The sequence below is a fragment of the Actinomadura gamaensis genome (genome assembly GCF_042652125.1).
GTDB lineage: Bacteria > Actinomycetota > Actinomycetes > Streptosporangiales > Streptosporangiaceae > Spirillospora > Spirillospora gamaensis.
Window position 1 is genome coordinate 1 of record NZ_JBHSIT010000012.1, and the last position, 56108, is coordinate 56108.

51 protein-coding genes (1 of these 51 running past the window's edge) are annotated in these 56108 nt (G+C 71.2%); 15 read left to right on the forward strand and 36 right to left on the reverse strand.

The genetic code is table 11. From position 1 onward, the window contains the following. Window positions 1-841: 841 nt before the first annotated feature. From ACFPCY_RS33740 to ACFPCY_RS33750, 3 genes are read right to left on the reverse strand one after another with little or no spacing between them, the layout of a single operon-like run. Window positions 842-1243: a hypothetical protein gene (locus ACFPCY_RS33740; protein WP_378262092.1), complete on the reverse strand. Its 402-nt coding sequence runs from the start codon at window positions 1241-1243 to the stop codon at window positions 842-844. Between the two features lie 2 nt (window positions 1244-1245). Continuing rightward, a complete protein-coding gene (locus tag ACFPCY_RS33745; RefSeq protein WP_378262094.1) occupies window positions 1246-1605 on the reverse strand; it encodes a hypothetical protein in 360 nt (119 codons plus the stop codon). Window positions 1606-1610: 5 nt separating this feature from the next. After that, window positions 1611-1910, reverse strand: coding sequence for a hypothetical protein (locus ACFPCY_RS33750; protein WP_378262096.1), 300 nt, complete (start codon window positions 1908-1910; stop codon window positions 1611-1613). 609 nt (window positions 1911-2519) lie between these two features. On the opposite strand from ACFPCY_RS33750, the gene ACFPCY_RS43140 reads away from it, so the two are divergent. Beyond that, window positions 2520-2768, forward strand: a complete 249-nt coding sequence (locus tag ACFPCY_RS43140; RefSeq protein ID WP_465251245.1) for a hypothetical protein — start codon at window positions 2520-2522, stop codon at window positions 2766-2768. A gap of 208 nt (window positions 2769-2976) precedes the next feature. Here ACFPCY_RS43140 and ACFPCY_RS33760 read toward each other — a convergent pair whose 3' ends face one another. The 7 genes from ACFPCY_RS33760 to ACFPCY_RS33790 form a co-directional block, all read right to left on the reverse strand. After that, on the reverse strand, window positions 2977-3453 hold the full coding sequence (locus tag ACFPCY_RS33760) for an HAD domain-containing protein (protein WP_378262098.1): 477 nt from the start codon (window positions 3451-3453) through the stop codon (window positions 2977-2979). A 29-nt stretch (window positions 3454-3482) separates the two neighbouring features. After that, complete coding sequence (locus ACFPCY_RS33765; RefSeq protein WP_378262690.1) at window positions 3483-3581, reverse strand: DUF397 domain-containing protein; 99 nt, start codon at window positions 3579-3581, stop codon at window positions 3483-3485. A gap of 66 nt (window positions 3582-3647) precedes the next feature. Next, on the reverse strand, window positions 3648-4469 hold the full coding sequence (locus tag ACFPCY_RS33770) for an alpha/beta fold hydrolase (RefSeq protein ID WP_378262100.1): 822 nt from the start codon (window positions 4467-4469) through the stop codon (window positions 3648-3650). Between the two features lie 209 nt (window positions 4470-4678). Further along, the gene (locus tag ACFPCY_RS33775; protein WP_378262102.1) at window positions 4679-5452 is read right to left on the reverse strand and encodes an ABC transporter permease; all 774 of its coding nucleotides are present in this window, start codon (window positions 5450-5452) and stop codon (window positions 4679-4681) included. After that, window positions 5449-6411, reverse strand: a complete 963-nt coding sequence (locus ACFPCY_RS33780; protein ID WP_378262104.1) for an ATP-binding cassette domain-containing protein — start codon at window positions 6409-6411, stop codon at window positions 5449-5451. Before ACFPCY_RS33780 ends, ACFPCY_RS33775 begins: the two co-directional genes overlap by 4 nt. Before the next feature lie 26 nt (window positions 6412-6437). After that, the gene (locus ACFPCY_RS33785) at window positions 6438-7100 is read right to left on the reverse strand and encodes a DUF4097 family beta strand repeat-containing protein (protein WP_378262106.1); all 663 of its coding nucleotides are present in this window, start codon (window positions 7098-7100) and stop codon (window positions 6438-6440) included. A 320-nt stretch (window positions 7101-7420) separates the two neighbouring features. After that, complete coding sequence (locus ACFPCY_RS33790) at window positions 7421-7993, reverse strand: dihydrofolate reductase family protein (protein WP_378262108.1); 573 nt, start codon at window positions 7991-7993, stop codon at window positions 7421-7423. A gap of 71 nt (window positions 7994-8064) precedes the next feature. Between ACFPCY_RS33790 and ACFPCY_RS33795 the strand changes: the two genes are divergently transcribed. The 5 genes from ACFPCY_RS33795 to ACFPCY_RS33815 all read left to right on the forward strand — a co-directional run bounded on the left by ACFPCY_RS33795 (window position 8065) and on the right by ACFPCY_RS33815 (window position 11680). Then, complete coding sequence (locus ACFPCY_RS33795; RefSeq protein WP_378262110.1) at window positions 8065-8664, forward strand: TetR/AcrR family transcriptional regulator; 600 nt, start codon at window positions 8065-8067, stop codon at window positions 8662-8664. Window positions 8665-8820: 156 nt separating this feature from the next. Next, window positions 8821-9123, forward strand: a complete 303-nt coding sequence (locus ACFPCY_RS33800) for an RNA polymerase sigma factor (protein WP_378262112.1) — start codon at window positions 8821-8823, stop codon at window positions 9121-9123. Between the two features lie 46 nt (window positions 9124-9169). Beyond that, the gene (locus ACFPCY_RS33805) at window positions 9170-9586 is read left to right on the forward strand and encodes a hypothetical protein (protein WP_378262114.1); all 417 of its coding nucleotides are present in this window, start codon (window positions 9170-9172) and stop codon (window positions 9584-9586) included. A 137-nt stretch (window positions 9587-9723) separates the two neighbouring features. Continuing rightward, complete coding sequence (locus tag ACFPCY_RS33810) at window positions 9724-10332, forward strand: dihydrofolate reductase family protein (RefSeq protein WP_378262116.1); 609 nt, start codon at window positions 9724-9726, stop codon at window positions 10330-10332. 694 nt (window positions 10333-11026) lie between these two features. Further along, entirely contained in the window at window positions 11027-11680 is a 654-nt protein-coding gene (locus tag ACFPCY_RS33815) for a response regulator transcription factor (RefSeq protein WP_378262118.1), read from the forward strand. A 208-nt stretch (window positions 11681-11888) separates the two neighbouring features. On the opposite strand, the gene ACFPCY_RS33820 is transcribed toward ACFPCY_RS33815, so the two are convergent. The 6 genes from ACFPCY_RS33820 to ACFPCY_RS33845 form a co-directional block, all read right to left on the reverse strand. Next, on the reverse strand, window positions 11889-13910 hold the full coding sequence (locus ACFPCY_RS33820; protein WP_378262120.1) for a prolyl oligopeptidase family serine peptidase: 2022 nt from the start codon (window positions 13908-13910) through the stop codon (window positions 11889-11891). Further along, a complete protein-coding gene (locus tag ACFPCY_RS33825) occupies window positions 13907-15721 on the reverse strand; it encodes an ATP-binding cassette domain-containing protein (protein ID WP_378262122.1) in 1815 nt (604 codons plus the stop codon). The genes ACFPCY_RS33820 and ACFPCY_RS33825 overlap by 4 nt, the downstream gene beginning before the upstream one ends. Then, window positions 15718-17451, reverse strand: a complete 1734-nt coding sequence (locus ACFPCY_RS33830; protein WP_378262124.1) for an ABC transporter ATP-binding protein — start codon at window positions 17449-17451, stop codon at window positions 15718-15720. The genes ACFPCY_RS33825 and ACFPCY_RS33830 overlap by 4 nt, the downstream gene beginning before the upstream one ends. A 269-nt stretch (window positions 17452-17720) precedes the next feature. Continuing rightward, on the reverse strand, window positions 17721-17852 hold the full coding sequence (locus tag ACFPCY_RS33835) for a SapB/AmfS family lanthipeptide (RefSeq protein ID WP_378262126.1): 132 nt from the start codon (window positions 17850-17852) through the stop codon (window positions 17721-17723). An 8-nt stretch (window positions 17853-17860) separates the two neighbouring features. Beyond that, window positions 17861-20686 (reverse strand): class III lanthionine synthetase LanKC, encoded by a 2826-nt coding sequence (lanKC, locus tag ACFPCY_RS33840; RefSeq protein ID WP_378262128.1) that lies wholly within the window; start codon window positions 20684-20686, stop codon window positions 17861-17863. 209 nt (window positions 20687-20895) lie between these two features. Continuing rightward, window positions 20896-23337 carry an alpha-N-acetylglucosaminidase gene (locus ACFPCY_RS33845; protein WP_378262130.1) on the reverse strand — a complete coding sequence of 814 codons (2442 nt, stop codon included), beginning with the start codon at window positions 23335-23337 and terminating at the stop codon, window positions 20896-20898. A 312-nt stretch (window positions 23338-23649) separates the two neighbouring features. On the opposite strand from ACFPCY_RS33845, the gene ACFPCY_RS33850 reads away from it, so the two are divergent. After that, window positions 23650-24948 carry a L,D-transpeptidase gene (locus ACFPCY_RS33850; RefSeq protein ID WP_378262132.1) on the forward strand — a complete coding sequence of 433 codons (1299 nt, stop codon included), beginning with the start codon at window positions 23650-23652 and terminating at the stop codon, window positions 24946-24948. A gap of 293 nt (window positions 24949-25241) precedes the next feature. Then, a complete protein-coding gene (locus ACFPCY_RS33855; protein ID WP_378262134.1) occupies window positions 25242-25895 on the forward strand; it encodes a rhomboid-like protein in 654 nt (217 codons plus the stop codon). A 47-nt stretch (window positions 25896-25942) separates the two neighbouring features. On the opposite strand, the gene ACFPCY_RS33860 is transcribed toward ACFPCY_RS33855, so the two are convergent. The 6 genes from ACFPCY_RS33860 to ACFPCY_RS33885 all read right to left on the reverse strand — a co-directional run bounded on the left by ACFPCY_RS33860 (window position 25943) and on the right by ACFPCY_RS33885 (window position 33955). Further along, window positions 25943-27358, reverse strand: a complete 1416-nt coding sequence (locus ACFPCY_RS33860) for a hypothetical protein (protein ID WP_378262136.1) — start codon at window positions 27356-27358, stop codon at window positions 25943-25945. Between the two features lie 1672 nt (window positions 27359-29030). Beyond that, window positions 29031-30134 (reverse strand): molybdopterin-dependent oxidoreductase, encoded by a 1104-nt coding sequence (locus ACFPCY_RS33865; RefSeq protein ID WP_378262138.1) that lies wholly within the window; start codon window positions 30132-30134, stop codon window positions 29031-29033. A gap of 455 nt (window positions 30135-30589) precedes the next feature. Continuing rightward, the gene (locus ACFPCY_RS33870) at window positions 30590-31246 is read right to left on the reverse strand and encodes a methyltransferase domain-containing protein (protein ID WP_378262140.1); all 657 of its coding nucleotides are present in this window, start codon (window positions 31244-31246) and stop codon (window positions 30590-30592) included. Further along, complete coding sequence (locus ACFPCY_RS33875; RefSeq protein ID WP_378262142.1) at window positions 31243-31968, reverse strand: TIGR04282 family arsenosugar biosynthesis glycosyltransferase; 726 nt, start codon at window positions 31966-31968, stop codon at window positions 31243-31245. Before ACFPCY_RS33875 ends, ACFPCY_RS33870 begins: the two co-directional genes overlap by 4 nt. Then, entirely contained in the window at window positions 31965-32693 is a 729-nt protein-coding gene (locus ACFPCY_RS33880) for a glycosyltransferase family 2 protein (RefSeq protein WP_378262144.1), read from the reverse strand. The genes ACFPCY_RS33875 and ACFPCY_RS33880 overlap by 4 nt, the downstream gene beginning before the upstream one ends. Beyond that, complete coding sequence (locus tag ACFPCY_RS33885; RefSeq protein WP_378262146.1) at window positions 32690-33955, reverse strand: NAD-dependent epimerase/dehydratase family protein; 1266 nt, start codon at window positions 33953-33955, stop codon at window positions 32690-32692. Before ACFPCY_RS33885 ends, ACFPCY_RS33880 begins: the two co-directional genes overlap by 4 nt. Before the next feature lie 370 nt (window positions 33956-34325). Between ACFPCY_RS33885 and ACFPCY_RS33890 the strand changes: the two genes are divergently transcribed. After that, window positions 34326-36311, forward strand: coding sequence for an ABC1 kinase family protein (locus ACFPCY_RS33890; RefSeq protein ID WP_378262148.1), 1986 nt, complete (start codon window positions 34326-34328; stop codon window positions 36309-36311). 12 nt (window positions 36312-36323) lie between these two features. Here ACFPCY_RS33890 and ACFPCY_RS33895 read toward each other — a convergent pair whose 3' ends face one another. From ACFPCY_RS33895 to ACFPCY_RS33910, 4 genes are all read right to left on the reverse strand, one after another. Continuing rightward, window positions 36324-37406 carry a lysylphosphatidylglycerol synthase transmembrane domain-containing protein gene (locus ACFPCY_RS33895; protein WP_378262150.1) on the reverse strand — a complete coding sequence of 361 codons (1083 nt, stop codon included), beginning with the start codon at window positions 37404-37406 and terminating at the stop codon, window positions 36324-36326. Between the two features lie 50 nt (window positions 37407-37456). After that, window positions 37457-38260, reverse strand: coding sequence for a phosphatase PAP2 family protein (locus ACFPCY_RS33900; protein ID WP_378262152.1), 804 nt, complete (start codon window positions 38258-38260; stop codon window positions 37457-37459). A gap of 60 nt (window positions 38261-38320) precedes the next feature. Further along, window positions 38321-39490 carry an FAD-dependent monooxygenase gene (locus ACFPCY_RS33905; RefSeq protein WP_378262154.1) on the reverse strand — a complete coding sequence of 390 codons (1170 nt, stop codon included), beginning with the start codon at window positions 39488-39490 and terminating at the stop codon, window positions 38321-38323. A 180-nt stretch (window positions 39491-39670) separates the two neighbouring features. Beyond that, the gene (locus ACFPCY_RS33910; protein ID WP_378262156.1) at window positions 39671-40639 is read right to left on the reverse strand and encodes a hypothetical protein; all 969 of its coding nucleotides are present in this window, start codon (window positions 40637-40639) and stop codon (window positions 39671-39673) included. Window positions 40640-41122: 483 nt separating this feature from the next. Between ACFPCY_RS33910 and ACFPCY_RS33915 the strand changes: the two genes are divergently transcribed. Then, the gene (locus ACFPCY_RS33915; protein ID WP_378262158.1) at window positions 41123-41530 is read left to right on the forward strand and encodes an ATP-binding protein; all 408 of its coding nucleotides are present in this window, start codon (window positions 41123-41125) and stop codon (window positions 41528-41530) included. A 52-nt stretch (window positions 41531-41582) separates the two neighbouring features. On the opposite strand, the gene ACFPCY_RS33920 is transcribed toward ACFPCY_RS33915, so the two are convergent. Beyond that, complete coding sequence (locus ACFPCY_RS33920; RefSeq protein WP_378262160.1) at window positions 41583-43316, reverse strand: pyruvate dehydrogenase; 1734 nt, start codon at window positions 43314-43316, stop codon at window positions 41583-41585. An 89-nt stretch (window positions 43317-43405) separates the two neighbouring features. Here ACFPCY_RS33920 and ACFPCY_RS33925 point away from each other — a divergent pair, with 89 nt between their 5' ends. Then, window positions 43406-43759 (forward strand): DUF488 domain-containing protein, encoded by a 354-nt coding sequence (locus ACFPCY_RS33925; protein WP_378262162.1) that lies wholly within the window; start codon window positions 43406-43408, stop codon window positions 43757-43759. A 102-nt stretch (window positions 43760-43861) separates the two neighbouring features. Here ACFPCY_RS33925 and ACFPCY_RS33930 read toward each other — a convergent pair whose 3' ends face one another. The 5 genes from ACFPCY_RS33930 to ACFPCY_RS33950 form a co-directional block, all read right to left on the reverse strand. Further along, on the reverse strand, window positions 43862-45058 hold the full coding sequence (locus ACFPCY_RS33930; protein ID WP_378262164.1) for a DUF4032 domain-containing protein: 1197 nt from the start codon (window positions 45056-45058) through the stop codon (window positions 43862-43864). Further along, on the reverse strand, window positions 45058-46326 hold the full coding sequence (locus ACFPCY_RS33935) for an ABC transporter ATP-binding protein (RefSeq protein WP_378262166.1): 1269 nt from the start codon (window positions 46324-46326) through the stop codon (window positions 45058-45060). The genes ACFPCY_RS33930 and ACFPCY_RS33935 overlap by 1 nt, the downstream gene beginning before the upstream one ends. Window positions 46327-46331: 5 nt before the next feature. Then, window positions 46332-47162 carry a carbohydrate ABC transporter permease gene (locus ACFPCY_RS33940; protein WP_378262168.1) on the reverse strand — a complete coding sequence of 277 codons (831 nt, stop codon included), beginning with the start codon at window positions 47160-47162 and terminating at the stop codon, window positions 46332-46334. 2 nt (window positions 47163-47164) lie between these two features. Next, the gene (locus ACFPCY_RS33945; RefSeq protein ID WP_378262170.1) at window positions 47165-48097 is read right to left on the reverse strand and encodes a carbohydrate ABC transporter permease; all 933 of its coding nucleotides are present in this window, start codon (window positions 48095-48097) and stop codon (window positions 47165-47167) included. 114 nt (window positions 48098-48211) lie between these two features. Next, entirely contained in the window at window positions 48212-49486 is a 1275-nt protein-coding gene (locus tag ACFPCY_RS33950; protein ID WP_378262172.1) for an extracellular solute-binding protein, read from the reverse strand. A gap of 443 nt (window positions 49487-49929) precedes the next feature. Between ACFPCY_RS33950 and ACFPCY_RS33955 the strand changes: the two genes are divergently transcribed. Beyond that, on the forward strand, window positions 49930-51243 hold the full coding sequence (locus ACFPCY_RS33955; protein WP_378262174.1) for an ammonium transporter: 1314 nt from the start codon (window positions 49930-49932) through the stop codon (window positions 51241-51243). Between the two features lie 79 nt (window positions 51244-51322). Here the strand turns inward: ACFPCY_RS33955 and ACFPCY_RS33960 are convergent, their stop codons facing one another. Continuing rightward, window positions 51323-52381 (reverse strand): hypothetical protein, encoded by a 1059-nt coding sequence (locus ACFPCY_RS33960; RefSeq protein ID WP_378262176.1) that lies wholly within the window; start codon window positions 52379-52381, stop codon window positions 51323-51325. 182 nt (window positions 52382-52563) lie between these two features. Between ACFPCY_RS33960 and ACFPCY_RS33965 the strand changes: the two genes are divergently transcribed. Beyond that, window positions 52564-53211, forward strand: a complete 648-nt coding sequence (locus ACFPCY_RS33965; RefSeq protein WP_378262178.1) for a hypothetical protein — start codon at window positions 52564-52566, stop codon at window positions 53209-53211. A 194-nt stretch (window positions 53212-53405) separates the two neighbouring features. After that, window positions 53406-53981, forward strand: coding sequence for an SCO4225 family membrane protein (locus ACFPCY_RS33970; RefSeq protein ID WP_378262180.1), 576 nt, complete (start codon window positions 53406-53408; stop codon window positions 53979-53981). Between the two features lie 82 nt (window positions 53982-54063). Here ACFPCY_RS33970 and ACFPCY_RS33975 read toward each other — a convergent pair whose 3' ends face one another. Then, window positions 54064-54276, reverse strand: coding sequence for a hypothetical protein (locus ACFPCY_RS33975; RefSeq protein WP_378262182.1), 213 nt, complete (start codon window positions 54274-54276; stop codon window positions 54064-54066). 125 nt (window positions 54277-54401) lie between these two features. Then, a complete protein-coding gene (locus ACFPCY_RS33980) occupies window positions 54402-54998 on the reverse strand; it encodes a TetR/AcrR family transcriptional regulator C-terminal domain-containing protein (RefSeq protein WP_378262184.1) in 597 nt (198 codons plus the stop codon). 81 nt (window positions 54999-55079) lie between these two features. Between ACFPCY_RS33980 and ACFPCY_RS33985 the strand changes: the two genes are divergently transcribed. After that, on the forward strand, window positions 55080-55568 hold the full coding sequence (locus ACFPCY_RS33985) for an ester cyclase (protein ID WP_378262187.1): 489 nt from the start codon (window positions 55080-55082) through the stop codon (window positions 55566-55568). A gap of 35 nt (window positions 55569-55603) precedes the next feature. Here ACFPCY_RS33985 and ACFPCY_RS33990 read toward each other — a convergent pair whose 3' ends face one another. Further along, a protein-coding gene (locus tag ACFPCY_RS33990; protein WP_378262189.1) for an RNA polymerase sigma factor crosses the window boundary here: on the reverse strand, window positions 55604-56108 show its 3' portion. Its footprint extends 1349 nt past the window's final position; 505 of the gene's 1854 nt are visible here — the last part of the coding sequence; its start codon lies off the right edge, out of view; the stop codon is at window positions 55604-55606.

Genomic DNA, 56108 nt, shown 5'->3' on the forward strand with positions numbered 1-56108 from the left:
CACCCGCCTCCACGGTGAGATCGGCCATGTCCCACCCGACGAATACGAGACCAGCTACTTCCAGGAACACACAGAACTGCAGGTCACAGCCACAACCTAGAGCCTCCATCGAAACCGGGGCGCTTCACTGTCACGTCCACCACTGAAGCACAGCCGGGACAGCAGGTGCCAAGCACAAGCGAGCGCCAAAGGTCGAGATTCTTGCTCGCGTGCCTACGCACGAAGCGAACACAGAGCGCACCACGGCCAAGGTGGTCATGCGAGGGGAGCTTCCGCGCCACAGGCCCGTCAGGTATCTCGGTGAGGCGAGCAATCCGGGCAAGGTGCCTCGACGTAGGTCCCCTCCGCGACCACTACTCCCGCGCCCAAGCACGTCCGACACAGCCCCGATTGGCGGACGGCTGGATGATCCCCAGCGGGCGGCAAGGGGCCATGGACGGCAGGGTCGTACTCTTCGCCCTCATCGGGGATCTTCCAACCCCGAGCGTTGTACCGCGGGCCGTTCTCCGCCGGTTCGTCTTCACCGCCGACGACTTTGCGGCCATGGCAGAAGCGGCACATCAGCCTCAACGGCCCGATGCGCTGCTCACCGGTCCCGCCGCATTCAGGACAGGTGATCTCGTCACTCATGAGCGTTGGCCGGTCCCCCGGCAGTCCTCACACTTGATCCACCGCTTGGGCTTGGCCTTGCCCGGCTGACCATTGCCAAAGTCCCACCATCCACCCTCACCGTTGCAGGTCGAACACTTCGTGTTCGGCATGGTGGCCTCCTGTCCTCACCGTAACTCTGGAACCTCCGGCCGGGGGGGAAGATGCGTGGTCACCCGCCGGCCGGAGGGAGTCATTCGTCGCCGTGGTCGCTGCCAGCATTCGCAGGTCCCGTGTCGTCCTGGTCGCTCTGGTCGTCACCGAGCCCTGCGAGCGTGTCCCACGTCACGACGTCCGCAAGGTTGAGGATGTCGAGCAGCCTCGGTTCTTCCAGGATCGCGACCGCCAGCCCGGCCACGTACTTGGCGGACCGTTCGTTGTATCCGGCGCGCGCCATCGCCGCCCGGTAGGCCCGATGGACCAGCGACACCCGCTCTCGTGCGATGTCGGACTCCTGCCGCGCCTTGAGCGCCACCAAGGCGAGCGTTTCGGTGACGGTGCCACACCCCATGTGCTCGCCGATCACCGCGTCCGTCACGATCTCCGCGAGCTCGGACGGGGTGGCGTCGGGGTCGTTCGGTCCGTGGGTCGGCACGTTCACATCACGGCCCGGTGCAGCTCGCGGCGGATCACATCGAGGGTGTTCGCCATGTCGTCCACTGGCGCGATCGTCCGGCCATCCTGGTCGCCGAGGTGCCACACGTACCACCAACCGCCGTCCCCGCCGTCCTGGTCGCGCAGGTAGTCACACCGCACCCGCACGGACGGACTCCCCACCGTGGCGAGCACGAGGTACGGGCCGTCGCGCAGCCCTGCCCAGTGCACGCGCAACATGCGCCGGGACGCCTCGTCCTGCAACGCGCGCAGCGCCGCATACCGGGGCGCGTTCGGCGAATCGGTAGGCGCGAGCCTGCCACGTATCGCGTCGGACGTGTGACGGCCCTTCCGTCGTCGCATATTGATCAACGCTTCCCCTCCGACTCGGCATCGGGCTCGGAGAATCCGGGCGGCACCAGCACGTACCTCACCCGCTCCGCGGCCCCGGGAACGTCGTCAGCCCTGCCGAGGAGAACCTCCTGCGAGACCCACCGGAACCACAGTTCGCCGTCCTGCTCACCGCACCCGATCGTTTCCTGAGCGACTGGCGGACCGAGGAACCTGACATGCAGCAACGGCGGATCATCCATCGCAAGCCGTGCGCTCAGCCCCGCCGCCGTCAAGGCACCGGCAAGCGTCTCCAGTCGCTCTCTCGGATTGGCCATACCACCCTCCGTCACAGCTCGCTCACGCAGAACGTACGGCCGAGCCCCTGGCGATCAAGCAGAAATAGTGACAGAGCAGGGCGCTGACCAGCCAAAGGCCAGAGTCGACAACTCGGCGCAGGGACAGATGAGAACTCGTTTACGTCTTAGAGGGCGCCCGCTCGCCCCGGCGCGCTGGGTGTGTGCCTGTCCCGCCCGGTTCCGCCGTGCCAAGTCACTCGTCCGCCCACATGCAATCCTGGCGACATGGCCGAACCTCACGAGTGACGTTCTCCCGGCCGAAACTGGGCTCACGGGACTGGCTACGCGCCTACCGCCTGTTCATCGATGGCGTCCCACATGGAAAGATCAAGCGAGGCCAGGAGATCAGCGTTGACATCGCCCCAGGAGCGCATGAGGTAGAGGCGCGCATCGACTGGACAGGCAGCCCCATACTCTCCTTCAATGCGCCTCCGGGGACGCACATCCGCATGCGCGTGGAGCCAGGAGGCAACCCCTTTCTGACGTTATGGCACGCCAGAACACGCACGGGCTACCTCAGAATCACTCAGGTACCGCCCGAGAGTTGAGCGAACTCGAACCGGTGAATGGTCGCTCTAGTGTGAGGGCATGGACGCAGCCGAGGCCAGCGGGCACCTCTGGCGATGGGAGGTCCGCCGTCGCTTTACCGTCGAGCAGAATCGCAAAGCCCTTGCGCACCTCATCGACTACGACGCCGACCCCGTTGAAGTCGAGCTGTACGAGCTGGCGTCCGAACCGCAGACCCTGCTCATAGACCGCGCGCAGCGCAGCGCCGCCGGGCAGTACGAGCGGCATCTACGACGATTGAATGAGCGAGGTCAGCACCGCCAAGGGTGACAGCAACCCTGACGGCTACCGAAGAGCACCACGAGCACACCCCCGGCAGCCGTCCGGCCACGGGGAAGGCGGCCTCACCACCCGTCTTCCCACACCTGTAAGCGGAAGGGTGGCGGTTCGCCCTTGTCCCTGGCCACGTTCCGGCCGAAGCGAAAAGCTCGGGCACCTTCGCATGCTCGTGCTTTTCGATGTTTCGGCTTTAATGCGCCTACGCCCGGACGCCGTCCAGCCACTGTTTCAAGACGTCGAAATCGGCCACGCTCAGCCCTCGCTTCGCGTCGACGCGGAACAGAAGAGCTTTCGCCGGATGATGATGCGCCACCCACGTCCGGTCGATGTCGGTCAGTTCGTCATCGACCCAGACGAAGGCGCGCCCGGCCGCCCATGCAACAATGTGGCGGGTCTTCCAGTGCAGGCCTGTCCGCTCGTCCTGCTCGTCCGCCTCGGACGGCTCGGGCCATTTCACGAATGCCAACCGCGGAAGGCCGAGACGAGGAGAAATGAGCTCGTTCGCGTCGTCCATCCACGTCGTCGCCCACACCAGCTCGCACGGCAACGCCGACAACCGAGCGCCGTGCCTGGGATCGACCCGGGCCAGCAGCGGATGGGCTGACGTCGATGGACCGTCGTAAGTGGGATACGGCACAGCCGCGCCGAACGGAATGAGGGGTCCGTCCACATCCAAGAAAAGCAGGGGACGTGACATGACGTCGGTCAGTCGTTCTCCTCGTCCACTAGGCACCTAAAGAACACACCCCAGCTAGCAGGCGTCACGAATAGCACGCATGCGTCCGGAGTTTTCGAGTCGCGAATAGCCTAGAGCGTAGAGGGGCAGCCGTGTTGTGTCATCGGTCTGCCCCGGGCCGCATCTGCTGGACGTTAGGACGCTGGGGTCGGGTTTGCGGGTGTTGCCGCGGACGGTTGGGTGAGGAAATCACTGATCAGGTTGGCGGCTTCGTCGGGGCGCTCGGCGTGGGGCACGTGGCCGGAGTCGATTTCGGCATAGGTGCTGCCAGGGATGCCCGCGTGCAGGGCGCGCGCGTTCTCTACCGGGATCAGGTTGTCGCGGGTGCAGCCGATCACCAGGGTGGGGGCGGTGATCTGAGGAAGCAGGTGGTCGATGGAAACGCGTTCGTTCAGCTGGTACTGCCGGACGCGGCCCGCGTTCGGGACGAATCCGCCGGCCAGTTCGTCCACTGCTTCGCGTCCGATCCTCTGGAGGAAGTCACGGCTGAACGCGGTGAGCATCGCATACCGCGCGAAGGCTTTCGGACGGTCCGCCAGTTCCAGCGACAATTTCAGCGAATGGCGCAGTTGCTCGTCGTCATCGGTTCGGCTCCATCCCGACACCGGGATCAAGCGCCGTACCAGGTCGGGCCGCGTGGCCGCCAGCGTGGTGACGACGACCGCGCCCAGCGAGTGTCCGACCACGTCCACCGCCCCGAGGCCGGCGTCCTCGATGACGGCGGCCACCTGCTGCGCGAGCATCTCTTCGCTGAGCGGCGCTCCGTCGTCCTCGACCGGGTCGCTGCCTGAAAGGTCGGGCAGGATGACGGTGTAGCGATCGGTGAAACGCTCGACGAATCCCTCCCAGTTCACCGATCCGGGCCCGGTCCCGTGGACGAAGATGATTCCCGGCCCCGAGCCGAGAGTCCGATAACGAACCGTGGCGTCGCCGACCTTCATCGTGGTGCCGCTCATCAGCGCATTCGAAGTCATGCCGCAACTCTGCCCAGGCCTTCGCCGTCCGTGAATTGGACCACCCTCCCTAGGATTCGCGATCCCAGAATGGCAAGCGCGGTCTGGAGGGCGATGTAGGGGCCGCGTGGGGCGACAACTAGTGAGGGGGCGCCTAAACGCGTTCAGGGCCGCCGACCGGGTGGTCTGGCGGCCCTGTAGGGGGCTGAGGGTCACGACTTGTCGAAGGTTCGCTTGGCCCAGAAGTAGGAGAGGATGCCGATTCCGAGCCACCAGGCGGCGGCGATGGCGGGATTGTTGCCGGTCGGGGTGCCGAGCATGAGGCCGCGGACGGTCTGCATGATCGGGGTGAAGGGCTGGTACTCGGCGAACCAGCGCAGGACGGTCGGCATGGAGTCGGTCGGGACGAAGCCGCTGCCGAGAAAGGGCAGGAAGACCAGGGGCATCGGGGCGTTGCTCGCGGCCTCGGGGGTCGAGGACTTCAGGCCCAGGGCGACGGTCAGCCAGGTGATCGCGACGACGAACAGGGTGAGCATCCCGATCGCGCCCAGCCAGTCCAGGAAGGTGCCGTGCGGGCGGAAGCCGATCGCGAGGGCGAAGCCGATCACGACCGCCATGCCGAGGAGCTGCTGGATGACGCTGGCGACGACGTGGCCGGTCAGGACGGAAGCCCGGGAGATCCGCATGGTGCGGAAGCGGGCGATGATGCCCTCGGTCATGTCGGTGGCGACCATGACGGCGGTTCCGGTGGCGGCGGTGGCGGCGGCCATGAGCAGGATGCCGGGGACGACATAGTTGATGTAGGTTCCGCGTCCGCCGCCGAGACCCGCGCCGAGCGTGCCGCCGAAGACGTAGACGAACAGCAGCAGGATGATGACGGGCGTGACGACCAGCTGGACGGTCATCGCGGGGTAGCGGATCAGGCGCTTGAGCTGGCGACGGACCATCGTGGACGAGTCGCGCGCGGCGAGGGTCAGGGTGCTCATCGGGCGGTCTCCTTCTGCTGGTCACCGGTCAGGGTGAGGAACACGTCGTCGAGGTCGGGGGTGTGGACGCTGAGGTGGGCCGGTTCGATGCCCGCCGCGTCGAGGGCGGCGAGCAGCTCGCGCAGGGAGGCGACGCCGCCGTCCGAGGGCACCTGGAGGGTGAGGCGGTCGTCGTCGGACGGGTCGATGAAGCCCCGGCCGAGCGCGGTGAGCGCGTTCTTCAGCGCGAGGTCGTCGGTGAAGCGGAGCGAGACGTGGCCTCCGGGGATGAGCTGCTTCAGCTCGTCGGCGGTGCCCTCGGCGATCAGCCGTCCGTGGTCGAGCAGGACGATGTGGTCGGCGAGCTGGTCGGCCTCCTCCAGGTACTGCGTGGTGAGGAAGATCGTCACGCCGCTGGCGACGAGTTCGCGGACGACCTGCCACATGGCGCGGCGGCTGCGCGGGTCGAGGCCGGTGGTCGGCTCGTCCAGGAAGATCAGCCGGGGGTCGCCGACCAGGGTCATCGCGAGGTCCAGCCGGCGCTGCATGCCGCCGGAGTAGGTGCTGGCGGGCTTGCGCGCCGCCTCGACCAGGTCGAAGCGCTCCAGGAGCTCGGCGGCCTTGCGCTTGCCCTCCTTGCGCGGCAGGTGCTTCAGGTCGGCCATGAGGAGCAGGTTCTCCTCGCCGGTGAGCAGCTTGTCCACGGCCGAGTACTGGCCGGTGACGCCGATCGCGCCGCGCACGTCGTCCGGCCGGCGGGCCAGGTCGAACCCGGCGACCTGGACGGTCCCGCCGTCGGCGGGGATCAGGGTGGACAGGATCTGGACGGTGGTGGTCTTGCCCGCGCCGTTCGGCCCGAGCAGCGAGAAGATGGTTCTTTCAGGGACGTTCAGGTCGATTCCGTCGAGCACGACCTTCTCGCCCTTCTTGTCGCGGTAGGACTTGCGCAGTCCGCTCGCCGCGATGGCCAGGTTCGTCATGGGGGGCTCCTTCGGGGTGGCGGGGGTCAGAGGCTGCGGGCGGTGATGTCGCCGGACGAGGTGGTGGCGCGGATCTCGAGGTCGGCGGTGCCGCCGTTCTTCAGGCTGTTGCTGACGCGGCCATGGCTCGTGCCGGCGTCCAGGGAGGCCGAGACGCCGCGGGCGGCGCCGACCCTGACGTCCCCGGCCCGCGTGCGCAGGACGACCGTCCCGGCCGCGGCCTCGGCGATGTCGATGTCGCCCTTCTGGACGTCGATCTCGGCGGACCCGTTCAGGCGTCCGACCTGGACGTCGCCGGCGGCGGTGGTGAGCCGGACGCTGGCGGCCTCGTCCACCTTGACCGGGCCGTACGAGCTCTCGTAGCTGATGTCGCCGAGCCGTCCGACGCCCCGGAACTCGACGGCGGCCGTCTTCGCCTCGACCCGCGACCCGGCGGGCAGCTGGACGGTCACCTCGACGGACCCGGACGGCCCCAGCAGCTGCCTGCCCGCCGGGCCCTGCACCTGGAGGACGCCGTCCCGGTAGGCGACGGTGGTCTGCTCGGCTGCCTTGACGTCGCGCCCCTTGGCGGGGTCGGCTGGCCGGACCTCGACCGTGGCGTCCGTCCGGTCGGCCGCGATGAGCTGCACCCGCCCGGCGGGGATCTCCAGGACCGCGGTGATCGGGGTGGCGGTGTCGAACTTCTGCATCGTGCGCTCCTCGGTGTCGCGGCCCTCGCCGCTCTCTTTCCGACAACGCAAACGCTACGTTGCTTTCTGAATCTAGGCAACACACGCGTTGCGTGTTGTACGTGTACTGCCTGGTCAGCGGCTATAAATCATTGCAACACTGTGCCGCGTAATGCAACGATCAGCCAACGATGCGTTGCATTGGAATGGGAGTGAACGCTATGCGACCCGGCGCGCGGTCGCGCTCAGCGGCGACGTGAAGGCGCGCCGTCGCGCGACGACGAACAAGCCCGGCAGCAACGGCGGCCGGGCTTGTTCGAGGAGCGGAGATGCGCGAGCGCCTACGCGCGACGGAACCAGGTGACCTGGGTGCCGTTCTTCATCGTCACGTGCTCGGTGGGGACGAACTGGGTGGGGTTGAACGGTCCGCCGAAAAGGGGGACGCCCGTGCCCGCGACGACCGGGTAGCGCTTGAGGACGATCTCGTCGATCTCCGGCAGGAGGGCTCCGGCGAGGCGTCCGCCGCCGCAGAGCCAGATGTCCCGGCCGCCCTCCTCGGCCTTCAGCGCGCGGACGAGTGCGAGCGGGTCGCCCGCCTCCACGTGGACGGCCGGGTCGTCGATCTTCAGCGTGCTCGAAATGACGTATTGGCGCAGGTGGGCGTACGGGCTGGTGATGCCGGCGTCCAGGCCGGGCCGGTAGGTGCCGCGTCCCATGAGGACCGTGTCGAAGGACTCGTTGGGCGCGTCCTCCACGCCGAAGTGGCCGCGCAGGTGGGTCGGGAGCGTCTCGGGATAGGTCGCCGCGATCCAGGCGATCATCTCGTCCGAGAGGGGATAGAAGTCGGTCTCGTCGGCGGGGCCGGCGATGCGGCCGTCGATGGAGGCGCCGATGTAGTAGACGAGCTTGCGCATACTTACCGCTCCTGGCGTAGTACTCTGTTCGTAGTGATCTGAACGTAGTACTACGTCTGGAGTGGTGTCAAGTGCGGAAGAACGCCGAGCGCCGGCTGGCGCTCATCGACGCGGCCATCGAGGTGCTGGCCAGGGAGGGCGCGCGCGGCCTGACCTTCCGCGCCGTGGACACCGAGGCGGCCGTCCCGCCGGGCACGGCGTCCAACTACTTCGCCAACCGGGACGACCTGTTCACGCAGATCGGCGGCCGGATCTACGACCGGCTGCTGCCCGACGAGGCGACGATGGCGCGCAGCCGGGAGGGCGACCAGGACGAGGCGCACTACGCCCGCCTCATGCACGAGGTGGTGGACCGGGTCTCCTCGTTCGGCTCCGGCTATCTGGCCCTGCTCGAACTGCGCCTGGAGGCGACCCGGCGTCCCGCGCTGCGCGAGGTCCTGACCGAACGCATCCGCGCGGACATCGAGGCGAACCTCGCCCACCAGGAGTCCTCCGGCCTGCCCGGCGACGCGACCTCGGTGCTGCTCCTGTACATGGCGCTGAACTGGCTGATCCTCGAACGCCTCACCCTGCCCGGCATCTTCACCGAGCAGCAGGCGCACGACCTGGTGGACGCGGCGGTCCAGCGCGCGCTGGTCACCGGCCGGGAGGGCTCCCCGTCCACAGGGTGAATCCTTTTCCGGGGTCGCGGCCTCTCATGGGCATCGACCGCGCGGAGAGGGAGACGGACATGAGCGAGGCGAGGCCCGGACATGACTGATCGGTCATGAGCGAGTGCCCAGGTCATCCGGGCCGCGCAGGACGGCGACCGCGACTCGATCGCGGCCGTGCTGGACGGCGCGCACGCCCATGTCCGGCGGTTCGCGCAGCACCTGTGCGCGTCCCCGCAGGACGCCGAGGACGCCGCGCAGGAGGCGCTGATCATCCTCTACCGGAAGATCGGCTCGCTCCGGGCCACCGGCGCGCTGGCCTCGTGGATGTTCCGGATCGTCCGGAACGAGGGCCTGCGCCGGACCCGCCTCCTGCTCGTCCGGCCGCCGGACGAGGCCGACTTCGAGCCCGGTCTCGGCCGTCCGCGGCCTCCGCGCCCGTGCCCGTGCCTAGCCGATTGGCTCAGTGAAACAGCCTGATATTGGCTCTTCTGATGGTCCGGTCGAGCCGCGTACGGTCCCGATCATGGACATCCTGCGTTCGCGCTGGACGGCCGGCCCCGCCGCCGGCTCGCCCGGACCGCTGCTCGTCAGCCTCACCGAGTTCACCGCCGACCGCGCCCTCGACCTGCCCGGCATCGCGCGGGCGGGCCTGCGCCTGCGCCGCGGCTGGCCCGGCCTGGACGGCGCGGTCGGCCTCTGGCTCTGGTCCGCCCCGGGCCGCCGCGCGGTCGGCTCGGTCTCCGTCTGGACGGACGAGGCGTCCCTGCGCGCCTTCGTCGCCTGGCGCCCGCACATCGAGATCATGCGCCACTACCGCCGCCGCGGGCACACCCGCGCGACCACCTGGATGACCGAAACCTCCGACCTTCCCGACATCTGGCACACCGCTCGCCTCAAGCTCCCCCTCACCGCGAGCGAGCCGGCCTCCCTGGCGCCCTGAGCTCGGCCCGATCGGACAGGCCGGACAAGTCGGACAGGTCGAACAGGTCGCCGAAGCCGGCCGAGAGCGGCGATGAGTTTCGGTTGCAGGGACGGTCTGTTCGCGTGACAGGTCGTCGTTCAGTAGGGAGAGTCGTGATGCGAAAGATCACCGCTGGTCTGTTCGTCTCGCTCGACGGGGTCGTGCAGGATCCGCAGGACTGGCACTTTCCGTACTTCAACGAGGAGATGGGGCGGGCGGTGACCGCGCAGCTCGGCAGCGCGGACACGGTTCTGCTCGGACGGAAGACGTATGACGGCTTCGCCGGGGCGTGGCCGGAGCGGGAGAACGCGGGCGGCGAGGACGCCGGCATGGCGAAGGCGCTCGGCGACGCTCGCAAGATCGTGGTGTCGCACCAGAAGCTCGAGTTCACGTGGCGGAACTCCGAGGTGCTCCAGGGGGACCTTCTGGAGGGCGTCGCCGCGCTGAAGGAGGAGCCGGGGACGGACATCGCGATGAGCGGGTCGGTGTCGGTCGTCCGGCAGTTGCTGGAGGCGGGCCTGCTGGACGAGCTGCACCTGCTCGTCCACCCGATCGCGGTGCGGAAGGGAGCGCGGCTGTTCGAGGAGGCCGGCTCGCCGCTGCCGCTGAGGCTGCTGGAATCGACGGCGTTCAAGACCGGCGTGATACACCTCGTGTACACCAAGGACGAGGACGCGCCCACGGGCGGCTACGAGCAGGCGAAGGCCAACCTGCCGCAGGAGTAGACCGTCCCCTGCGGCGGGAGCAGGCCTCGCGGGCGGCTCTTCGCTGCCTCGAAGGGACCTAACGGTCCGTCCCGCCGGACGGTCCAGGGTGACAGAAGTGAGACCACGAGGAGCCGCGGGTATGGCCGTCCGGGCATGAGAACCGGCGTTTCCGGACGGGGCGCGCCGGCGTCGGCCGGGCGGGTGCGGGCGCCGCTCGCGGCTCGTTCGCCCTGACCAAGTCTCGCGTCGGCGGGAAAACGTGCCACCAATTCGTGGTGAACGGCGTCCTCGAAGAATGGTCGGACCACTGCCCCGAGCGCCCTCGGACCCGGGTCGCAGAGTCCAATTCTGTCAGTATCCGAGTACCGATCGGTATCCATCGGTGACCGGTTTCGGCCGTCGCGGCGCGGGTCGCGGCGGCCGTCGTCGTCGGAGCGTGATCGCCGAAGGTCGGGGGGTACGCGCGCGGACACGCTACGCGACGGTAGGCGCGAGAACCCTCACCTGGAAGGTATGCCTAAGTTTCAATTACCGGCATATCGCATTTGACGCGGGGCAAGGTGTGCACGGACGCTTGCGTGTGCCGCGCCCCTGCCCACCCCCAAGGCGACGACATGACCCCCTGCCGCACGCCCCGAACGTGCCCTGACCGACTTCCCGAGATCAGCGCCGGTCCCCTGTCAAGGCAACTCGTGATCCCAGGAAGGCGATTGTGATTCGCGTACTCATCGCCGAGAACGTGCACCTGTTCCGCAGCGGGCTGGTGGCCCTCCTGGACGACGAGCCCGGCATCCGCGTCGTCGAGACCGTCGACTGCGGGAGCAAGCTGCTGGCCGCGACGGCGTACTGCCGTCCGGAGGTGGCGCTCGTCGACCTCGGCCTCCCCGATGTGGACGGCATCGACACCGGCGCGATGCTACTCGAACGAGTCCCGTCCTGCGCCGTGATCATCATGGCGGAGCGCCGCCGGCTCGGTGACCTGCGCCGGGCGGTCGCGGCGGGCGCCGCGGGCTTCCTGCTCAAGGACACCTCGCCCGCCCGGCTCGTCCAGGCGATCCACGACGTGGCCAACGGCGACCGGGTGATCGACGCCGATCTGGCCGTCGCCGAGCTGACCGCGTCCCAGTGCCCGCTCACCCCACGTGAGCTGGACGTCCTGCGTGCGACGGCGGACGGCGCGACGGTGGCCGAGATAGCGCGCACGCTCTTTCTCGCCGCCGGGACCGTCCGGAACTACCTGGCCCGGATCGTCTCCAAGATCGGGGCGCGCACTCGTCTGGAGGCCGTCGCCATCGCCGAGGAGAACGGCTGGCTCTGGAACGGGACAGCTCGCTCGCGGCGTCCGTCCCGCCGCAGCACCCTGTGACGCGCGCCGTCCGTCCCGCCGCAGCAGGCTGCCCCGCAGCTGGCTGCGGCGGCACCCGACGCGACAGCCGGTGACAGGTGCCGGCCCGACGCGGCAGCCGGTGACAGGTGGCGGCCCGACGCGGCAGCCTGCGACGGGTGCCGGCCCGATGCGACAGCGGGTGACGGGTGCCGGCCGGCGTTCGGCTTCGGCGCACCGTCGTTGTCGGTCAGGCGGGGATCTCGGCGGGTGAGGTGTGCGCGGCGACGAAGGCGAGCAGGTCCGCCGCCAGGTCGAACGACCGCCCGGCGGAACGTGCGGCGTGCCCGACGCCGGATTCGCGCCGCAAAAGGACGGGACGTTCACCCGCGGTCGCCCATTGCATCGCCGCGCACATCTTGCGCGCGTGCATGGGATCGACCCGGGAATCGCCGTCGAAGACCGCGAACAAGGTCGCCGGATAGTCGACGCCCTGCTCGACGCGGTGATACGGCGAGTACGCACGGAGCCATTCGAAGGCTTCCGGGTCGGCGGGCGAACCGTATTCGCCGTGCCAGGACGCGCCCATTCCGGATCGGTCGTAACGGAGCATGTCCAGCAGCGGCGCGACGCAGACGGCCGCCGCGAATAGATCCGGGCGCTGGGTGAGCGCCGCGCCCACCAGCAGTCCGCCATTGGACTCGCCCCAGATCGCGAGCCGATCCGGTGCCGTGAAGCCGTCGGAGACGAGCTGTTCGGCGGCGGCTAGGAAATCGTCGAAAACGCGCTGTTTCTTGTCGCGCATTCCGGCGCGGTGCGACGCCGTGCCGTCCTCGCCGCCGCCGCGCAGGTGCGCGATGGCGAGCACGCCTCCGGCCTCCACCCAGGCGAGGGCGTCGGCGGCGTAGGACGGCGTGACCGGAATCCCGAATCCGCCGTAGCCGTAAAGGATGGCGGGGCGCGGGTCGTCGGTGTCCACGGGACGGGCGATGACGGTCGTCCGGACCGGCGTGCCGTCCGCCGACGCGCAGGTGAGCTGGTGCGTCTCGATGACCGGCAGGTCGGGTGAGCTCGGCGCGGCCTCCCAGAGGGACAGCTTCCGAGTGCGGGTGTCGTAGTGCCAGACGGCCTCGGGCGTGACGATGCCGCTGTGCGTGAACCAGACCTCGTGGCCGCCGCCGGGTCGCGCGGACAGCGGGCCGAGGACGCCCGGACCGGGAAGCGGGATGTCCGAAAGATGCTGTCCGGTGAGCGCGTCGTGCAGCGCGAGCTCGGCCGTCCCCCGGCGGGCGCGGGCGACCACGAGCAGGTCGTCCAGCAGGGTGAAGTCGGTGAGGACGGCGCCGTCGTCCTCCGGGATCAGGTCGGACCAGAACGACGGGCTGGACGGGTCCGCAACGCAGAGGCGGACGCGCGGCGCGTCCCGGTCGGTGACGATGTAGAGGCGTCCATCGCGTCCGACGACGGCCGCGGCGCGAGCGTCCACCCCTTTCTGGACGGCCCGGAACCGCGGTGCTCTCGGATCACCGCCCGCGAGATCGGCCACGAACAGATCGTTGCGCGGCTCGACGCCGTCGGCCGTGGACACGACCAGCCAGCGTCCGTCCTCGCTGATGCCGACGCCGTGCGCCGCCGCCGGGCCGGTGACGGCCGCGTCCTGCTCGGACGGCTCGCCGATCCGGTGCAGCCGGACGCGTCGCCGCATCTCGTCGCCCGGCTCGGCGCGGACGTAGTAGAACCCGCTCCCGTCCGGCAGCCAGGCCACCGGCGAGTAGCGGCACCGATCGAGCGGCCCGTCGAGCGTCGCGCCGGAGTCGACGTCCACAACGAACATTTCGGCCCGCTCGGTACCGCCTTGGGAGAGCTGGCACGCCAGCAGCCGTCCGGACGGATCGGGCCGCCACGCGTCGAGCGTCGTCTTCCCGGACGGATCGATCGCGGACGGGTCGAGCAGCGTCCGCGCCGCGCCGTCGCCGTCCGACACCTCCAGCACGGCATGCTCCTGACCTGCGGCGCGACGCAACGTGAAGCGCCGCCGCCCGCGCCAGACGGGCGCGCCGACCGTCCCGGTGTCGGCCAGCTCGGCGACCCGCGCGCGGAACCCGTCCCGGACGGCGGTGTCGATGTGCGCCCGGTATGTCCTGTCCTGGGCGTCCAGCCAGGCTCGGGTCCGCGGCGAAGCGGCGTCCTCCAGCCAGCGGTACGGGTCGGCGACCCGATGACCGTGCAGTTCCTCGACGACCGAGCCGCGTTCGGCCTCGGGGTATCTCATGGCACGTGCTCCCGTCCGGTTTCGAGGGCGCTCATCTCGTCTGCTTCCGCCGAAGCCCGCTCCCGCCGCGCACGTCCGCGGTCGCCACGCCGTGTACCGCCCCCGCCGGAGTTGTCGTCGTTGAATTCGTGGGTGTCCGGGTGGGGGCGCCCGGCGAGGGCGGCGTAGGCGGGAGTGGATTCGACCAGGTCGGCGTGGGTGCCGAGGTGCGTGCGCGTGCCGTCCATCAGCAGGACGCGGTCGGCGCGGCGGGCCGAGCTGATCCGGTGCGCCACGACGATCAGCGTCCCGCCCCTGCGGGCGAAGGCCGTCTCGGCGCGGGCCTCGGCGGCGGGATCGAGGTGGCAGGTCGCCTCGTCCAGGACGATCAGCCGGGCGGACGAGAGGTACGCGCGGGCCAGCGCGATCAGCTGCCGCTCACCCGCCGACAGCGCGCCCGGATCGATCGCGGCGTCCAGGCCGCCGAGCCGCTCGACCAGGGCGTCCGCGCCGACCGCCGCCACGGCGGACGCGAACGGCGGATCGTCGGCGGACGTCAGGTATGCCAGGTTCGCGCGGACGGTGCCGCGGAACACGTACGCCTCCTGCGGGATCAACACGCGGGCGTCCGTTTCGACCGTGTGCGCCGGGATTCCGTCGATCTCGACCGTCCCGGCGCGCGGACGCAGCATGCCCGTGATGAGCGCGGCCAGCGTGGACTTCCCGATCCCGCTCGGCCCGACCACCGCCAGGTGCTCCCCCGCCGGGACGTCCAGGTCCAGCGAGTCGATCACCGGTGGGGCGTCCGGGCGGTAGGCCGCCGTGACGCCGCGCAACCGGACGCCGCCTGCGCCGATGGCCCGGCGCGGACCGTCCTCGGGAGGCGGTGCGGAGGCGGTGAGCACGCGGTCCACCGCGACGCGCAGGCGGACGGCGCTGACGCCGAGCCCCCGGACGAGCCCGCTGAACGCGGGGACGAGCGACTGGGTCAGGTAGGTGAGCGCGCCGATCACGACGGCCGCCCCGACACCGTGCCGGCCGAGCCACGGCACCGCGGCCAGGAGCAGCACGACCGGCGCCCAGCCGCCGACCGTCAGCGCGAACGTGCGCAGGGCGGTGACCCGCGCGAGGGCACGCCCCGCCTGCGCCTGCGCGTTCACGCGGGCGCGGACGGCGTGCCCGATCCGGTCCTCCGCGCCGCAGGCGGCGATGTCGCGGAGCCCGCCGATCGCGTCGGCCGTGGCGGCGACCGTACGCTCGTCGGCGAGCAGGTAGTCCCGCTGGCGCCGGGCCAGCGCGGGAAGCGAGGCCGCGAACAGCCCGAGGCCGACGAGGAACGGCGGCAGCACCCACGGCAGGACCAGCGGCTCCAAAGTCGCCAGCCCCACGACGACGCTGCCCGCCGTGAACGCGAACGACCGCACCACCGTGACCAGCGCGGCGAGCGCGTCGCGCGCCAGTTCGACCTGGAGGTTCACGCGCGCGACGGCCGCCGAGCCGGGCGGCCGTCCGGACGCGGCGGCCTGCCGCAGCGTCCCGGTGACGGCCCTGGTCAGCAATCGGTCGCGGAACGGCTCGACGATCGAGGCCACGGCGAGGACGACCTGCCGCGCGCCGACCGCCGCGACGCCCCACACGAGCGCGAGGCCCGCGAGCCAGGCCGTCCCCACCCATGGACGGCCGACCGCGAACCCGTCGCCGATCGCGCGCGCCACCGCCTGACCGACCAGCAGCGCGGGCGCCGCCTCCACGACCGACCACGCGAGGACGCGCACGAGGGCACGCGGCTCGGCGACCAGCGCCCGGAGGACGAACCGGCGGGACGTGCTCACAGTGTGCCCCCTGCCGCGGAGTCGTCCGTACCGGCGCCTTCCGCGAATACCGCTCGGTATCCGGAATGCGCCCGCCACAGCTCGTGGTGCGGGCCCTGCGCCCGGACGCGCCCGCCTTCCAGCCACAGCACCTGGTCGGCCTCGGCCGCGGTGGCGACGCGGTGCGCCACGAGCAGGCGCGTGCGGCCGTCCGCCGCGCTGGTCAGGGCCGCGCCGATCTCGCGCTCGGTGACCGTGTCGAGGCTGGAGGTCGCGTCGTCCAGGATGAGGAGCCGCTCGCCCTGCGCGAGCGCGCGAGCGATGCCGAGGCGCTGTCGTTCGCCGCCCGACATCGGGGCGTCCGCCAAGGCGGTCGCATACCCGGAAGGCATCCGTTCTAGGAAACTGCTTGCACGAGCAGCAGTAGCTGCTTCCAGCACTCGTTTCTCGTGCGCGCGAGGAACGCCTAGTGCAAGGGCATCGGTGACCGTCTCGCCCAGCAGGACGGGACGTTCGAAGGCGTAGCCGACCGCGGAGCGCAGGGCGGAGCGTGAAAGCTTCGGGAGCGGGACGCCGTCGAGGAGGACCGTCCCCTCGTCCGGGTCGAGGAGGCGTCCCGCGAGAGCGGCGAGGAGCGATTTGCCCGATCCGGAGCGTCCGACGACGGCCGTCGCCGCGCCGCCCGGGACGACGAAATCGACGCCGCTCAGGCCCTCGCCGTCCGGTGTGCTGACGGCGACATCCCGGAATTCCAGGATTCCGGAACCGCTGACCGGAAGGGAACGCGTCCCGTACCGGGTGACGGGTTCGGAAAGGATCTCGGTGACGCGAGCGGCGGCGGCGCGCGACCGGGCGAGCTGCCCGACCTGGCCGAGCGCCCCGGACAGACCCGCCCCGAGCACCGCGTAACGGGCCGCCGCGTACAGCGCGCCGAGGCTGAGCCCGCCCGAGGCGAGCCGCCATCCCCCGACCGTCAGGACGGCGACCTCCAGAAGCGGAACGGCCAGCCCCGCCTGCACGCCGGCGCGCGCGTTCGCGCGCCACAGCCGCAACCCGTGCTCGCGCAGCGTCGGCAGCGGAGTGAGGATCCTGCGCGCTTCGAGATCGGACGTCCCGGCGGCGGCGATCGTGCGGATGCCGGTGAGCGCGTCCGTCAGCCGAGCCGCGATGTCGCTCTGCGTGCGCTGGTATCCGGCCGCGTGGACCGTCGTCGCCCGCAGGAAGCCGCGCAGCACGAGGGTGATCACCGCGAGTCCGGCGATCAGCGCGCCCAGCAGCCACAGGTCGATGAAGGCGAGCGCGACCAGCCCCCCGATGGTCGGGATGAGCAGCGCGGCCGAGGTGACCAGCGCGGCGGGCGCCTGGCCCAGTTCCTCGGCGTTCAGGCCGGTGCGGGTCGCGAGATCGCCCTCCGGATGCCGCCGGGTGATCGCCGGCCCCGCGCCGAGCACGCGGTCGAGCAGGACGCGTCGCAGCCCGGCCGCGGCCTCGGTCCCGGTCACGCCGGTCGCCCACGCCGTCAGCACCTCGCAGACCGCGATCCCGGCGACGACGCCCGCCGCCGCGAACGTCCAGCCGTCGCGTGTGGCGTTCCCGGAGACGAGACCGTCGATCGCGCGCCCGACCACGGACGGCAGGAGCAGTTGCAGAGCCGCGCCACCGAGCGCGCCCACGGACAGGACCGCCGTCCAGAACCCGCCGTCGCGCGCCGTCCGCGCCACGAGCCGGTCCGCGGCCGTCATGCTCCGCATCCGCGCGCTCCTTCCAGGGCCGATCCGGCGATCCGAGGTTGGTTCGGTGGTCCGAGGTTGTTCGCTGGTCCGAGGTTGTTTGCCGGTCCGAGGTCGGTTCGGTGATCCGAGGTCGGTTCGGTGATCCGAGGTCGATGCGGCGGCCGGGAGAGGTCAGTAGAAGGCCGCCGCGTGCGGCGCGGCGAACCGCACCGCACACGGCGGCATGGGCGTCCCGGACGGTCGGCTCAGGGGCGACCGGCCGGGCTGGAACGCCCGGGTGCCGAGAATCAGTGGCAGAGCGCCAGGCTGAGGTTGCTCGGCGTGTGCGACTGGCAGGTCGCGACGGTCAGTCCGCTGCCGCCGCTGGCACCGCCGGAAGCGGTGGGGGCCTGAAGGCCCTGCAGGTCGAGAAGCGCCATAGTGGGTGCTACACCCCCTTTCCCTCTCGCGGGTGGACAGATCCGGGCCTTTCCGGTGGGACACGCGATGGGGACACCTTGGCCAGGGTCTCCACGCGTCCGGAAGGACCGACTGTGAGGCCGGACGAGCCGGCCAGGGCGCCGGACGAACCGGCGTCGGCACCGGCCGAGCCGGCGCGGAGGCCGGACGTGCCGGCGTCGGCGCCGGACGAACCGGCTGGTGAGAGCGACGGGCCGCCGATGAGCGGCGCGTCGTCGAGGAGGAAGGGCAGCGAGGGCCGCCGCGCGTCGAGGGCGGACGCCAGCGCGAGCAGCACCCCGGCGGTGCCGGTGGCGAGGTCCATCGACAGCCGCATGAGCTGGTCGCCCGTGAAGGCGAGCCCGCCGCCGTACGGCATCGCGTGCCAGCGGAGGCCGCGGATCTGCGCGTCGAGCCGCGGGTCGGCGTCCGCGCGCGGACCGGGGACGGCGCGTCCGTCCGGCCGGAGCCCCGCCGCGAGCGCGGCGATGATGCTCGCGCGACCGGTGAAGAGCCCGGATTGGACGAAGTAGCCCGATTCCGCGACCCGCGCCAGGCGGCTCAGCGCGAGCTCGAACTCCTCGTCGTCGCGGTGGCGGAGGTAGCGGGCGACGACGACGCCGATGCCGACGGACCCCTCGTCCAGGTACGGCAGGGAGCGCCAGCCCTGGTTGACCTGGAGCGATCCGTCCTCGGCGAGGAGGCAGCGGCGCAGGTCCTGCCGGATGGCGTCGGCGGCGCGGTCGAGCAGTTCGGACGGTCCGCCGCGCTCGTAGGCGCGCAGGAAGAGCAGGGCCACGCCGGACGATCCGTGCATCAGGCCGGCGCGCGGATGCTCGCCACCGCTGATCTCCGGGACGTCGTCCGGGCCCCCGAGCCGTTCGGCGCAGAGTTCGACCATCCGGGACGCGACGCTGGTCAGCTCGCTCTCGCCGGTGGCCTCGCCCAGGTGGAAGAGGTTGAGGCCCGTTCCGGCCAGGCCGGAACAGAGGTTCAGGCTGAGCTGTTCCCACTTCTCGCGGAGGCAGATGTCCACGATGTCCAGCGCGTCGCGGCGGCGGCCGAGGCGGTCGAGGACGTGCGCGGCGCCGTGGAGCCCGTCGTAGAAGCCGAGCGGCGTGCCGACCTCGGGGCTCAGGGCGTGCCGCGCGAGCCAGTCGGCGTATTCCGGCGGGACTTCGGTGCCGGTTTCGGCCAGGGCGTAGAGGACGCCCGCCGCCCCGTGCGCCATGTTGATCGCGCCGCCGTCGCGGAACTGCGCCGGATCGCCGGGGAAGAGGCGGTCGTCGCGTTCGGGCGTCGCCGAGGCGAGGATCGACCGGTGCAGCGCGTCCCGCACTTCGGGCCAGGGCGCCAGCCCGGGAAGCGGGAGCGTGTCGAGCGGGGACGGTTCCGGGTCGGCGTCCGGTCCGAGGAGCGTGGTGATCGCGTCGTCGAACGCGGCGCGCGGCACCGGGAACGTCTCGGCGATCAGGTCCGCGAGCTGGCACGCCTTCTGCCGGTGCATCAGCAGCGTGATCGTGGTCTGCGGCGCGAACAGGTAGTAGCGCAGGCAGGCCAGGGCATAGCGGTCGACGTCCAGCCCGCGCCGGTCACGCGGCGCGAGGAACGCCGGGTTCGCGAGGGTCGTCCGGGCCTGCTCGGACGCGAGGACGGCGACCTCGTAGTCGATCAGGCAGAGCCGCCCGGACGCCGTCACCAGGATGTTGCTCGGATGCAGGTCGCCGAAGACCACGCCGCGCTCGTGCAGCTGCGCGACGGCCGACTCGACCTGGCCCAGCATCCCCAGCGCCCAGTCGGTGTACTCGGCGAGCGCGGCCTCGTCGCAGGTCGCCTTGGTCAGCGGATACTTCTGGACGATCTGCCGCTGGAGCGGATTGCCGTCCACGAACTCCTCGACCAGGAAATGGTGCTCGCCGAGGACGAAGTAGTCGCGGAGCGCCGGCACCGCGTCCAACCCCGAGAGGCGTTCGAGAATGTCGCGCTCGTGCTTCAGCCGGGTCACCGCGTCGCGCCCGATGACGTCGAGTCCCGCGTGCGGACGGGCCTCCTTCAGGACGACCCGCTCGCCCGTCGCCCGGTCCTTCGCGAGATAGACGCCGCCGCCGTTCGAGAAATGCAGGACGCTTTCGAAGTCGTACGGCATCTCGTCCACGCGGACGGAGTTCCGCGCCTCCAGATGCGGCTCCAGGAAGGACGGCAGCGTCACCCATTCGGGCACCGCGAACGTCGTCCCGCGGACGTCCGGGATCAGTTCGCCGTCGCCGTTCTCGATGGCCGGGACGAGCTCGCCGTCCTTGCCCGGGCAGCGCCGCTCGGCGAACCCTCCGTAGCGCACGAAGAGCGGACCGTTCGCGTAGCGGAGGTCACTCAGAATGTACGGTCCCTCGACGCCTTCGAGCAGCTCGTCGAGTTCTTTGAGAATGACCTCGCATTCGTTCTCGTCACGAGGGTAGATGGTGACGAGTTTGCCGCTGGCGCCGCGCGAGGCCGCCTTGGAGTTGCGCATGAGCAGGACGGACCGTCCGCGCAGGTACTTGAACACGATCCCCCGCGGAACGCAGTAGTCCCAGACGACCTCCAGGGCGCGCTCCGCGTCGTCGAGCCGCGCGGACACGTGGATCTTCCAGCCCTGGGGCGGCAGCTGCCCCTCGCCCTTCGGCGCGTAGTACATCCATACGTCGGAGTCGTGGCGGACCCATCCCTCGGGCACCGGGCGGGTGACGAGAGGGAAGTCGGAGGCCTCGTTCTGCCGCTGGCCGAGCTTGTCGTAGAAGAACAGGTCGGCCAGGCAGTAGGGCTCGTACTGGTCCACCGCGGCTCCTCCCGAGAACTCGGCTGCAACGGGTCTGAACTCGACTGGAGAAAGCATCTCGGACGCGACGGCCGCCGCCAAGGGTGAAATCTCAACAGTTGATTGTGAGGAACGCACGGTGCCATGTGTGCGTTTCACAGCATCGGATGATGAAGCGTTTGAGTGAGCTCCAGCGGGACCAGGTGGGCTTCCCCGGGACTGGGCGAGCTTTAGCGTGACTGGGTGAGCTTCAGAACGCGCGTGGCGATTTCATGGACGTCACCAGCCGGCTCTTCCGGGAGAGGCCCGGCGTTCAGCACCCAATCGACGCCGAACCCGTACCAGTCGATAAGGCGCGGCTCACGGTTCTCGGCGATGGCTTCAGAGCATTCGTCCAGGAAGAGTTTCCAGCGAGGCGCGTAGTAGGTGCTGATGACCCCGGACCATTCGCGATTGGCGTAGTCGGCGAGCCCCGCTTCGGCCCCGGCGCGCGTTCCCCAGACGGTGAGCAGAATGCGCGCGTCCCGCTCCAGCGACGTTCCCTCGTCGGCCGTGGTGGCGAAGCGGCGCGCATCGGCGAGCCAGGGGCCGAGCATGGTCTGCCGGTTCGCGGCCGCGATCTCGTCCAGCAGGTCGAGGTGGGCCGTCCACTCGGCCGCGAGGCGGTCGAAGGCCGGCCGGTCGGTTCTGTCGTAGGCGGCCTTTAGCTTGGGAAGCAGGGTGCGGCTGCGGTTGGTGAGGACCTGGCGGGCGACGTCCGCCAGGTCATAGCGATACGCGCTGCTCGCGCGCAGGTCGGGGGCGACGGCGAGCAGCGCGGGCAGCGCGTGCGCGAAAATCTCCGGGTCGTAGCGGAACCTCCGAGGTGACCAGGGGGCGGCCGACGCGGCGGTCAGCGACGGCGTGGCGGCGAAGAGGCCGTCCTGCGGCTCGGACCATCCGTCCTGCGGCATCCCGTACGCGGTCGTCGCGAGGACTTCCCAAGCGCGCGCGGCGTTCGGATCGGGAGCGCCGTAGCGGCGATCCGCCCATGCGCTGAACCAGGCCTGCGGATCGATACCCGATCGCTCGGAGCGTCGGGCGCTCCCGGAGGCGAGCTTGTTGTCGCGCCAAGCGAGGTCGGTGAAGAACGCGAAGGCTGCCGGGTTGTTGTCGGACGCCTCCGGCAGCACGGCGATGCCGTCCAGCGCGGAGCCCGGGCGGGAGTGCCACTCACGGAAACGGTCCGGCCAGAGCCCGGCGTTGGCTCCGATGGTGGTGTGGCCGCCGAAGTTCCAGATGGAGCCGAACGCGTATGGCGTACCGAGCCAGATCTCGTCACGGTCGAAGTCGAGACGGCGGTCGGAGAGGCCGTCCACGATGAACAGCGTGCTGCGGTCGGCGGCGGCGAGTATCTCCTTGCGCGGGTTCTCCTGCCAGCCCAGCAGTACCCACGTGGCGCCCGGACGGTCGGCGTGCAGCGCGTTCTGGACGGCCCGCGTCGCAGCGGCGATGTCCACGGGTCCGGCCGTCCCGCCTTCGTGGAGCAGGTCCATCTTGTAGGCGGTGGACGCGCCGAAGCGCCGTTCGGAACTGGCGTAGAAGGCTTGCGCGACGCGGGCGAACTGCGGCGAGGTGGGGTCGAGCCAGTCGGGACGCGTGAAACCGATCCAGTCGGGCTGGGGTACTACGCGCGCGCCCGCGTTGCGCTCGGCGAAGCCCGGCGGGACCGTCCCGAAGTATCCGGGAAAGACGGGCGTCATGCCGAGTTCGCGTAGGCGGTCGGCTATGCGGCGTCCTAGAGCGGCCCGCTTCTCGACCAGTTGCAGACTCGGCGCGCTGGGGAAGCCCGAGAGGTTCTGTAGGAGCCACCAGGGCTGGTGTCCGGGTTGCGGGATCCAGCAGAGCAGCTCGTCCGCCGTGTAGCCGAACTCTAGGAAAGCGTCGAAGTAGACGGCCTCCGCGCCTACAGGAAGGAAAACCTCGTTGATGCCATGGAGCGCGAGGACATCGATCTCGCGCTCCCACTGCTGCCAATCGCGGTACGGCCCGGTGTAGCCGTCATCGGTGTCGTTGCCCGCGTACCGATGCCGGACGACGGCCTCGCCGTGAAGCTCCCGCGTGGGGAGCGGCATACGCGCGTCCACGAGCCGGTCGAGCGAATCGCCGTTCCACGAGACGCTCACCCCGACGACCCGCTCCAGGTAAGCGTTGAAGCCGGTGAGCATGGCACTCGGCGTGGTCGCGCTGATGCGGACCGCGTCGTCTCGGCGTTCGACCTGGTACCGCTCCGCGCGCGGCTGAGCGGCAAGCTCGTCCGGTGACAGCGGCAGCGCGCGGAGTTCGATGCGGCGCTGGGCGGACGCGGGCAGGAGACGGTTCAGGAGCGCCTCGACAGGCCTTGTGTCCCACGAGCCCGCCTCCCTGGTGCCCGCCTCCCTGGTGCCCGCGTCCCTGGAACGTGTGTCCCAGGAGCCTGCCTGTGGGCGGAGCGCGTCCAGGGAACGTGCCTCTTGGGAGCGTTCGCCTTGGGCATCGGGCGGGGATCCGTGGCTCATGCGGCCTCTCGATGATCCGGGATGCGGCATACCGATGATCAACGCGCCGCCCGTGGCGGTCAACGCAAACGGTCTGTCACTTATCCGCGACCGGGCGCGACGTTTTCGCCCCGCGTCCGCAGCGGCGGTGGACAAAAAGCAGGCTTCGGCATGGCCGAAAGCGGCCGTGGAGCGAGCCGGACGCGCGTCCGAGGTAGGAAGGTGGCCGAACCCGGGCCGCCCGTCGTCCGTGCAGAGGGAGGGCGGGCCACGCGGTTTCCCCTGCGGAGGATCCGAACCGAAGGGACGTTTCCGGCGTCTCAACTGATCGACGTACCGTCCGGAGCGGGACGGATGGTGCCGGGCGTGCGTCCTCCCGGTTCGGGGCCGGGAGGGGAATGCGGACGGGGAACGGCATTCTTGTCGCTAATGTGACTTCTGCGGATTGCGGGCTGATGAGGGAGAACCGTGCGAGGTAAGGCCCTGGTGGTGGCGCTGGTCCTGGGACTGGCGACGGCGTGCGGCGGTGGCGGTGGGGACGGCAAGGCCAAGACCGCCGGACATGAGGAAGGCGTCCCCACGATCACGATCACCCCGGCGAACGGCACCGCCAAGGCGAAGCCGGACGCGGGCGTGACGGTGACGGCGTCCGGCGGGACGTTGAGCCAGGTGCTGGTCAAGCTGAAGGACGCGGACGTGCCCGGCACGCTGTCGGCCGACAAGAAGACCTGGCACTCGACCTGGACGCTGATCCCGGGCGGGAGGTACACCGTCCAGGCGGTCGCGTCGTCGAGCAAGGGCAAGACGGCCAACGCCACCAGCTCCTTCCGGACCGTCGACGACACCGCGCGGACGACGATCAGCAACGTCATCCCGGACCCGAACGAGAAGGTCGGCACCGGCATGCCGATCTTCGTCCAGTTCAACAAGGAGGTCCCGGACAAGGCCAAGCCGATCATCGAGAAGGCCATCGAGATCAAGTCCACCTACCCGACGGTGGGCGCGTGGCGCTGGCTGAGCGCGGGCGAGTCGTTCAACGGGCTGCCGTCGCTGGTGTTCCGGACGAAGGAGCCGTGGCAGGCGAACCAGCGCGTCGAGTTGATCGTCCACTACGCGGGCCTGAAGATCGGCGACTCGGTCTACGGCGACAAGGACGTCACCCGCAAGTTCCGGATCGGTGACTCCCACACCATTACGGTCAACAACAAGACGCACAAGCTGACCGTGAAGAAGAACGGGACGGTCGTCCGCAAGTGGGGCGTCAGCCTCGGCACCGGCGGCGACGTGCAGGGCGACGGCGTGGACCACCTGAAGACCACCAGCGGCATCCACCTGACCATGGACCACAGCCGCCTGGAGCGGATGGTCGCCCCCGGCAAGAAGAAGGGCGACCCCGGCTACTACGACGAGCAGGTGCCGTTCGCCACGCGCATCTCCAACAGCGGCGAGTACATCCACCAGAACATGGACGACCCGTCCTGCCTGGGCGACCGGAACTGCTCGCACGGCTGCGTCCGCTCCCCCGCCTCGGACGCGGAATGGTTCTACGGCTGGTCCTACCGGGGCGACATGGTGACCATCACGCCCACCGGGCGCTCCCTGGAGTGGTCGAACGGCTGGGGCTACTGGCAGATGTCGTTCGACAAGTGGGTCAAGGGCAGCAAGCTCGGCCAGCCCATCACGACCGCTCCCCTCGGTGGCTCGACCTCCCCGTCCACTCCCCCGGCCCAGCCTTCGGGGCAGCCGTCCAGCCAGCCCACGCAGTAACACTTCCGTTTGCGGCCGTTTCCACGGCCCCTCCGGACGCGGCCCGGCACTTCTCCTCCCCGAGAAGGCCGGGCCGCCTCGCTGTTGCGCCGGGACAGGCTCGCTGTTGCGCCGGGGCGGGCTCGCCGTCGCGTCCGGGGCGGGCTCGCCGTCGCGTCCGGGGCAGGCTCGCCGTTGCGTCGGGACGCCGTTGCGCGCGCCCGCACGAGGAGAGCCGAGCGGGCCGCTGGGAACCGGTGTGAAGATGCCCTCCCGCCACGCGGAGCGCTTTCGCCAGGGTGCACTATGGAGTCGTGCTGAGGACCAGAGCGGCCACCTGGGCGTACGTTGCGGCACTAGCCATAGCGGAGACCGTGGTCTGGTTGCTGTCACCGGTGCAGAAGGCCCGCGTGGTGGACTGGGTGAGCACCAACGTGGCGAACCTGTCGCACCATCCCGTGGGCTCCCTGGCCGGCTCCGCGCTGGTACCCGACTCCTATCCGCTGGCGTGGGTGGGGTTGGCGGTGGTCGCGCTGTTCCCGGTGAACGCCTTGCTGGGGAATCGCCGGACGGTTCTGCTCTTCGTCCTCCTGCACGTGGTGGGAACGCTGTTCAGCGAAGGCATCGTGGCGTGGCGTCTCACGCACGGGACGCTTCCGGAGAGCGCTCGCTACCAGCTCGACGTCGGACCGTCGTTCGTCCTCGTCCCTGGGCTCGTCCTAGTGATTCTGTTCGGGACGTGGTGGTGGCGTCCTATCGCCATCGCCGGAATGTGGGCCCTCTGGCCCTATCTCTTCGTAGGCCTCAGCCAACTGGAAGTCGCCGCGGTCGGGCACGTCACAGTGATGGTCCTGTCCGTGCCGCTGTTCCTACTGTTCCGCCGCAATCGACTGGCCTCGCTAGCGCGGGACGTCCCGACCACTTCCCCTCCAGCAGAAGCCCCAGCAGCCGAACCCTCAACTCCCTGAGGCCACTCGGCTTACCTGCCGAGGCATATTCGTAGCGCTCCTGGCACTCACCATCCGGAGAGCACGAGCGCTTGGACGAGGATCGCCGTGAGGGCCTGCGCTGCGAGCCATCCGCGCGCGGGCGCGCGTAGGGCGCTTGCAGCCGGAATCAGCCATGCGGCGAACGGCAGCCAGATGCGTTCGACTTCGCCTTTCGTCACTCCCGCCACGTCCAGGCTGAGGACCGCCACGAGTGCGGCGACAGCCAGGAGGCCGATCGGCTCGGCTCGTAGCGCGGCCAGCCTTCGCCTACCTCCCGTCAGAAGTGACGGCAACACGTAGGCGATGGCGGGCCCGGTGAGGATTCCCAGGACTGCGAAGTCCGCGACGAGGAAGTACCAGTAGGACCTGCGTGCCGAGCCCCCGCTGACGAGATACGTGTCGAGAGTGGCGTGAACGCCGTCCGGCCACCAGAACCCTGCCGCCGTGAAGGCGACGGGGATGACGGCGAATCCGGCCGCCAACGCTATCCAGAACCGCACTGGTGGACGGGTTATCCACAGAACGGCGCTCGGTAGGGCCAGGAGGGGAAGCAGTCCATAGCTTAGGTAGGGCAGGGCGCCGAGCAGAAAGCCACCGAGAAATGGCCGGCGCACGGCCACAAAAGCGACACCCCAGGCACCGACACCGAGAAAGAAGGCATCCATGGATGTGGCGATCCAGAGCGCGAGCGGAGACAGGGCGAGAAAGGGCAATGCCCGCCTGGCCACCGGCTCGCCGGCCACCACCTTCACCGTCAGGGCGATGGCGACCGTGGCCGACGTCCCGACCGCGATGATGAGCAGCGCGGGCCAGAGCGTCCCGTGCAGTCCGGACGCGTCCAGCGCCCAGAACACCAGCGTCGGCAGCGGCGGATGCCCCCGCACGTGCGTCGGGTACCGGTACAGCTCGGTGGTGAACGTACGCAGCCAGTGCAGCGGATCCCCGCCGACCGCCGCCAGCCCCGCCGGATACTCGGTCGGAGCGTTCAACGGCCGAGCGAGCGCCCCGCTTCCGTCACTGAAGGCCAGAACCACCGCCCACCCGGCCCCCGCCATCCACGAAAGCGCGAGCAGCCTGCGCCATCCCAACCTGCGTGCGGCGACCGGCAGCAGCCCGACCGCGACCACCGCCCAGACGACGGCCGGTGCCATCTGCCAGGTGAGAAGCCGAGCTTTGGCATGCAGGGGCGGCAAGGCGTCCTCGGTGGCCAGCCCCGCCCGCCGCATCGCCTCCCCGACGGCGAACGCCCCGACGATCAGCGCACCCCAGACCCCGACGCCCCAAACTCCGCGCCCCACGCCGAACCTGCCCTGCCCGAACCGCGACCTGCGCCGCGGCCCCGACTCGACGTCCTCGCCAGGAGGACGAGCCCCGGGCAGTTCGCGGGCCTCGTCCTGTCCCCGCAGCTCCAGCGCGCCACCTTCAAGACGTCGCTCGCTCATTCCCCGCGCTCCTCCGCCTCGCGCTCAACCGGCCGACCTGCATCCCGCTCATCCAGAGGCGCGTTCTCCCTGCGAGCCGCACCACCCGCCCGAGGCGCCGTCACAGACGCTCGACCACTGCCGGACGCCTCGTCCGCCCACGCCCCCGACCGCCCAGCCGCCACGCCTCCGGACCCGCCACCACGCAACATGTCCGGCCCACCACGACCCGCTCGCCCGCGACGTCCTGACCCGCTGTTGAGCGCCCGAGAGGAATCCCCCCGTCTTCCAAAACCGGCAACGAATACAAACCTCAGGCCACGACCAAGCCCTCGCCATGGCACGAAACAAACACCCATGACGACAGCCGCCACAGCTCCCCAATTAAGGAGGTAGTCCGAAGGGAGGATCGACGGATTATCGGCCCGCCGCCCGTACCCGAGCATCAGCGGCAACGCCACCACCGCCAGAACGCCTGCGATGAACAACCCGGTCTTCAGCCGTCGCCGACGCCCCAACACCGTGCCGACCACGAGCACGACGGGCGCGACCAACGCATCATGTGCCGCGACCGCCCCGCCGATCCACAACGCCCATCCACCTGGCCGCGAATGCGCCACCACACCCGAAAGGCCAACCGCGATGAACCCCGCCCCGACCAGATACGCACCCCATCGCCCGAGAGGAGCCCGCGCACCCCGAGAGACCCCGCCCGCCTTCGTTCCACCCGCAAAACGCCCCCCGCCCCCGACGCCGCCGCGTGCCGGGGAGCCGCCACCTGCCGGGGAGCCGTCTGCCGTGGAACTGCCATCTGCCGGGGAGCTGCTACGTCCTGGAGAGCCGCTACCCGCTGAGGAAGCGACAAGGCCTGCCTCAAAACGACCGCAGTTACCGGCTATCCCCTCGTCAGCCCCGGCCCGACGCTCCGAGTACCCACCGAACACGGCATCAGCGTCCACGTCTCCGCCCTCATTCCGCCTCCGCCCCTGTCCCCCGCCGGGACGACCGCCAACGCCCCCGCCATCCGGAAGCCCACCGTCCAAGACATCGACCTCGGCGTCCTCAACACGCGCGCTCCGATCGTTCGCCGTCTCCAGGCCGGGATCGCCCGTCCCACTGAGGCTCGGATCGCCCGCCCCACCGCGGCCCGGACTGCCCGCCTCACCACGGCCCGGATCGCCCGCCTCACCACGGCCCGGATCGCCCGCCTCACCACGGCCCGGGCTGCCCGCCTCACCTCCGCTCGGATCGTCCGTCTCGCGCGGGCCTGGGCCGCCCATCTCATCCCGACCCGAGTCGTCCGCCTCTTCCACATCTGGGTTGTCCGCCTCGTTCACGTCTCGGTCGTCCGCCCCAGGCGCGCAGGTGCTCTTGGCGTCCGCGTTCCGATTACCGCCGCTCGCACCATGCACCGCACGTTCACCTGCGTCCTCGGCCTCGGAGCAGGGGTCGTCCGCCCCGCCGCTCCACAGCGTCGGCATTGAGGTCTGCGTCCGCGACGATCTCAGCGCTCTCGCCGTAGCCATTGGCCGCCTTGCCGCGCGCGGCAGCGCCCTTCCCGGCACTTCCGTGCGCGGAAGCAACGCTGTGCCAACGCCGTTCGCTGGACCGCGGTCCACTGGGACCCGGTTCCCGAGGTCGTGTTCGCCGGCGGGGTGGGAGGTCAGCGCGAAAGCGAAAGGGGAGTTCTGAGTCATTCGGCGACCAGGGTGGTGAGCCATTTGGTTTGGAGGACGCCTGGGCGGTTGGGCGCGATCAGGCGGCACGGGAAGCCGTGGTCGAGGGCCAGAGGCTCGCCGTTCAGAGATAAGGCGAGAAGGGTGTCCGGGTCACGCCAGTGTCGGGGGTCCACCTGGGACGTGCGGTAGGCACCGCCTGCTTGCAGGGATTCGGCCCGGACCTGCGCATCGGCTGGGACTCCTGCTCGTGTCAGGACGTCGCGGAGACGCACGCCGGTCCAGGTTCCGGATGCGGACCAGCCTTCGACGCAGGCGATCGGGAGGCGGACGGTGTGTTGCGGCATGGCGTGCAAGTGAGCGAGCGAGAGCTTGAGTTCGCGCTGGACGCGTCCGGTCACGTGCAGCCGCCAGCGGGGATCGCGCGCTGACTCGGTAACGCCCGCTGCGACGGCGGAGCGGTTCACCGGGAGCCCTTGCGGTCCGACGCCTGGACGGCGCGGGGACAGCAGGGCGAGGCGAGCCAGCGGCGAGACGGTCTCACCGACGGTCAGCAGGGTCACCGCACCCGAGGATGCGAAGACCGAGAGAAGGAAGGAGCGGCGGTCCAGGCCGTCGTTCGGCCGGCGCATCACAGTCCGGCGGGCCTTGGCCCACTCGTTCGCGACATGGATGATCAGCGCGCCGACGACGATGTACGCCGTCCAGTAGTGCGCGACCGTGAAGAAGAAGGGGAAGGGGTACCAGTAGGAGATGTTCAAGAGGCCCGTGACGAGCTGGAACAGCGCTCCCCCGACGAGAAGGAAGATCAGGCCCCGCTCCATTGCGTGGGCGAGTGAACGGAACGGCGGCCACCGGAACAGCTTCGGATAGACCGTCCACAGCTTCGCGAGAAGCAGCGGGATCGTCGCCAGACCGCCGATCACGTGCAGGCCCTGGGTGAGGCGGTAGAAGTTGACCGGCCTGGACGGCCAGTGCAGCCACTCCGGTGGATGCTGCATGAAGTGGCTGATCAAGCCGGTGATGAACGCCGTGCCGAACGAGACGCCGAGCGCCATGCCCAGCCACGCCGCGATCCGCTCATCATGGAAGCGGCTGGTGAAACGCCCTTCGAGGGTCATCGGGAGGCGCAAGACCTCGTCCAGGACCCGCCGAGTGGACGGCGAGTCGTCGGCCCGGTCCGCGCGCTGAGTGGACGAGGAGTCGTCGGCCTGGTCCGCGCGCCGAGGGGACGAGGAGTCGTCGGCCTGGTCCGCGCGCCGAGTGGACGAGGAATCGTCGGGCTGGTCCGCGCGCCGAGCAGGCAGGCCGCTTACCTGTGCTGGCGGCTTGCGGAGCCCAGGCCCCCGATTGCGGAGCTTACGTCCCGAACTGGGGAGTCCAGATCCGGGAGTGGGGAGTCCAGGTTCCGGAGTGGAAAGTCCAGGTCTTGGAGTGGGGAGTTCACGTCCTGGGGCGCGGGGGCGTTGGGGTTGAGGGTCGTCGACTGCTTCGTCCGGCGGCCGCGATTGCGGGCTTCGGAGCGCCCGGAGCTGAGATGATGCGGACGAGGCAGAGCGTGAGGGGTGGTTGCGGCCTAGGCGGTGAGGGCGACGAAACATCGGGTCGCCTCCTCCCAGCGCTCGGACACGGTGAGGCCGCACTGGGGAAGGTCGTCGGCGGCCACCTGGGCCCAGGGGAACCACGGGCCCACGGTTTCGCCGTGGCGCAAGCGCACGTGCTCGCGTCGGGACGGTACGCCCGGGGCGTTCACCTCGGCGAGGATTCGGCCTTCGGGGGCGAGAAGCTGCGCCAAGCGCCGGAGCAGCGCGGACGGGTCGCCGCCGATGCCGATGTTGCCGTCCGCGAGCAGGATCGTCTGCCAGAGACCGGACCCGGGAACCTGGGCGAACACGTCTCCCACCAGGGCGGGGCCGCCTGCTGCGACGGTCATCGCCACGGCGGTCGGCGCGATGTCGATGCCCAGTGCGAGAACGCCGCGTTCAGTGAGCGCGACGGTCAACCTGCCCGGCCCCGACCCCACGTCCAGGACGGGTCCCGTGGAGCGAGCGAGCATTCCCTCATCGCCCGGACGCAGACGGAGCCAGTCCCTCACGGGCAGCGGACGCCGTCCACCTGACTCGTCCTCGATCTGGAAGGAGACGGGCGCTCGCTCGTCGAGCGCGACACATGAGGTCGAACCGAACGCTTGCGCGTCGTCGCTGAGCGCTCGCTCGTACAGTTCACCGATCATGAGCGTCCGCCGGGGCGAGAGGGCATGAGGCGGACGGCCCGCGAGTACTCACTTGGTGCTTTCCAGCTCGAAGAGGGAAGGGAGAGGTGGCTGGGTTGAGGGGTGGTGAGGGTGCGGTGGGTCGCGGCGAAGTGGGTGGTGGGTGCTTGGGCGGCGACCGTTGCTGCGTCTTCGGCGGTGTCCACGTCGGTGAGAACGGGGAGGTGGGCCACGGACAGGGCTGCGGCGGCCAGGCGGGCTAGTTGGTGGCGGCCGGTGTCCGGGCGGGACATGGGGACGCCTCGGAGGAGTGCTGGGTTCGGGGTCGTGAGGCCGAGTAGCCAGAAGCCGCCGTCGGAGGCGGGGCCGAAGACGGCGTCGTGGTGGGTGAAGGCGAGTGCGGCCTTCGTCAGCAGCGACGGCGTCAGCTGCGGCGTGTCCATGCCGACGAGGAGGATCGGACGGCCTTCGTAGGCGTCGTCGAAGGCGTTGGCCAGGCGCTCATCCAGGCCGTCGCCGCGTTGTTGGACGACCTCGAAGCCGTCCGGCAGCCAGGGGCCCGGTGTGCCGGAGAGAGCCAGTATGCGGCGGACGGCGGGGGTCGCGGTGACGGTGGTGAGGGTGTCCTTCAAGGACGCCTCGGCCAGGGCCGCCGCCTCGTGAGGTGTGAAAGGGGGCGTCAGGCGGGTTTTGACGCGGCCCGGGACGGGTTCTTTCGCGATCACGATCAGGTCGATGTTCATGCCGCACCGACCGTGGTGAGGACGCCGCGCATGTCGTGGACGGTCCGGATCGTCCCGCGAAGGGTTCCGGTGACCTTGGAACGGCCCGTCCGCGGGTGGTAGGGGACGTCCAGCTCGGTGATCCGCCAGTTCGCGCGCGCCGCCTTGAGGACCATCTCCAGCGGGTAGCCGAAGCGGCGGTCGGACAGGGTCAGGGCGAGCAGGTCGGCCCGGCGGGCCGCACGCATCGGGCCGAGATCGTGGAGGGACGTCCCGGCGCGCCGGTTCAGCTCACGGGCCAGGACCCGGTTCGCCACGCGAGCGTGCGGCGGCCACGACCGCCACCCGGTCGGTCGGCGGCGTCCCAAGACCAGAGTCGGCCGGTCATCAGCAGTACGAGCGTCAGCGATACGAGCCGCGTTCGGGGGGCCGATGGGGGTGTGGGGTGGGGAGAGCAGGGGGGAGGTGAGGGCGGGGAGGTCTTGGGGGTCCAGGGAGGCGTCGGCGTCCATGAAGCAGACGACTTCGGTGGTGGCGGTCAGGAGGCCGGTGTGGCAGGCCTCGCCGAAGCCGCGGCGGGGGGCGTGGACGACTCGGGCGCCGTGGCGGGCGGCGATGGCGGCGGACGCGTCGGTGGAGCCGTTGTCCACCACGAGCGGGACGTAGCCGGGCGGCATGCGGTCGAGGACCCAGGGCAGGGCCTCGGCCTCGTTCAGGCACGGCAGGATCACTTCGACGGTCGTCATGCGGGCACCGCCGCGAACTCGGCCATGCCGTCCTCGAAGGTGGTCTCGGCGGTGAAACCGAGGTCGGCGGCGGCGCGGTCGGGGCTGGCGACGATGTGGCGGACGTCGCCGAGCCGGTAGTCGCCGGTGATCTCGGGACGCGGACCGTCGCAGGCTCGGGACAGGGCCTCGGCCAGGTCGGCGATCGTCCGGGGGCGTCCGCTCGCGATGTTGTAGGCGGCGAAGGGGGCGCCGGGCGGTCGCTCCAGGGCCAGGACGTTCGCTCGGGCGACGTCGCAGACGTGGACGAAGTCGCGCCGCTGCCGTCCGTCCTCGAAGACCTTCGGGGCCTCGCCTCGCAGGAGGGCCGAGCGGAAGAGGGCGGCGACGCCCGCGTACGGGGTGTCGCGGGGCATTCGGGGGCCGTAGACGTTGTGGTAGCGGAGTGCGGTGACCGAGCCGCCTGTCATGCGCGCCCAGGACGCCGCCAGGTTCTCCTGGGCGAGTTTCGTGTCGGCGTACACGTTGCGCGGGTCGAGCGGCACTTGCTCGTCGACCGTCCCTGGTGAGAGGGGTTCGGCGCACAGCGGGCAGGTCGGCTCGAACGCTCCTGCGGCCAGTGCTTCCTCGGCGCGCGGGCCCGGCCTTACCGAGCCGTGGCGGGCGCATTCGTAGGAGCCTTCGCCGTAGACGACCATGGACGACGCCAGCACCAGCTTCCGGACGCCGGCGCGGGCCATCTCCGCCAGCAGCACGGCCGTCCCCTGCACGTTGACGGACGCGTAGGCGGGCAGGTCGTACACGTCCACGCCCAGCCCGACCATCGCGGCCTGGTGGCAGACGGCGTCCACGCCCTCCAGGGCGCGCGCGACCGTCGCCGCATCCCGCACATCCCCGACCGACGCCGCGTCGCGAGCGTTCCCGGCCGTCGCCATGTCCTGGGCGTTCTCGGCCGTCGCTGTGTCGCGGGGGTCCCTGACCGCTGCCGCGGCGTCCTGGGCGTTGCTGACCGCGGCTGTGACGCGGGAGGTTCTGACCACCGACGCGTCTCGGACGTCCTCGAATGGTTGCCCGTTGCCTGGTCGCCTCGGGGGCGTCGCGTGGGGCAGGCGGGGGTCGGGGGCCGGCCGGGTTCGCGTCGGCTGGTCGGCGTCGGCGTTGGCACCCGCGTAGCGGCGGGTGGGGGTCGTGTCCAGGAAGCGGACTTCGTGGCCGGACGCGTCCAGCGCGTCCGCGATGTGGGAGCCGATGAAGCCCGCCGATCCCGTGAGCAGCACTCGCATGGCCCCGAACGTAGGTCGCGGGACGGGCCGTCGGTCCGAATCCGCGCGGGACGTATGAACCTCGTAAGAACTTCGCCCGCGCCGTACGGCGCACGAAGACTCCGCCCCCGGCGCATCTCGTAAGGGCCTCGCCCGCGCCGTGCGGCGCATGAAGACTTCGCCCGCGCCGTGCGGCGCATGAAGACTTCGCCCGCGCCGTGCGGCGCACGAAGACTTCGCCCCCGGCGCATCTCGTCAGGGCTTCGCCCCCCGCGGTGCGGCGCGCGAGAACGTCGCGCGCGATGTGCTGTGTGAAGTTCGCTCCCGCGAGGGAGGGGGCTCGGTCGGACGGGTGATGGCCGGTGCGGTCCCGCGCGCCTACGTTTCGATCATGGTTCTCTGGTTCAGCTTCGTCGCGGGGTCCGCGCTGATCATCGGGTTCCTGGCGTTCGGCGCCAGGCGGCTGCTCAACACGCGATTCTCGCTGTTCCGGACGGTTCTGGCCGCGGCGGTCGGGGAGGCGGTGGCGAACCCGGTCCTCAAGGGGCTGATGCGGGGTATCGGCCCGGACGCCCCGAACTTCACGGCGGCGATCTGGTTCTCCGTGCTCGGCTGGGCGTGCGCGCTGCTGATCGCGATGGTCGTGCTGGTGGTGTGGGAGGCGTTCGTCCCCACCGGGACGATCCCGTCGCCGCTCTTCTGGGTTCGCTCCCTGCGCGCGCGGGCGGCGCGCACTCGCCGCTACTGGCAGATCAGCTGGATTTTCGTGCGCGCCGGGCTCGGCCCGTATGTGAGCGGCCGTGCCAGGCCGGACGGTGAGTCGCGGTCGCGGTTGGCGCATTCACTGGCCGCCGCGCTCGATCGGGGTGGCGTGACGTTCGTGAAGCTCGGGCAGGTGCTGTCGACGCGGCGGGACGTCCTGCCGGAGGAGTTCGTCACGGAGCTCGGCCGATTGCGCGATCGCGCCGCGCCGGTTCCGTGGGAGCGGATCGAGAGGGTCTTGCGGGACGAGCTGGGCGCGCCGGTCGAGGAGGTCTTCGCCGAGTTCGAGCGCGAGCCGCTGGCCGCCGCGTCCGTCGCGCAGGTCCATGCGGCGCGGTTGCGGACGGGCGAGGAGGTCGTCGTGAAAGTGCAGCGGCCCGGAGTGCGGACGGTCGTGGAGCGCGACCTCGACATCGTTCGCCGCCTGGCGCGGACGCTCGACGCACGCGCCGGTTGGGGGCGTGCCCTAGGCGTCATCGACCTGGCGAACGGTTTCGCCGCAGCGCTGAAGGAAGAGCTCGATTTTCGGGTGGAGACGCGGAACATGGCCGCCGTCGCGTCCGCCTCGTGCGCGCGCGGGATGGACGTGACCCACCAGGACGCCCGCGTGAGGGTTCCGCGTCCGCACGAGGATCTGTGCACCGAACGCGTCCTGGTCATGGAACGGTTCGCGGGCGTGCCGCTGAGCCAGGCGGGTCCGTCGATCGAGCGGCGGGGTCTCGACCGCGCGACGCTCGCGCGCGACCTCCTCGACGAGATGCTGCGGCAGATCATGCTGGACGGGGTGTTCCACGCCGATCCGCATCCCGGCAACCTGCTGCTCCTCGACGACGGCCGGCTCGGGTTGATCGACTTCGGCTCGGTCGGCCGCCTGGACGGCGAGCTGCGCGCCGCGCTCGGCCGCATCCTGCTGGCGGTGAACCGGGCGGACCCGATCGCGCTCACCGACGCCCTGCTGGAGGTGACGGCCCGTCCGGACGAGCTGGACGAGCAGGCGCTGGAGCGGGCGGTCGGCGCGTTCATGGCGCGCCACCTCGCCGCCGGGCAGGCCCCGGACGCGGCGATGTTCACCGAGCTGTTCCGGGTGATGGCGCGGTTCGCGCTGGCCGTCCCGGCCGAGTTCGCGGCGGTGTTCCGGGCGCTCGGGACGCTGGAGGGCGGCCTGACGGAGCTGGCCCCCGGCTTCGACATGGTCGGCGAGGCGCGCGCGTTCGGCGGGGCGCATCTCGCCGAACGGCTGCGTCCCGAGTCGCTGAAGGAGGCGGCGACGGGCGAGCTGGTCGCGCTGCTGCCGACCCTGCGCCGCCTGCCGCGCCGCCTCGACCGGATCACCTCCGCGATCGAGGGCGGACGCCTCTCGGTGAACGTCCGCCTCTTCGCCGACGAGCGGGACCGGGCGACCGTCACCGGGCTCCTGCACCAGTTCCTGCTGGCGCTGCTGGCGTCCACCGCCGGGATCATGGCCGTCCTGCTGCTGGGTCTGAAGAGCGGCCCGGCGATGACCGCCTCGGTGTCGCTGTACCAGTTCCTCGGCTACGGGATGCTCGTGGTCTGCTCGATCCTGGCCCTGCGCGTCCTGGTCGGCGTCTTCCGTCCCAAACCAGGATTCCGGTAGCCCCCAGAAGAATCAGAGGGCGTTCGTGCGGCGGAGGCGGCGGGCCGCGAGCACGCCGAACGGGACGGGCGCCCAGAACGTGACGGCCCGGAACAGCAGGACGCCCTGGACGGCGGCGGTCCCGGCGATGCCGGTCGCGACGAGCGCGCCGATCAGCGCGGCCTCGTTCGCGCCCGTCCCGGCGGGCAGCGGGACGGCGGTTCCGGCGGCGGAACCGACCAGGTAGACGAGCAGCAGCGTCCCGGCGTGCCGGAAGCCGGGGCCGCCCGGCGAGGCGATGACGCTGACCGAGAAGGCCGTCCCGAGCGCGAGCGGCGTGCCGAGCGTCGCGAGCAGCAGCGTGAGGCAGGCGCGCGGACGGTGCCGCAGCTCGGTGGCCTGGTGGACGGCGTCCGCGATGGCCCGGCGCACCCGGCGCCGCAGTCGCGCGAGGCGTCCGTCGGAGGTGGCGCGGCGGCGCACGACGAACGTCGCGGTCGTCGCGCCGAGCACCACGAAGACGAGACCGGCGGCGGACGGGCCGGGCTCGCGCACGTGCCGCAGGTGCGAGCCGATCGCCGACGGGTTCGGGAAGTGCCCGGCGCCGAGCGCGAAGAACAGCCCGAGGGCGGACAGGCCGCCCGCGAGCCTGGTCAGGCCGACGACCGCGACCGCCTCGGCGCCGGTGTGGCCGCGCCGGGTCAGGTACCGGCTGAGGACGGCGAGGCTGCCGATCCCGGCCGGAACGAGGCGGCTGGCTGCTGCGGCCGCGATCTGCACGGCGAACGTCTCGCCCTTCGGCAGCGGACGTCCGGACGCGGAGCGAAGCGCCTTCGCCGTGCACGCGTAGTGCGTGACGGTCAGGAAGACCAGCAGCGGGACGACGGCCCACGGCACCGCGTCCAGGCCGCCGAGCGCGTCCCGGCCCCAGCCGCCGAGCAGGTCGAGGGCGTCGTCGTCGGCGTAGGGCGCGTCGGCGGAGACGGCGGCGACCGCGCAGGCGGCGGCGGTCGCCAGCAGCAGGCACCAGGGCCACATCCAGAGGGCGGCGGTCCGGACGCCCGAACGCCGCCGCTCCTCGGCGTCGATGTCGGCGGGAACCTCGGCTCTCGTCATGAGGCCGATGGTAAGCACACGACGGTTATGGTTGCGTTATACGGAAGTCACTACTGGGCGTCCTGTCCGGTTCGTCCAGGGGGTCCGAGGCGTCGCCGACCGGGCCCGAGGCCCCGCCGCCAGGGCAGCGTCCACACCAGGCCGCCCACCGCGGCCACGAGCAGCCAGCCGCCGAGGACGTCGGTCGGCCAGTGGACGCCGAGGTAGATCCGGCTGAGCCCGACCAGCGCGGCCCACACGAGGACGACCGTCACGACCGTGGCGCGGACCGCTCCGCGCGAGGTCAGCACCGCCGCGCCGACGACGAGCAGCGCCGCCGCCGCGGAGGTCGTCGTATGCCCGGACGGGAAGGACATTCCCGACGGACGGGTCACCCAGTCCGCGACCGGCGGCCGGGGCCGCCCCACCCAGTCCATCAAGCCGTACCGAACGAGCTGGACGACCAGGAGGAGCAGCAGCGCCTCCGCGCCCCGCCAAACCCGCCAGCCCCACCCGGTTCCGGCCAATGTCCGGGCCGGGGGCGACCCCGTGGCACCGTCCGCCGGAGCGGGCGACGCGTCCACCCGGCGGCCCGTCACGATCCCCGCGCCGATCGCCAGCAGATAGGGGACGAGCCCGGTCCCGGTGTCGCTGATCAGCTCCCCGAACGTCCGCATCCCGCCCGGACGGTGCGCCACGCACCAGTCGTGCAGTCCGAGATCGCCCGGCAGCGGCCGTCCGTCCCGCACGGCCATGGTCACGGCGAGCGCGACGAACAGCACCGCCGCCACGCCCCCGGCGACCGTCCACCACCCGCGCTCCCCGGACCAGCCGATCGCGGGCTCGTCCGGGCGGTCGTCCTCCGCAGATCCCATGTTCCACGAAGTATCCGACACCCGCCCCACCCGCACCCCCGACACGCGCCCTCCGCGCGGTCAGTAGGACCTGAGGACGAGGGAGTTGACGATCTCGCCGAAGTCCTGGAAGTCGATGGCCTCGTCCGGGTGTCCGGCGTCGGCGGCCTGCTGGGCCTCGACGCGTGCCTTGTTGGTGAGGGCGAGTTCCTGGTTGGCGGCGACGTAGTCGCGCAGCTCGCTCTCGTAGGCCGCGAACGCCTTCCGGTGGTCGCCGTTCGCCGCCTTCAGCTCACCGGCGAGGACGTACGCCCCGACCATCGCCATCGTCGTGCCCTGGCCCGACAGCGGAGAGCCGCAGTACCCGGCGTCGCCGAGCAGGACGACCCGTCCGGACGACCAGGACTCCATGTGGACCTGCGCCATCGCGTCGAAGTGGAAGTCCGGCGCGTCCTTCATGGTCTCCAGCAGGCGCGGCAGTTCCCAGCCGCCCTCCGCGAGGTGCTCGGCGAGCAGGCGGCGCTGCACGGCCGTGTCGCGGTAGTCGTAGGAGATCGGCTCGGCCGACTCGAAGCCCAGGTAGACGCGCATCTCCCGGTTCTCCCGGACGCTCATCACGCCGCCGCCCCACGAGCTGCCCGGGACCTGGTGGAAGACCTGCCACTCGTCCAGGCCGAGGAAGTTGGGCGCGGTCCAGACGCCGAGGTAGGTGCCGAGGTGCCGGATGAACCGGTCCTCCGGCCCGAAGACCAGCCGCCGGGTGTTGGAGTGCAGGCCGTCCGCGCCGACGACCAGGTCGAAGTCGCGCTGCGCGCCAGACGCGAAGTACACGCGCACGCCGTCCGCGTGCTGCTCCAGGCCGGCGATCGAGTCGCCGTACAGGTACTCGACGCCGTCCCCGGCGGCTTCGGCGAGAATGGCCGACAGGTCGTCGCGCAGGATCTCGACGTCCGGGCTGTCCAGGTCGCCGCCGGTGATCGTGCGCTCCTCGCTGCGGAACAGCTCGTTGCCGTCGGCGTCCACCATCGACATGCCGCGCATCCGGACCCGCGCGGCGCGGATCTCGTCGAGGACGCCCATCCGGGCGGCGACCTCCAGGGCGGGTCCGCGCACGTCGATCGCCTGCCCGCCGGGGCGCGGGCCGTCCGAGACCTCCACGATCGTGACGTCGAACCCGTACCGGGTCAGCCAGTAGGCGAGGGCCGGTCCGCCGACGCTCGCACCCGAGATCAGCACGCTGGTGTTCTCCATGGTCCCGCTCCATTCGCTCGGTTGGCGTTCGCGATGACCGAAGAGTCGCCGCGACCGCTGACCGGCGGCGTACCGTCCGCTGACCATCCGCGCACCGAACCGCACCGCACCGAGCCGCACGAGCCGCACCGAGCCGCTTCGAGCCGCTTCGAGCCGGACGTCAACGGCGCAGGACCGCGCTCAGCTCCGAACGGACGCGCGGTGCTCGGACACGAAAGCAGGATGCTCAGCCGAGGTGCCGCCCCGTCCGTGCCGCGGCGCGTGGGGCGTTCGGGGCGTTCGGGGCGGACGCGGGTCGTGGTGCGGGAACAGAAGGACGGCCGCCGCCGGGAGCAGAACCCCGGCCAGGCGCGTCGCCAGCGCGACCGGAGCGGTCGGCCACGGTTCGGCGTAGAGCCAGGTCGCGGCGACCAGCAGATGGATCTTGGCGGTGACCGTCGTGACCGTCACCAGGACGATCATCCGGCAGTGCTGGAGCCCCACGGACGCCAGCCCCAGCCCGAGAGCGCCCGCCACCAGCAGCAGCACGGCCTCGACGATCCCCGGACCCGTGTGGTGCGTCAGCCGCAGCGCGAACCCGAGCCCGGCGGCCTCGGCGGTCCCCAGCAGCACGCCCGCGCCCAGTCCGTACGCGACGCCGGTCTGCGGACGGGCGTGACGTCCGGGAAGCGTGCGGTCACGCGTGCACAGCAGCCATCCCGGAAGCAACAAGGACGGCGCGGCGACGAGACCCAACTGCCACCCCTCGGCGTCCCCCGGACGGGACGGCGCGGACGTGAGTCCCTGCGCCATCGAGAACGAGACGGCCGCCATCCCGGCGACGGTCAGGCCGAGCGCGCCCCACTCGCGGACGGTCGGATGCTCGCCGAGGCGTCCGGCGGCGATGCCCAGCAGGAGCGCGAGGGCGATCCCGAACGCGGGCAGCGACGCGGCGACCGGCAGGTGCAGGAGGGCCGTGTCGCCCAGGGCGAAGCCCGCCCCGAGGAGCAGCAACCCGAACGTCCAGCGGGGGCTTCGCAGCACCTCCAGCGTCACCCTGAGGGGCCGCCGGCCGGTCAGCGGCGGCATCCGCGTGGTGGCCGACCGGAACAGGACGAACGCGACGACGTAGACCGCCTGCGCGGCGCAGGCGAGGACGACGGGTTGCATGACGCGACTCCGGGGTGGGATTCACGGAACTGCGATCGTGACACGCCCGGACGTCCGGCGAATCGTCCGCGAAGACGGAGATTTTCGCGTTCTTGAGCACCCGGTGAGTACCCGGCGAGGACTCGGCGGGACGGCGTCGGCCCACGTCGCGACGGGCGGCGGGGACACCGCACCGGCAGGTTCCGGCCCGTTGGGCTGCGCGGCGTTCGGGTTCCGTCCTATCTTGGAGCGGTCCCCGCCCGGACCTCGCACCGAGGCCCGGGCACCGGCCCGGCGCGCCCACCCGGCGGCCGCGGCCGCGCCCGGGGGCAGGCGAGGCCCGCGACCGGAACAGGTCAAGACCAAGTCTCGTGGCGCGTTGCCCGGTCACGCACCGGAGGTGAATGATTGCGATGCGTCTCCGCTCTCACAGTGTGGTGATCCAGTGACATTCGGCACATCGGCATCGGTTCCCCGCCCGTCCGCCCGTCCCGGCCGCGGGTCGTGACCGGCGTGATGCAGCTCCTCGGCGACGAGCTCGTCCTGACCGGCGGCCGGACGGAGGGGCAGGCCGCGCGGCGCACGGTCCGCGAGCGCGCGGCGAAGCTGGTCGGCGACGCCTCGCTGCTCGACGACGTCGAGCTGATGGGCGCCGAGGCGATCGCGAACGCCGTGCTGCACGGCACCAACCCCATCCGGGTGCGGATCGCGGCGGACGGGAAGCGGCTGCGCGTCGCGGTCCGCGACGGCGGCCCGGCCCGCCGGTCGGACGACGAGCCCGCCAGTGACCGCGTCGACCACGGCCGCGGCCTCACGGTCATCGACGTGCTCGCCGCCGAGTGGGGGCTGGAGCAGACCACGGGCGGCACGCACCTGTGGTTCGAGGTCGACCTCCCGTCCCCCCTGGCCTGACCCCTCTCGACCGCGCCGAGCGACCCGCGGTGCGCGGTTACGGTGGAGGCGGTCAGGGGCGGGGGATGTTGCGCAGGTTGCTGCGCGCGAGGTCGAGCATCTTGCCGACGCCGCCGTTCAGGACGGTGCGTCCCGCGGCGAGCGCGAAGCCCTTGACCTGCGCGCCGGTGATCTTCGGCGGGATGGACAGCGCGTTCGGGTCGGTGAGCAGGTGCACCAGGTACGGGCCGTCGGCCGCGAACGCCTCGGTGAGGGCCGTCCGGACGCGGGCCGGGTCCTCGACGCGGACGGCGTCGATGCCGACCGCGCGGGCGATCGCCGCGTAGTCGACCGCGCCGTTGTCGGTGCCGTGCGCGGGCAGGCCGTCCACCAGCATCTCCAGCTCGACCATGCCGAGCGAGCCGTTGTCGAACAGGACGATCTTGACCGGCAGCCGGTGCCGGCAGATCGTGATCAGGTCGCCGAGCAGCATGCTCAGCCCGCCGTCCCCGGAGACCGAGACGACCTGGCGGCCGGGGTGGGCGAACTGCGCGCCGATCGCGTGCGGCATCGCGTTCGCCATCGAGCCGTGCCGGAACGAGCCGATGATGCGGCGGCGCCCGTTCGGGGTGAGGTAGCGCGCGGCCCACACGTTACACATGCCGGTGTCCACGGTGAACACCGCGTCGTCGGCGGCGACGTCGTCCAGCACGGACGCGGCGTACTCGGGATGGATCGGCGTGTGGTGCTCGATGTCGCGGGTGTAGGCGTCCACGACCTTCTCCAGCGAGCGGGTGTGCTTGCGCAGCATCGTTTCCAGGTAGGTCCCGTCCGTCTTCTGCTGGACCTTGCCCGCGAGCTGCCGCAGCGTCTCCCCCACGTCCCCGTGGACGGCCAGTTCCAGCGGCGTGCGGCGGCCGAGCCGCGACGGGTCGCTGTCGATCTGGACGGTCCGCTTTCCCGGTAGGAACTGGTCGTAGGGAAAGTCCGTGCCGAGCAGCAGGACCAGGTCGGCCTCGTGCATCGCCTCGTAGCACGCGCCGTAGCCCAGCAGCCCGCTCATCCCGACGTCGTAGGGGTTGTCGTACTGGATCCACTCCTTGCCGCGCAGCGTGTGCCCGATCGGCGACAGCGCCAGCCGCGCGAGCCGCATCACCTCGCCGTGCGCGTCGCGGACGCCGTCCCCGCAGAACAGCATGACCTTGGACGCGCCGTTGACCAGCCGCGCGAGCCGGTCCACCTGCTCGGCGGGCGGGTGCAGCACGCCCTTGCGGACGAGCAGGTCGGAGCGTCCCACCGGAATCGGGACGGCCTTGTCGGCGACGTCGCCGGGCAGGGCGAGCACCGCGACGCCGCCGAGGCCGACCGCGTGCTGGACGGCCGTCCGGACGATCCGGGGCATCTGCTCGGGTCCGCTGACCAGCTCCCGGTAGACGCTGCACTCGGCGAACACGCGCTCGGGATGCGTCTCCTGGAAGAAGCCCGTCCCGATCTGCGCGCTGGGGATCTGCGAGGCGATGGCGAGCACGGGCGCGCCGGTGCGCTGCGCGTCGTAGAGGCCGTTGATCAGGTGCGTGTTGCCGGGGCCGCAGCTGCCCGCGCAGACGGCGAGCCGCCCGGTGAGCTGGGCCTCGGCGGCGGCCGCGAACGCCCCGGCCTCCTCGTTGCGGACGTGTGCCCACTCGATGCCCTCGGCGCGCCGGACGGCGTCCACAACGGGGTTGAGGCTGTCCCCCACCACGCCGTAGATCCGCCTGACGCCCGCCTGCCTCAGGGTCTCGATGAGCTGCTCGGCGACCGTCGCCATGTCCGCGCCTCCAGTTTGGAACGTTCTATTCGGCCAAGATCCCCCTCCCCGGGCGGGGCTAACCGTCGCGGGCCGGGTAGTACGGGGGCATGGGGGAATTCCGGATGCGGCGCGCCTACGACGCGCCGGAGGAGGCGGACGGCGCGCGCGTGCTGGTCGACCGGCTGTGGCCGCGCGGCCTGTCCAAGGAGCACGCCGACCTCACCGAGTGGGCCAAGCAGGTCGCGCCGTCGGACGAACTACGCAAGTGGTACGCCCACGACCCGGCGAAGAAGGACGAGTTCGCCCGCCGCTACCGCGCCGAGCTGGACGACCCGGAGCGCGCCGAGGTCGTCCGCCACCTGCGCGAGCTGGCCGGGAAGCAGCCGGTCACGCTGCTCACCGCGACCAAGGAGATCGAGGAGAGCCACCTGCCGGTGCTGCGCCGCCGCCTGCTCGGCTGAGCCCGCCCGACCCGGCCCAGCCCGCCCCCGCCCGGCCGCCGTACTCGCGCGGCAGACCCGCGCAGCCGACACCGCACGGCCGACGGCCGCCGGCTGCGGGCGCTACGGGTCGGCGGCGGGCACGTCCGGCAGGACGTGGGTGAAGTAGTCCTTCGCCGCGGCCGTGGTGCCGATGTCCCGGCCGCCGCGCTCGGACAGGAACCAGCGGTGTTCGAGCACCTCGTGGAAGATCTCCACCTCGTCCAGGCGGTTGCGCAGGTCGTCCGGGATGGCCGAGACGACCGGCTCGTACACCTCCGCGAGCCACTCGTTCGCCGCGACCACCTCCGGCACCGGACGTCCCGACTCGCGTTCCAGGTATCCGCGGTAGCCCGCGATGTCGTTGAGCAGGCGCCGCGCCTGGTTCTCCTCGGCGGACAGGCCCGTCCGCGCGAACAGGACCTGGCGATGGTGGCCCGGCTCGTGCACGCGCGTGCGGACGCGCAGCACGCTCCGGTCCCCGCCGGCGTCGACGAGTTCGACCTCGTCCACGTCGAAGCCGAGTTCGTTGATGCGCCGCAGCCGGTCGGCGATGCGGTAGCGCTGGTCGGAGCGGTGGAACACCTCCTCGCGGGTCAGCTCGTCCCAGAGGGCGGTGTACCGGCGGACGGTGTCGTCCGCGACCGCGACCGGGTCCAGGCCCGCCGGGAGCGTCCCGGCGGCGGACAGGTCGAACAGCTCGCCGGCGATGCGCTCGCGGGCGAGCTCCACGTCGTAGCGGCGCTGTCCCTCGCTGAGCGACGGGTGCAGTTCGGCGGTCTCGGCGTCCACGAGGTAGGCGGCGTACGCGCCCGCGTCGGGCCGGAACAGCGTGTTGGACAGCGAGCAGTCGCCCCACAGGAACCCGGCGAGATGCAGCCGGACGAGCAGCTCGACCAGCGCGTCCAGGACCCGTCCGGCGGGCGCGCGGCGGGTCGCGAACAGCATCCGGTAGGACGTCGAGTGCTCCAGGTACCGGGTCACCAGGATCGCGTCCAGGTCGTCCCGGTCCACCGCGACGCCGACGACCTCGACCGCCGGGACGCCGAGCCCGCGCAGCTCGCGCAGCAGCCGGTACTCGCGCCGCGCGAGCCGGTCGCTCAGCTCCTTCAGCGCGAACACCTCGCCGCCCTCCGCGACGAACCGCACGACGTGCCGCGACAGGCCGCGCCGCCGGATCTCGACGAGCCGCTCGTCCTCCCACTCCGCCAGCGGCGCGCCCCAGGGCAGGTCCAGCAGCCCCGCGGCGGCGCCGCCCGGCGGAGTGAACACGAAGTGCATCAGTCCGGCTCGACCGGCGGGACTTCCTGGGTGGCCGTCCGCTGCGCCGCGCGCTGGGCCTCGCGGGCGGCATCGGCCTGCTCGGCGAGGGCCGCGACCTCCTCCTCGTCGCGGGTCAGGTTCTCGCCGGTGGACGGGTCGAACAGGTGCAGGCGCGCGGTGTTCACCCACAGCTCGACGTCCTGGCCGGCGTGGACGCGGCTGGACGGGTCGAGCGCGACGACCGCCTGCGTGCGGAGCTGGTCGCTGTCGAGCTCCTGCGACAGGTCGCGGAGCCGCGTGGCGAGGTCCGGCGGGGCCTCGTAGGGCACGTACGCGTACAGCTCGTTGCCGAGCCATTCGGTGACGTCCACGCGCGCCCGCAGGACGGCGCCGCGGGCCCGCTTCTCCTCGCTGACCAGCGACGCGTCCTCGAAGTGCTCGGGACGCACCCCGACGAGCACCACGCTCCGCTCGCCGACCGCGTCCACCTTGCGCCGGTCGTCCAGCCGCAGGTCGCCGAGCGGGGTGCGCAGGTCCGCGCCCTCCAGCGTCGCGGGCAGGAAGTTCATCGACGGCGAGCCGATGAACCCCGCGACGAACAGGTTCGCCGGCTGCTCGTACAGCTCGCGCGGGCTGCCGACCTGCTGCAGCTCGCCCTTGCGGAGCACCGCGACCCGGTCCCCCAGCGTCATCGCCTCGGTCTGGTCGTGCGTGACGTACACGGTCGTCACGCCGAGCCGCCGCTGCAACCGGGAGATCTCGGTGCGCATCTGCCCGCGCAGCTTGGCGTCCAGGTTGGACAGCGGCTCGTCGAACAGGAACGCGTCGGCGTCCCGGACGATCGCGCGGCCCATCGCGACGCGCTGCCGCTGCCCGCCGGACAGGTTGGCGGGCTTGCGGTCCAGGTGCTCGGTGAGCTCCAGCAGCTCCGCGGTCTGCCGGACGCGCCGGTCCACCTCGTCCCCCGGCACCTTGGCGAGCCGCAGCGGGAACGCGATGTTCTCGAACACGGTCAGGTGCGGGTAGAGCGCGTAGTTCTGGAACACCATCGACAGGTTCCGCTGCCGGGGCGCGACGGTGTTGACCAGCCGGTCCCCGATCCGCATCTCGCCGGCCGTGATGTCCTCCAGCCCGACGATCATCCGGAGCAGGGTGGACTTCCCGCACCCGGACGGCCCGACGAGGATCATGAACTCGCCGTCCTGGACGGCCAGGGAGACGTCGTTCACGGCCGGGAACCCGTCGCCGTACCGCTTGACGATGTTGGTCATGGTGATGGCGGCCATCGCGGCTATCCCTTCACGGCGCCGGCGGTCAGCCCGGCGACGATGCGGCGCTGGAACAACAGGACGATGACCACGACCGGCACGGTCACCACCACGGCGGCGGCGCAGATCGCGGTCGTGGGCTGCTGGAAGTAGCTGGCCCCGGTGAAGAACGCCAGCGCGGCCGGGACCGGGCGGGCGTTGTCGGTCGAGGTCAGCGAGATGCCGAAGACGAAGTCGTTCCAGCAGAAGAAGAACGTGAGGATCGCGGCGGTGAACACGCCGGGCGCGGCGAGCGGGACGATCACCTTGCGGAACGCCTGCCAGGTCGTCGCGCCGTCCACCTGCGCGGCCTGCTCCATCTCCCACGGGATCTCGCGGAAGAACGCCGACAGCGTCCAGATCGCGAGCGGCAGCGCGAACGAGATGTACGGGATGATCAGTCCGGGCCAGGTGTCGTAGAGGCCGATGTTGCGCCACAGGTTGAACAGCGGCCCGACCAGCGACACGACCGGGAACATCGCGATCGCGAGCGCGAACGACAGGATCAGGCGCTTGCCGGGGAACTCCAGCCGCGCGATGGCGTAGGCGACGAGCGTCGCGAACACCACGCCGACGACGGTCGCGATCAGCGAGATGCCGATCGAGTTCACCAGCGCCGAGGTGAACAGGCTGGTCTTGAAGACCGTCCGGTAGTTGTCCCAGGTCCAGTGGTGCGGCAGGAAGCCGTGCTGGTTGCCGACCTCGCCGGGCTGCTTGAACGACAGCATCACGATCCACAGGATCGGGAAGACCGTCCAGACCAGGATGAGCAGCGAGCCGGCGGCCCACAGCCATTTCGAGCGGGCGGTTTCCATCTCTACCGGTCACCTCGCACCTGCGACAGGTCCACCCGGAACCCGCGGATGAACACGGCCGCGATCAGCACCACGGACAGGAACAGCAGCACCCCGACGGCGTCCCCGAGCCCGATCGCGGTCCGGGTGATCGTCTGCCGGTAGGTGAGGAAGGACAGCGTCTCGGTCTTCTGCTGGCCCGACGTCATGACGAAGACGTTGTCGAAGATCCGCCACGCGTCGAGGGTGCGGAACAGGACCGCGACGAGGATCGCGGCCTTCATGTTCGGCACCGTCACCCGCCACAGCCGCTGCCAGGCGGTCGCGCCGTCCACGGTCGCGGCCTCGCCGAGGTCCCGCGGCACCTGCGCCAGCCCGGCGAGCAGCAGCAGCGACACGAACGGCGTCGTCTTCCAGATCTCCGACAGGACGATCACGAACATCGACGCCCAGCGGTGCGAGAACCACGCGAAGTCCCCGAGCCCGAACCACGAGTTCACGAACCCGGACTGGAGGTCGAACGCGTACTTCCACGCGAACGCCGAGATGACGGTGACGATCCCGTAGGGGACCAGGATCGCCGTCCGGACGGTCCGCCGGGCGAACAGCGCCCGGTGCATCACCATCGCGAACGCGAACCCGATGACCAGCTCGACCGCCACCGTCACCGCGGTGATGATCAGCGTGGTCAGGACGTCCTGCCAGAACAGCGGGTCGCTGAGCGCGGTCGCGTAGTTGCCGAACCACACGAACTCCCGGTCGTCCGGCGCGGTGAGCCGGTACCGGAACAGCGACAGGTACAGGGCGTTGACCAGCGGGTAGGCGGTGACGAGCAGCATCACCGCGACGGCCGGGGCGGACAGCAGCAGGCCCAGGCGGCGCTCGGCCCGGCTGCGGTCGGAGATCTCGACGCGCGGCGTCGGCTCGGCGGCGGCGGCGCGCACGGCCACGCTCATCTGGTACCTCCTGAGTATCCCTTCGATCCCGGACGGGACGGCCGGCGTGCGTCGCCGCGAAGCCCGCCTTCTCGCGGGTCTCTCCACGCGTATCCACGCCTCCTCATCGCGCGCTCACAGCAGGGCCTTGTCGCGCAGCACCTGGCTGATGAACGACGCGGACCGGCGCGGCGTGGACGCCGGGTTCACCGAGCTCGGCGGATGCCAGCGGGACTGCATCGCGCCGGACACGTCGCCGTAATACGGAGTGATCGGACGCGGAGCCGCGGCCTCGATCGAGTCGCGCAGCAGCCGGGCCATCGGGTACGCCTTGATCACGTCCGGGTCGTCGTAGACGGCGGCGCGCGCCGCCGGGTTGCCCGAGTCGAGCATGTACTTCTTCATGTTCTCGGCGGTCGTGACGCACCGGACGGCGTCCACGGCCGCGGCCTTGTGCCTGCCGTACGCGCCGACGGCCAGCTCGATCCCGCCGAACGGCGGCTTGGCCCTCGTCCCGGCGAAGACCTCCGGGTACGGCGCCCAGCCGAGGTCGCCGATGATCGCCTTGTCGATCGTGCCGTCCTTGGCGTCGCCGTTCTCGGCCTGCCAGACGTAGCCCCAGTTCAGCAGGAACCCGCCGTGCGGGCCGTTCAGCAGCGACCGCGCCTGCTCCTCGATGTCGGTCGCCAGGGTCGGGCTCGCGGCCTTGGAGTGCGCGAGCCGCTGGATGACCCGCGCCGCCTGCTGACCCGCCGGGCTGCTGATGGTGATCTGCGCCTTCGCGCCGCTCTCGCCGCCGGTCAGGACGTGGCCGCCCGCAGACTCGACGAGGGCGTTGATCCACACCATGTAGCCCTCGTACTTGTTGCCCTGCTCACCGACCGTCGTGCCGGTCCGCTCGGCGGCGTCGATCATCCTGTCCCAGGTGAAGCCGGGCGCGGTCGGATCCACGCCCGCCTTCGCCGCGACCGACTTGCGGTACCAGAGCAGCTGCGTGTTCGCCCAGAACGGCGCCGCGTACAGGCGTCCCTTCCAGGTGGAGCTCCGCACCGCCGCCGGGAAGACGCCCTGCGTGAGCTGCGGCGCCTCGGCCGCGGTGAACGGACGCAGGAACCCGGCGTTGGCCGCCTCGGCGACGAACACCGGGTCCAGGCTCATCAGGTCGAGCCCGGAGTCCTTCGCGGCGAGCCTGCGGACGAGCTGCTCGCGCTGCTGGCTGGCGTCCGACGGCAGCAGCGACGTCTTGATCTTGTACTTGCCGCCGGACGCGGCGGAGCAGGACTTGGCGAGCCGGTCCTGCGCTCCGTTGTCGGGGTTGATGTACCAGTTCAGGGTGGGCGTGCCGCCGCCACCGCCGCCGCAGGCGGAGAGCCCGCCCGCCAGCAGCGCCAGCGCGACGGCGCCACGCAACGCGCCGGCGCCGGCGCCGGCGCCGCGTGATGCTGTCGCCCTGCGCAACGCGCCGACGCCGCGCAATGCGCCGGCGCTGCGCGGGGTTACGGCGCTGCGCGGGGTTACGGCGCGGCGTGATGTGACCGGGCCGCGCGGCGCGGTCCTTCCGGGGCCTGTCCTCGATCGCTCGACCATCCGGCCTCCCGAAGCCGTCCCGCCACGGCGGGAGCAGCTTCGCGGACGTCCGGGGGGACGCGCGGCGGGGACTCCGTCCGCCCCCGCCCGCCCGCGATCGCGGCGGGATGGCCTTATGAGAACACCGGTACGCCGAGCTGTCGAGGACCTGTTCCGGACCGGTGAGAAAGGGGCAACTCAGCGGTAACACGAAACACTGCCGAAACACTCTGGAATACGGCGCGAAACGGACTGCGGTGATCCTCGACCCGAGCAGGGAGGATCGCATGCCGAACACGATCGACGCCGGGGCCACCGCCTGGCTGCTCGCGAGCACCGCGCTGGTGCTCCTGATGACGCCCGGCCTCGCGCTGTTCTACGGCGGGATGGTCCGCGCCAAGTCCACGCTCAACATGATCATGATGAGCCTGGTCGCGATCGCGCTGGTGACGCTGGTGTGGCTGGCGGTGGGCTACAGCCTGGCGTTCGGCCGGGACGCGGGCGGGCTCGGCCTCATCGGCACGCTCGGCCACGCCGGGCTGGCGGGCATCACCCCGCGGACGGCGCACGGGCACGTCCCCGAGCTGCTGTTCGTCACCTTCCAGCTCACCTTCGCGATCCTCACCGCGGCGCTGATCAGCGGCGCGGTCGCCGACCGGGTGCGGTTCTCGGCGTGGATGCTGTTCGTCCCGCTCTGGGCGCTGCTCGTCTACACCCCGATCGCGCACTGGGTGTGGAACCCCGGCGGCTGGGTCGCCCGGCTCGGCGCGCTCGACTACGCGGGCGGGCTCGTCGTGGAGATCGCGTCCGGCGCGTCCGGGCTGGCGATGGCGCTCGTCCTCGGGCCGCGCATCGGGTTCCGGCGGGACGCGATGCGCCCGCACAACCTGCCCATGGTCCTGCTCGGCGTCGGCCTGCTCTGGTTCGGCTGGTTCGGGTTCAACGCGGGCTCGGCGCTGAACGCCGACGGCGTCGCCGCCGCCGTCTTCCTCAACACCCTCGCCGCCGGATGCACCGGGCTGCTCGGCTGGCTGCTGGTCGAGCAGCGGCGCGACGGGCACCCGACCACCTTCGGCGCGGCGTCGGGCGCGGTCGCCGGGCTCGTCGCCATCACCCCGTCCTGCGGATCGGTGAACGTCCTCGGCGCGCTGGTCGTCGGGCTGGTCGCGGGCGTCGTCTGCTCGTACGCGGTCGGCTGGAAGTTCCGGTTCGGCTACGACGACTCCCTGGACGTCGTCGGCGTCCACCTCGTCGGCGGCGTCATCGGGACGCTGCTCATCGGGCTGCTCGCCGCGAAGATCATGACGGGCGGGGCGTCCGGGCTGCTCGCCGGGGGCGGGCTCGCGCTGCTCGGCAAGCAGGCGATCGCCGTCCCGGTCGTCGGGCTGTACGCGTTCACGGTCACGTACGCCCTGGGAAAGCTGCTGGACCGGGTGTTCGGGATGCGCGTCACGGCCGAGCAGGAGACCGAGGGCGTCGATCTCGCCCTGCACGCCGAGACGGCCTACGAGCACGGCGTCCCGGGCGGTGCCGCCACCGGGGTCCCCGGGTCGCCGGTGCATCATCTCCTGCCGTCCCACGGACGCGCGTCCGAACACTGATCCTCCCGGCTCCGTCCGTCACGCCGAGAACCGCGGCGCGTCTCGCGTGCGCGTCGCGGTTCCCGTTCGAGGAGGACGGTCAGTACCCGTAGCCGCCACCGCTGCCGTACCCGCCCGTGCCGCCGGACCCGCCGGACCCGCCCGTGCCGCCCGTGCCGCCGGTACCGCCGTAGCCGCCCGTGCCGCCGCTGCCGCCCGTGCCGCCGCCGGTGGTCATGGGCATGGCCTTCTTGCCGTCCGGGGTGCTCGCGAACCAGGTGCCGCCGACGCCCTCGCCCTTGGTGTCGCCGGGCGCGACGTCCTTGGAGTAGGTGTAGAGCGGCCAGCCGTTGACGGTGACCTGGCACTCGCCGTCGTCCTTGCGCTCGATGAAGCCCACGGCCCTGCGGTCGATCCCGTCGAGCTTGAGGTGCTTCCAGCCGTTGAACACCACGACCGGCCACGTCTTGCGGCAGGCGCCGGAGCAGTTGGACGCGGGCGGCTTGGCGGTGTCCTTGTCGAACCGGTACAGCGTCCGCCCCTGGCCGTCGGTGATGATCTTCCCGAGCTTCGGGTCGTCCTTCGCCTTCAGCGTCGTCCAGCCCTTCCAGCGCGGCTTGGCGGACGGCGCCGCGTCCGGCTTCGCGCCCGCCTTCCTGCCGTCCGGCGCGCTCGCGAACCACGTCCCGCCGACGCCCTGCCCCTTCGCCTCGCCCGGCCCGGCGTCCTTCGCGAACCGGTACAGCGGCCACCCGCCGAGCGTCACCTGCCACTTGCCGTCCGGCCGCCGGACCTTCCCGAGCAGCGCCTGGTCGACCCCCTTGACCTTGGTGTCCTCCTTGCCCGCCCACACCGGCGGCCACGTCTTCACGCACCCGTCCAGGCAGTTCGACGCGGACGGCTTGGCGGTGTCCTTGTCGAACCGGTACAGCGTCCGGCCCTGCCCGTCGGTGACCACCCGGCCGATCCGGTCGATGCTGGCGACCTCCAGCGTCTCCGGCTGCGCCGCCGGCGCCGAAGCCGTGCCGGGCGCCGTCACCGGCGACCCCGCCGCCGCGTTCCGCTGCCCGCCGCCGTGCTGCGCCCCGCACGCGCTCAGCGCCAGTCCCGTGGCGGCCAGCACCGCCGCCGCCGAAATCGTCCACCGCTGGTCTCGCATGGCCCGTGTCCTCCGTCTGCCGTCTCCGGCTCCGCGTCCGTGTCCTGATCGACGTGCATGTCCCGATCGACGTGCAGTACGAGGAGCCCGGCGCGCGGGGTTCAAGGCGGCGGTACGGTTTTGAACCGCTTCTCACCCCGAACCGTCATAGTCGGGACGGAGCACGACATGGAGGGACGTACTTGACCAGGCCGAACGACTTCTCCGGGCCGAGCTGCCTGCTCTGGCCGGTCATGGTGATCGTCCTGCCCTTCCGGCTCGCCTGGGAGCTGCTGGTCCTGATCGGGCGCGGCATCGGCTGGCTGCTCGTCCAGTTCGGCCGCTACGTGCTGCGCCCGATCGGCGTCGCGCTCTACTACCTGCTGGTCAAGCCCGCGGTCTGGGTGTGGGAGACGCTGCTGCTCCCGCCGCTCCGCCTGCTCGGCGCGTTCCTCGCCTGGATCGGACGCGGCGCATGGGCGGCGCTGGCCTGGATCGGACGGTACGTACTGCGCCCGATCGCGATCGCGGTCGGCTGGGTGCTGAACATCCTGGTCGTCCTGCCGCTGACGATGCTCTGGCGGTACGTGCTCGCCCCGATCGGACGCGGTTTCGCCTGGCTCTGGGAGAACGCCCTGTTCCCCGTGCTGAGCTGGGCCTGGTGGGCCGCCGGACGCGTGCTCTACTACATGCTGGTCGTCCCGCTGAAGTACCTGGTCGCGCTGCCCGTCCGCTGGGTCTGGACCAACATCGCCCGCCCGATCGGACGCGCCCTGCGCGCGGTCTGGGACGCGACCTTCGGCCCGGTCTTCCGCTGGCTGAACGAGATCTTCTCCACCCCGGGACGCTGAGCCGAGGCGCTGAGCCGGGACGCTGAGCTGGGCGCTGAGCCTGGGCGCTGAGCCTGGGCGCTGAGCCTGGGCGCTGAGCCTGGGCGCTGACTACTCAGGCGGTTCTGAGTACGGCGGCGGATCCGGCCGCCCCCGGCCACGGGTGAGGATGATCGTCCGGGGACTCGTCCCGCGTCCATCAGGGAAGAGCACTCATGCCGCGCCTCACTCTCGGCCGACTCGTCACCGCCCTTTCGCTGCTCTACTCCGCTGCCCTCGTCTTCCTTTTCCTCGTCCCGGGAACGGGGGACGACGGCAGCCGCCAGGGAGTGATGGCCGAACTCGTCGGACCGGCGTCCTACCTGCTCAAGCCGCTCGGGCTCGCCATCGACACCGACCGCCCGCGCCATTCGGTGACCATCGCGCTACTCGTACTCGGACTCTTTCAGGCGGCGTTGTGCCGGCTTGTGCTCCGCCGGCGGATGCGGTCGTGGCGTGAACCGGTCGGCGATTACATCCGCCGTTTCAGCCACGGCCCGGCCATTTTCCGGGTCGCCGCGTCCTATGCCGCGATCGTCTCCGCCGTCGCTTTCTGGGTGCTCTCCACGGTCGTCACGAGCGACGGGAGCATGGCGGGCATCTGGCTCTTCCCGCTGCTCGGCCCCGCCGCCGTCCCGTTCTTCCTCGGCGTGGACGGTTTCGGCTACCTGACCTTCGCTGGACCCGTCCAGGCGTGGCTGTTCTGGCGGCTGCTCCGAGGCCACCGCGTTCCCGGCGGCGGCGTCGCGTAGCGACAGGGCACGGGCGCGCTGAACTGAGCGGAAGCGCAAGGCTGAGCGGACGTGCAGGCCTGAGCGGACGTGCAGCGAGATTTCACTTGCTCAGAAGGCGCTTGGTGACCTCGCGGGCGGCGGCCTCCTCGCCGTCGTCCCGGACCGGGACCCACAGCCGCCGGACGGTCCCGTCGGCCAGCTCCGCCCGCCACCAGCCCTCCTTCTCGGCCCAGAACTCGGCGAGCTGCCGAAGCTGGTCGTCCCTGACCACGTAGGTGCCGTCCCGAGTGCGCCACAGAGTGACCACTCTCATGCGCCCTCCCGCCAGCACCCGAAGCCGGACACCCCCAAGCATGCGCCGCAGAGCCCTTTCGATGGGCGGGATTCCGGTGACCCGGCGTCTGCTCCACCTCACCACAACGCCATCCGGGCTGTCACTCAGAGTGCCGGACCCAGTCCGCTGAGAAGGGCCTTCAGGACGCTCTCGAACCGGGCTTCGTGGTCGGCCGGAGTGCCGAGGCCGTCCGCGACCGCCCGGGCCACGCGCGGATATTCGGCGAGATCTGGCAGGTCAGGCTCGGTATCGGCGGGAACCTCCGCCAGCACGTGACCCACGGCGAAGGTGGCCACCGCGTTCAGCAGGCTCGCGCCCTCGATCGGGGACAGGCCGATTTCGGCCAGCGCCTCCAGCGCCCGCTCCAGCATGGCGAGCCCGCCCGGCGTGCTGATCGGACGGGACGCCAGCAGCGGCACGACCCGCGGATGCGCGAGCAGCGCGCGCCGGAGCGACCGGGCGAACCCCGCGATCCAGTCGAGACCCGGCTCCGGGCTCGGCCGGGTCCCGGCGATGACGCGCTCGACGACGCCGTCCAGCAGGGCGTCCTTGTTCGGCACGTGGTGGTAGAGCGTCATCGCCTCGACGCCCAGCTCGGCGCCCAGGCGGCGCATCGACAGCTTGGCGAGGCCGTCGCGGTCCACCAGCGCCAGCGCGGCGTCGAGGATCCGCTCCCGGGTGAGGCCGACGGGCTTTCCCACGATTCCCCCTTGACTCTCTTACGGCGTAAGACGCATCATAGGCGCGGCCGAGAGACTTACACCGTAAGAGGGAGCGTGGCCATGTCCGCCACCAACGTCGCCGTCGATGCCGTCAACGCAACCGCCAAGGCCGGCGGCATGGTCGCCAGCAAGGCCGCGGGGGAGGTCGTCACCGAGTTCTTCGCCGCGGTGAACGAGCGCCGCCTCGCCGACCTGCGCCACGTCATGGCCGCCGACGTGATCGACCACAACAAGATCATCCACGGTGAGCCGGACGAGCCCGGGGCCGCGTTCGAGGCCATCGCCATGCAGCTCGCCGCCTTCGGCGACTACCACTGCCGCGTCGACCAGCTCGTCGTCTCGGGTGACACGGTCGTCGCCCGCTGCACCCACACCGGCGTCCACACCGGCACGCACCCCCGCATGCCGGAACCGACCGGGCGCTCCTTCGAGACGGAGCTGATCTTCGTCTTCACCGTGCGGGACGGCAGGATCAGCGAGATCCGCGCCGTCTCCGACCGTCTCGGGATGTTCGCCCAGCTCGGCTGGGACTGGCCCGGCGCCGCCTGAGTTCCGCGCCGCTCCCGGACGCTTCGCGAGCGCGTCTAGTTCTGCGAACCCGACGTCAGCGTTCCGGTCAGCCCGGAGACGGCGCCAGGGACGTCCTGCACCACGTCCGGAACGTCCCGAACGACATTGGGGACGTCCTGAACCGTCCTCGGGACGTCCTGCACGACCTTCGGGACGTCCTGAACCACCCGCGGGACGTCCTGCACCACCCGCGGGACGTCCTGCACCACCCGCGGGACGTCCTGGACGACTCGGGGAACGTCCTGGACGACCTGCGGCAGGCCGCGGATGGCGCCGGGCACCTCGCGCACGACCTGCGGGACGTCCTGGACCAGGTGGCGCGGCGCCGCGGGCAGGGTCGGCGGGTGGACGGGCAGCACCGGACCGCTCGGCACCCCACCGGAGATCGCCGGGAACTCCGGGTACTTCGGAGTCTCGTTGATCGGCGGCGGGACGGTCCGTTCGTCCGGTCGCGCCAGGAGCGCGGTCGAAGGTTCGACCGCCGGGGGCTGGACGTCGGCCACGGGACCCGGGCCGGGA

What these genes read in the sequence shown, in the direction of transcription:
- ACFPCY_RS33860 (WP_378262136.1), bottom strand. Translation starts at nt 27,358, where the DNA reads ATGAGCGAGCGACGTCTTGAAGGTGGCGCGCTGGAGCTGCGGGGACAG.
- ACFPCY_RS33820 (WP_378262120.1), bottom strand. Translation starts at nt 13,910, where the DNA reads ATGAGATACCCCGAGGCCGAACGCGGCTCGGTCGTCGAGGAACTGCAC.
- ACFPCY_RS33925 (WP_378262162.1), top strand. Translation starts at nt 43,406, where the DNA reads ATGGGGGAATTCCGGATGCGGCGCGCCTACGACGCGCCGGAGGAGGCG.
- ACFPCY_RS43140 (WP_465251245.1), top strand. Translation starts at nt 2,520, where the DNA reads ATGGACGCAGCCGAGGCCAGCGGGCACCTCTGGCGATGGGAGGTCCGC.
- ACFPCY_RS33910 (WP_378262156.1), bottom strand. Translation starts at nt 40,639, where the DNA reads ATGCAACCCGTCGTCCTCGCCTGCGCCGCGCAGGCGGTCTACGTCGTC.
- ACFPCY_RS33975 (WP_378262182.1), bottom strand. Translation starts at nt 54,276, where the DNA reads ATGAGAGTGGTCACTCTGTGGCGCACTCGGGACGGCACCTACGTGGTC.
- ACFPCY_RS33935 (WP_378262166.1), bottom strand. Translation starts at nt 46,326, where the DNA reads ATGGCCGCCATCACCATGACCAACATCGTCAAGCGGTACGGCGACGGG.
- ACFPCY_RS33885 (WP_378262146.1), bottom strand. Translation starts at nt 33,955, where the DNA reads ATGCGAGTGCTGCTCACGGGATCGGCGGGCTTCATCGGCTCCCACATC.
- ACFPCY_RS33770 (WP_378262100.1), bottom strand. Translation starts at nt 4,469, where the DNA reads ATGAGCGGCACCACGATGAAGGTCGGCGACGCCACGGTTCGTTATCGG.
- ACFPCY_RS33790 (WP_378262108.1), bottom strand. Translation starts at nt 7,993, where the DNA reads ATGCGCAAGCTCGTCTACTACATCGGCGCCTCCATCGACGGCCGCATC.
- ACFPCY_RS33750 (WP_378262096.1), bottom strand. Translation starts at nt 1,910, where the DNA reads ATGGCCAATCCGAGAGAGCGACTGGAGACGCTTGCCGGTGCCTTGACG.
- ACFPCY_RS33960 (WP_378262176.1), bottom strand. Translation starts at nt 52,381, where the DNA reads ATGCGAGACCAGCGGTGGACGATTTCGGCGGCGGCGGTGCTGGCCGCC.
- ACFPCY_RS33785 (WP_378262106.1), bottom strand. Translation starts at nt 7,100, where the DNA reads ATGCAGAAGTTCGACACCGCCACCCCGATCACCGCGGTCCTGGAGATC.
- ACFPCY_RS33905 (WP_378262154.1), bottom strand. Translation starts at nt 39,490, where the DNA reads ATGGAGAACACCAGCGTGCTGATCTCGGGTGCGAGCGTCGGCGGACCG.
- ACFPCY_RS33920 (WP_378262160.1), bottom strand. Translation starts at nt 43,316, where the DNA reads ATGGCGACGGTCGCCGAGCAGCTCATCGAGACCCTGAGGCAGGCGGGC.
- ACFPCY_RS33895 (WP_378262150.1), bottom strand. Translation starts at nt 37,406, where the DNA reads ATGACGAGAGCCGAGGTTCCCGCCGACATCGACGCCGAGGAGCGGCGG.
- ACFPCY_RS33775 (WP_378262102.1), bottom strand. Translation starts at nt 5,452, where the DNA reads ATGAGCACCCTGACCCTCGCCGCGCGCGACTCGTCCACGATGGTCCGT.
- ACFPCY_RS33940 (WP_378262168.1), bottom strand. Translation starts at nt 47,162, where the DNA reads ATGGAAACCGCCCGCTCGAAATGGCTGTGGGCCGCCGGCTCGCTGCTC.
- ACFPCY_RS33805 (WP_378262114.1), top strand. Translation starts at nt 9,170, where the DNA reads ATGGACATCCTGCGTTCGCGCTGGACGGCCGGCCCCGCCGCCGGCTCG.
- ACFPCY_RS33880 (WP_378262144.1), bottom strand. Translation starts at nt 32,693, where the DNA reads ATGACGACCGTCGAAGTGATCCTGCCGTGCCTGAACGAGGCCGAGGCC.
- ACFPCY_RS33865 (WP_378262138.1), bottom strand. Translation starts at nt 30,134, where the DNA reads ATGACCCTCGAAGGGCGTTTCACCAGCCGCTTCCATGATGAGCGGATC.
- ACFPCY_RS33780 (WP_378262104.1), bottom strand. Translation starts at nt 6,411, where the DNA reads ATGACGAACCTGGCCATCGCGGCGAGCGGACTGCGCAAGTCCTACCGC.
- ACFPCY_RS33900 (WP_378262152.1), bottom strand. Translation starts at nt 38,260, where the DNA reads ATGGGATCTGCGGAGGACGACCGCCCGGACGAGCCCGCGATCGGCTGG.
- ACFPCY_RS33985 (WP_378262187.1), top strand. Translation starts at nt 55,080, where the DNA reads ATGTCCGCCACCAACGTCGCCGTCGATGCCGTCAACGCAACCGCCAAG.
- ACFPCY_RS33835 (WP_378262126.1), bottom strand. Translation starts at nt 17,852, where the DNA reads ATGGCGCTTCTCGACCTGCAGGGCCTTCAGGCCCCCACCGCTTCCGGC.
- ACFPCY_RS33810 (WP_378262116.1), top strand. Translation starts at nt 9,724, where the DNA reads ATGCGAAAGATCACCGCTGGTCTGTTCGTCTCGCTCGACGGGGTCGTG.
- ACFPCY_RS33875 (WP_378262142.1), bottom strand. Translation starts at nt 31,968, where the DNA reads ATGAACATCGACCTGATCGTGATCGCGAAAGAACCCGTCCCGGGCCGC.
- ACFPCY_RS33945 (WP_378262170.1), bottom strand. Translation starts at nt 48,097, where the DNA reads ATGAGCGTGGCCGTGCGCGCCGCCGCCGCCGAGCCGACGCCGCGCGTC.
- ACFPCY_RS33890 (WP_378262148.1), top strand. Translation starts at nt 34,326, where the DNA reads ATGGTTCTCTGGTTCAGCTTCGTCGCGGGGTCCGCGCTGATCATCGGG.
- ACFPCY_RS33970 (WP_378262180.1), top strand. Translation starts at nt 53,406, where the DNA reads ATGCCGCGCCTCACTCTCGGCCGACTCGTCACCGCCCTTTCGCTGCTC.
- ACFPCY_RS33745 (WP_378262094.1), bottom strand. Translation starts at nt 1,605, where the DNA reads ATGCGACGACGGAAGGGCCGTCACACGTCCGACGCGATACGTGGCAGG.
- ACFPCY_RS33830 (WP_378262124.1), bottom strand. Translation starts at nt 17,451, where the DNA reads ATGCGGAGCATGACGGCCGCGGACCGGCTCGTGGCGCGGACGGCGCGC.
- ACFPCY_RS33930 (WP_378262164.1), bottom strand. Translation starts at nt 45,058, where the DNA reads ATGCACTTCGTGTTCACTCCGCCGGGCGGCGCCGCCGCGGGGCTGCTG.
- ACFPCY_RS33870 (WP_378262140.1), bottom strand. Translation starts at nt 31,246, where the DNA reads ATGATCGGTGAACTGTACGAGCGAGCGCTCAGCGACGACGCGCAAGCG.
- ACFPCY_RS33955 (WP_378262174.1), top strand. Translation starts at nt 49,930, where the DNA reads ATGCCGAACACGATCGACGCCGGGGCCACCGCCTGGCTGCTCGCGAGC.